Source organism: Serratia sp. OS31, assembly GCF_014164835.1.
Lineage (GTDB): Bacteria > Pseudomonadota > Gammaproteobacteria > Enterobacterales > Enterobacteriaceae > Serratia > Serratia liquefaciens_A.
Genome location: NZ_JACJFQ010000018.1, coordinates 57,672 through 115,342, shown reverse-complemented (window position 1 = coordinate 115,342; position 57,671 = coordinate 57,672). Strand labels below are relative to the sequence as shown.

Below are 57,671 nucleotides of genomic sequence, written 5' to 3'. Positions count from 1 at the left end.
TATCGCCATCATCTTAACCTTAGTGTAGAATAAGTACAAAGTATTCTCATTCAAAAATACACAGAGACTCTATGACCAAACAAGATTGGATAATGCAGCTCCGTCGCTGCGTAAGTATTGAAACGCTAGAGAGAATAATTGATAAGAACAAGTATGAATTGTCTGATGACGAACTTGAAACCTTCTATGCGGCATCTGATCATCGACTGGCAGAACTTACTATGGGGAGGCTATATGACAAAATCCCAGCTACTGTATGGCAGTATGTTAGATGAAATGGACAAATAGAATAATTATTGGTTTGGTTATAGTACTACTCAGTCTTGTGCTACTACTGTTGATTAGTACTATCTATTATAGTTTGGATAAGAAGATGGAAATAGGTTCATTGACAGACTGGCTTAGTGTAGGTGCTAACATCGTAATGGCAGTTACAGCAGTTGTTTCTGCAACATTATGGTTCACTCAAAAGGCTAAGCTTAACACTCTAGATATATCTCATAAGTTAGCATTTGACTTTGAAAATAATCTTTGGAAAATTAATGAGAGAATGTATTCCAATGTTTTATTAAGGAATGAAATTCATCATGATATAGTCCGCAAAGTTTCACCTAAAAAAGAAATAGAAAAATTGGTTCTTGCTGAGTTAGATAAAAAGACAACAACAGATCTATCAGAAATAGCATACCTGTACAGCAACATTACAAAACTGGAAAGGCACAATGTAAAAATCAAAGCAAGTTTATATGGTATATTTGAGGAGGTTATAAAGGCAAGAAACGACTATCTAAATAGTCATTACACATATCTTGGTGAACTAGCTTTATCACAAGATGACTTAAATAGTGAAAAGTTATCCAAAGCAAAAAACCTTCTTGAACGAAAAAAGAGGATTCTTTCCAACATATTTGAGAACAAACTTGCTAAGCTTGACATCAATAACGATTATGAATTTAAACCTTCAAAATAATATTTTTAGGGTATGGGTACATACCCTAGTAATTAACATGCTAAACTGCCTTTTTTATTCTACTTTCAGCCTTTATTAGAAAGGCCTTATCTCCGTCCTTGTTCCATATAGTATCATTTAGTCCCCAATGAATTATATAAATCTTTGCACCAGAATTTTCTACTATTTGGTCTGTGCCCTTACCAGTATAGAGTACAACATAATCCCCACTATTTAAGATAATTGCATCTAGACAATCAAAATCAAAAACATGACGTAGCTTATTAGATATACTACCATCACCACGATACGTCGTATCAGTTAATAGATAATTCCAAATGTTAACGTTATTACTAGTAGCACGTAGAGTTATTTTCTCTGTCGATAAGTCACCGTGATTTTCCACGTCTACAATTTCTAGTCCCATCTCAACTCTCCTAGATAAATTCATTCTGCCGTAGTACTTAAATTTACCATCTATTTCACTGCTATTTAATAAGGTGCTATCTATTTTCTAAAGATGATTAGATCTACATCCCCAGCAAAGCGAGGGTTCGAGGGATGTGTAATGATTATTCCATAGTGGTCACGTATGTTATGATAAAGCTTAGTGAACTCAACACAACTTCTAGAACTAGTACGTTTTGCTTCCCAGTTACCATTTTTATCTTGCTTTAGTTTGTAGTAAGGTGATTCAAAATCAAGAAATTCAATCATATCTCTGACCTCAATAACTTGTTAGTACTTCAACCTATCATGATGGGATCTTACTGTCTATTGTGACGAAACAACATCAAGCAGTCTTTTTACTAAGTCTTTTGAGTTTTTAATACTGTGTTCTTTTCCTTGAATATCTAATACTGTGATATCCTCTAGAAAATACACCTCCCCCTCATCCCCACTATCTATAACCATATCACTAGTTACTTTCAATACAACCCTTTCCTTTTCTTTTAATAAAATCCCTCTTTCCGTATATATATGACTCTTCATTCCATTTTCGTAATGCCGCCTAACACCTTCAATAACAGCTACTCTTTTGCCAATATTAACTATTTTAACCTCAATTTCATATGGTGCGTCATTTAACGAGTCTGATACTGCACGTGCTGTTATCAATAGTTTTTCTCTATCTCGCAGAGCTGTCCTTGCCGAGAAGAACAATGCAGTACATGCAATTATGAATGATAACGCACTAAAACTAATAGTAAGCAAATCTTTGTACTTGCTTGCGAACTCGGTCATCTATTGTCCTTTATAGTTCATCCTGATAGTACTTTATCATCGCCTCATGCAAGTACAAGTGCCAGTGCTACATGTCGAAATCACTATCATAGTGTTGTTCAATTGATCGGGTGTGTCAGTACTGCCTGTCGGCCATTGGGCGTCCCTACTCACGAACGGGGCGACGACTTGTCTTTCTACTTACTGACTTTTCAGTAGTTATTTTGAGTAGTTTTATCTAAGGGCTTTAACAGCCCGATCCCTAGACAAACGAAGTGCGTCAGTTACTAACAAGGCCGTTAAACTACCAAAAAATTTTGTGTCTTTTAAATTATTTTAGTTCTTTTCAATTACTTCTAATTCTTTAAAAAAAACCAAAAATGCCGAGTTCTTTTCGACTGAAAGGAGAAAAAACGCAAGTTTAATCCCTATTAATTTTTTTTAGTTAAAGCGAGGTACGAGCTTTGACTATAACAAGTTTACTTGGAGATTCTTTATTATAAAATTCGAATAGAGAATAATATTAATATAAGGTCGCAAGATGCGAACCAATACCACATATAGTGCGTAAGTCATTGATATTCCCACCATATATTGTGTCATCGTGCGAAGCAAACGCACCATCTTGCGAAGTAAATACCCATTTTGCGAAGTGGGTGGTCGCAACATAAAGTAAATCACTTCGCATCATCAATCATTCTCTGTAGTACTTCAATAAGTTCTTGTGCTGATCCGCCGTCATTGTATAGTTTGTCGATTTGATACTTCTGTACTGTCGTTGGGTAGTAATGACCATCCTTTGAAGTCTTGAATAACTTAATGCCTTTAGTATTAGCAATAACGAGTGATGCAGATAGCTGCTTAGTGATAGTTAGAAACTTTCTTACTGTGTCCTCTGTAGGTGCCGAATCACCACTAGTTTTCCCGTAGTAGTACTGGAGCCAGTACTTAACCCTATCCCTGCTAATTTCAGTGCAATTGAATAGTACGTAGTATACTTTCTCTTTTTGGTAGCCTTTCTTACCAGCACATTTGTTAATAATATCAATAACGATTGCTTTACCCTCAGTAGTAAGATCCGAATACTTAGAATTATTACCAGCAATACTAATAAATTTTGAGTTATCTGTTTTTTGTTGTTTTCCAGCCATTATAAATACCTTAGTTAGTTTTAGATAAGCCCCTTCGTCCGGGGCTTTCTTTATTTCGTTTCAATATTGTTGTCATAATCAGATTGGATACTGTCTCTGACTTCAGTAAGTCGAACGATAATGCGTTGATCAAGGCGTTGATCAAATCTGAATTCGTTAATGACGTTATCAAGCTCTTCAATCTTCCATAGCTGCCACTGCCTGTGTGCGTCGTGTGAATTTTTGAAATTCTTACATTCACGAACACCACTAACACTGCACCGAGCTCGAAAGTACTTTATTTGATGAATACTGACGCCCTTCGGTAATCCATTGTTCGCACCACCGTCATTCATCAGCGTATTGATTTTCTGCGGTATCCAACAACATTTATCAGGATGGTATTCTTTATTGCCTGCAATGAGCCAGTCCTTGTCAATGCACCAGTCTTCAATGTGAGTTTCTAGCCACCACCGTGCAAAGTTTGAGTAGGTTAACCATACAGTACTAACAGTCGCCCTTTTCTTAACTGTTTCTGCCTCTAGACGATCTTTCCACGCTTGGTAGCACTTTCGTTGAAGTACTGGCGTCAATCCCATTTCTATTTGTTTTTCAATATCGTTTACTAAGTCATTAGTACCAATCCCAGCTACTAGTTTTTCCATTTTCAAATTCCATTTACATATACCACCACGTGCGGGTGGTACTCCTTTCACTGCACTACTATTATTTCTTGGTACCTCCGAGAATTAGGAAATTATTAACAATATATTGTACTGCTGCCGCTCTTGTTTTAACGACCCCAGTACTGATAAGTTTATCAAGCCCTTCTGCTTGTAATGGTGTCAATCGTACTGTTACTTGTTCTGTTTTGTTGATTTTCATGAATTCATTTCCTTTGATTTTTATTGTAAAAAAACACCCCGCTGTCACCACGGGGTATTTTTCTTCTTTGGATATTACAACTTATTTATTAAATTGAGTAAAATACATTCCCTAATGCAATTCCAAGCTTTTCATCTCGAATCACAAAGGCTATTGTACTATCAGTATCATTACTACTATTTAGTATTTTCACTTTATAAAGCGTGAATAATACAGGCCAAAAAACACTGTTAAACTGTTCAATGTCTTCGGTTAATTCTAGATTATTGTCTTGAAGAAATCGTAGCATCTCATTTACCAGTACTAGATGTTCTGGTAGATCGGGGAATAGTACTTTTACTAGCCCACAAGCCGTTATAATATTAAGCTTGTACATCTATTGCCCACAAGAAGGCAATGCCCCAAATTATACTTATTGGGTTAGCGAGTATTAAAATGATTACTACGAAAATTGTAGATAGTACGATAAATTCTTTAAAAAATTGTTTCATTAGGTGTTCCTGTGCAGTTTCACTGTACTTATTTAGTGAATAACTACTAGAACACCCCTATTATACCTCGGAAATTCACGGCATTTCACCACAGACGAAAAAAACCTGCCCCTCTATTATAGCTGGAGTTATTTATTCTCTCGTTTCATTAACCTTCTTGTTTCAACACCGCATTAAGATGAGAATCCAAAAATTCTTTGGCCTCAGAGTCCACAAAGTCAACGATGTTCATCAAAAATAGATAATCATTCAATACCACTTCGCTTATGTTACAATCCAGTGAGAATACCCCACCTTCATCCTTAATGATTTTAACACTACGGCTTTCATATGTAGTACTCTCGCCATTCATTCTTATAACAACATCACCAGTCACAACACCTTTTTTGTCGGCTACAAGTACATGCTTTACTACATCGTTAACGTAAATCATCTCGATCAAACTAAACGATAGATCTTTTGTGTGATAAAGCTTAATTTTGTTCAACAAGCTAGATATCGTTCTTTCCAGTCTTGTTCTCAATGCTATCTGTGTTATATCAAACAATTCAGTACTTACTGCAAACTCACTTAAATCAATCTTTGATAATGAAAGTTGCTCTAATGTTTTCTTTAACAGTTCAAGTTCATCCTCAGAGTTTTGCAACTCTGTTAACATATCAAAACTTGGCTTCTTCCCACGCTCACGTAATTGAGTGATACCATTTTTATACTCTTCGATATGTGACATTAACGTTTTTACGCGTTCCTTAGTTATCACTTCCTGACTGTCATTGCTTTCGTACACCTGCCCTAAATCCATATTTCGAATATGATTGACTACAATCTTCTCTAATGCATCATATCGTATTGGCTTAGAGTAACATCCGCCCTTCTCTATGGTTTTCAAACAACCGACATAACGATACGCTCCAGCAGCACGCACTGTTAATGCCTCCCCACAGATCGAACATTTCAAAAGCCCATTTAGAATGGTAACTTTTCGATCATTACGTACACGCCTATTCTTATGATTACCATCCAGCCGGTTCAGTACTAACGTGAACTCATCATCAGTCACTATTTTTGGATACAGTCCTTTGATAACGTGTTCAGTGGATGATGATGTACCCTTCTCATAGTTTCTTTCCAAACTATTTGAAATGAAATCACCATTGCACCGAGGATTTCTCAACAGTGCACAAATCTTTGGAGTACTCCAACGTTTGTCTCGAATGATTTTTCCAACCTCATTCATTTTCTTAGCAATCGTAAACGAGCCATACCCTTGTAGGTACAGATCAAAGATCTCTCTAACGATCGATGCATTGGCATTAACCACATACTTGTCATCCAGTACATCTATCCAGAATGGAGTGTTCTTGATCATGTACTGCCCTGACTCCTTCGCCTTCTTCCTGCGAGAGTCCCACGCCGCCTTTATGCGTTTAGATTTTAAAGTTGACTCTTCGTGTGCACGGTTCGCGATTATTGATGAGATTGTGCTAGACCAAGGGTTACTTGGGCCGATAACTAGATTATTTTCAACATCGATGATATCAATGCCGTGTTCCGCAAGTTTTGATATGTATCCAGCCACACGGAAGGGGTTCTCTCGACTAAAGCGATCGAGCGATTCGACGATTAGTACCGAATCGTCAATCTCGTCCGATTCGACACGCATGAACAACTGACCTAGGGCGGCTGTATCGCCCATATTGGAGCCTTTCCAACCGCTGATGCCTGAATCAACAAGAATTTCATAATCGATGGTGGAAAGATTCAATCGTTCGGCATTCTGTAACAAATATTGTTTTAACTTATCTTCCTGACGGACCAAGCCATCACCTGAAATCTGTGCATCACTACTTACACGGCTGTAAAGGAAGCATTTTCTCATCGTCAGTACCATTATTTTTTATCGTAATGTTCCAAAGTATCACATTATGTTACATCACAAATTCATATAAAAAAGGGTGGAAAAAGGCTCGCAATCCCCAATTCGTTACGGTAATCTCGGATGCGTTTGTGCCTGGTTTAACCTGACTCAGCTTCAAATCCACTAAAAATGTGCGTTCCAGCACGTTTTCAGAGGTAACTGATTGTCGTTAAAACAGCTGCAGATTAGTCTCGTTCCGTTTGGCATTTTTCAGGTAGCGACTGACGTCGTTAAGGACTTCAAGGGAAAACAATAACAATGGTCAAATCTCAACCGTTTCTGAGATATTTTTTGCGGGTAGTACCTGCAATTGCCGCAGCGGTAATGCTCTCCGCGTGCAGCACGACTCACACTTCGAACTTGAATAACGCACAAACTGAGATGCGTGCAGTTAATGACAAAGACGGTCTTTTACTGCAAGCCTCTCAGGATGAATTCGAAGCAATGGTCCGTAACGTTGACGTCAAGTCAAAAATTATGGATCAGTATGCAGACTGGAAAGGCGTTCGCTACCGTTTAGGCGGTGAAACCAAGCGCGGCATCGATTGCTCGGCGTTTGTACAGCGTACTTTCCGCGAACAGTTTGGCATGGACTTACCGCGTTCGACCTATGAACAGGAAGACATGGGCAAGAAAATCTTGCGTACCAAACTGCGTCCTGGCGATCTGGTGCTGTTCCGCGCCGGCTCAACCGGGCGCCATGTCGGCATCTATTTAGGTAACGATCAATTCGTTCATGCCTCTACCAGCAACGGCGTGATGATTTCGAAACTGAGCGATAACTACTGGAATAAACGTTATCGCGAAGCCCGCCGGGTGCTTACCAGCAGCTGACGGCGCATGACCTGATTGTCCTGAATACCAAACGAGCGATAGAACGCTGCCCTCGGGCAGCGTTTTTTTTGCGCCGCTGCCTGCCCCCGGATTGAGAACTTATTATGCGTTCGCAGCGCTTTGCCCCTACCCCAGTATTTCGCGATATTATTTGTAGGAAACTACGCACCGATGAAAAACTCACCTATTATCGTCAAATGGGATAATGGTGGTTGTGCCTGATTTAAACGATTAACAACCGTTAAATAAACAGTAATGACTGCAATAGCGCCGTTGGGATATATTAGGCAGTCACTCTATAACAAAAACAAATTGATACGCCGTGCTCAGGGGGCAGGTTTATGGGCTTGAAAAGGGCATTTGCACGCCACGTCTCTCACAGGCGACGCAGCTTGGCTAAAAGCGCCATCGTAGCCCTGGTATTTTTTATCCTGTTCGTGGCGATTACACTCTCTTTGATTGACCACCAGCGCACCCAATATCAACACCGTGTTGAACAACGCACGCAGAAATTCACCGTCGACACGCTCAATAACCTGACGGAAATCATGCAGCAGTTAATGCCGTTGATTGACCACCCCTGCACCGCCAGCCAACCGGATATTACTTACCAGGCCGCTTTCCATTCCGGCGTACGTACCTTTATGCTGGTAAAAAATGGCTTTGCCTACTGCTCTTCCGCCACCGGCGACATGATGCTGGCGCTGAAAAATATCTATCCGGAGATTGACCCCCATCAGTCGCTGGATCTCAAACTGCAGCAAGGCACCCCGCTGGTACCGGGTAAACCGGCAGTCGCGGTGTGGTTACGTCAGCCCGGAAAGGAAGATTCCGGCATACTGGCGACGCTGGATATCGCACTGATGCCCTATCAGCTGTTCAGCTCCAACGCCGAACGGGCGCCGGGCATCGCCATTATTCTGGGCGATCGCGCCCTGACCAGCTTTAGCCCGAACCTGATGCCGGTCAATCAGTTGCCGGACGAGAAAGCCGATCGTATCTCCATCGCCAATACGCCGATGACCATTCTGTTTTATAACCAAAAACTCACGCCCAACGATATACGCCTGACGCTAATGGGCAGCCTGGTGCTGTCATTGATGATCGGCGTGTTGTGCTATTACATGCTGTTGCTGCGCCAAAGTCCGGAACGCGCCCTGATGCGCGGCATCAAGCGCAATGAATTCTTTATCGAATACCAGCCGGTGTTCCATACCCAAAGTGGCACCATCGGCGGGCTGGAGGCCCTTATCCGTTGGCAGCATCCGATCGAGGGCCGCATCCCACCCGATCTGTTTATTCCCTATGCCGAAAGCGAAGGGCTGATTGTTCCGTTAACGCGCCATCTGTTCCGCCTGATTGCCGAAGATGCGCCAAAGCTGGCGACGGCGCTACCGCAGGGGGCCAAGCTCGGTCTGAACATCTCCCCTTCCCACCTTAGCGCCCCCTCCTTCCACCACGACGTGTATGAATTGCTGGCGCAACTGCCGGGCGATTACTTTACGCTGGTGTTTGAAATTACCGAGCGCGGCATGGTGGAAGAAGGCAACGCGCTGGCGGAGTTCGACTGGCTGCACCAGCAGGGCATTGAAATCGCCATTGATGATTTTGGTACCGGCCACAGCGCGCTGATCTATCTGGAACGCTTTAGCATGGACTACCTGAAAATCGACCGAGGCTTCGTTAACTCCATTGGCCGCGATACGGTCACCGCCCCGGTATTGGACGCGGTAATTTCGCTGGCGAAAAAGCTGAAAATGCAAACCGTGGCGGAAGGCGTAGAAACCGCAGAACAGGTGAGTTTCCTGCAGGAACAGGACGTTAATTTTATGCAGGGTTACTATTACAGCAAACCACTGAGCATCGACAACTTCATGGCCTTCTGCAATGCCCATACGGTCATGGATCATCAGGCGCTAAAGGGCTGATCTTTTAACTTCTTTACCCTGCGGCGCGGCGGCAAATGTTATGCTGGCCGCAGGCTTAATTGACTCTACAGCAGGAGCTTACCGTCAAGATGTCCGTGCGCGTTTTTGCTGCCCTGGTGCTCTCAGCACTGAGTTTCGGTCTGCAGGCTGAAACCCTCAATGAAAGCTATGCTTTCGCCCAGCTCGGTGAGCCTAAGTACTCCACCGACTTTAGCCATTACGACTACGTTAACCCTGCGGCGCCCAAAGGTGGCGATGTGCGGCTGGCGGCGATCGGCACCTATGATAATTTCAACCGCTACGCCCCCCGCGGCGTGCCCGGCGAACGCACCGACGCGTTGTATGACTCTCTGTTTACCACCTCGGACGATGAAATAGGCAGCTACTACCCGCTGATTGCCGAATCCGCCCGCTTCCCGGCCGACATGCGCTGGGTAGAGATCGATATCAACGCCCGTGCCCGCTTCCACGATGGCACGCCCATCACCGCCGCCGACGTGGCATTCACCTTTAACAAGTTCATGACCGAGGGCGTACCGCAGTTTCGCGTCGCCTACAAAGGCATTACGGTCAAGGCAATCTCACGTCTGACGGTACGTATCGAATTCCCACAGCCGGATAAAGACAAACTGCTGGGGTTGTTCAGCCTCCCCATATTGCCGCAAAGCTTCTGGAAAGATCACAAGTTGAATGAGCCCCTGAGCACACCGCCGCTCAGCAGCGGGCCATACAAGATTTCCAGCTACCGGCTAGGCCAATATATTACCTATCAGCGAGTGCGTGATTATTGGGCGGCTAACCTGCCGGTTAACCGTGGCCGTTTTAACTTCGACAGCATTCGTTACGACTATTACCTGGACGATAAAGTGGCGCTGGAAGCTTTCAAGGCCGGTGCCTATGACTTCCGCATCGAAGGTTCGCCAAAAAACTGGGCAACCCAGTATCAGGGGGGCAATTTCGCCCGCAACTATATAATCAAACAGGACGAAACCAACCAGTCGGCGCAAAATACCCGCTGGATGGCCTTCAACATGAGACGCCCGCTGTTCGCCGACCCCAAGGTGCGCGAGGCGATCACGCTGGCGTTTGATTTCGACTGGATGAACAAGGCGCTGTATTACAATGCCTATCAACGCACCAACAGCTATTTCCAAAATACGCCTTACGCCGCCAGCGGTTATCCTGACGCGGCCGAATTGGCGCTGTTGGCGCCGCTGAAGGGCAAGGTGCCGGCGGAGGTGTTCACCAGTATCTACCAGCCGCCGTCCTCCGACGGCAGCGGCAACGATCGCCAGAACCTGCTGAAAGCCACGCAGTTGCTGAATCAGGCCGGCTGGGAAGTGAAAAACCAGCGGTTGGTGAACAGCAAAACCGGTCAGCCCTTCAGTTTCGAACTGATGCTGCTGAGCGGCAGCAACTTCCAGTACGTATTGCCGTTCCAGCACAACCTGAAACGGCTGGGCATCGATATGCAGATCCGTGAGATCGACATATCCCAATTCACTAAGCGTATGCGTGACGGTGATTTCGACATGATGCCGACGGTTTATTTGGCCATGGCATTCCCGAGCTCCAGCCTTGAGACGCTTTGGGATTCCAAATACATCAACTCCAGTTGGAATACTCCCGGCGTCACCGATCCGGCCGTCGACAGTCTGGTCAGGCAGATTGCCGCGCACCAGGGTGACGAGAAAGCCCTGCTGCCGTTGGGCAGAGCGTTGGATCGGGTACTGACCTGGAACAGATACATGCTGCCGATGTGGTATTCCAATCACGATCGCTACGCCTACTGGGACAAATTCTCCACGCCGCCTATCCGCTCGGCCTATGTGATCGGCTTCGATAACTGGTGGTTTGACGTCAACAAGGCGGCGCGTTTGCCGACTCAACAACAATAAGGAATCTGCGATGGCGGCTTATTTAATTCGCAGACTGCTGCTGATTATCCCCACCCTGTGGGCGATCATCACCATTAACTTTTTTATCGTGCAAATCGCGCCCGGTGGCCCGGTCGATCAGGCCATCGCCACTATCGAAATGGGCCAGAGCAGCGGCTTCGGCGGCGGCGGAATGGGTGAAGGCCTGGGGCATGCGCGTACCGGCGTTGCCAGTGCCACAGACAGTCAGTACCGTGGTTCCCGAGGGCTGGATCCGGAAGTGATCGCCGAAATCACCAAACGCTATGGCTTCGACAAGCCGCTGCACGAGCGCTATTTCACCATGCTGTGGAACTATATGCGCCTCGACTTTGGCGACAGCCTGTTTCGCGGCGCGTCGGTGATGCAGCTGGTTGGCCACAGCCTGCCGGTCTCCATCACCCTGGGGCTGTGGAGTACCCTGATCATTTACCTGGTGTCGATCCCGCTGGGGATCCGCAAAGCCGTACATAACGGCAGCGCCTTCGATACCTGGAGCAGCACCCTGATTATCATCGGCTACGCCATTCCGGCCTTTCTGTTTGCCATTCTGATGATTGTGCTGTTCGCCGGCGGCAGCTACCTCGATTGGTTCCCGCTGCGCGGTCTGGTTTCCAGCAATTTCGACACTCTACCGTGGTACGGCAAAATCACCGATTACCTGTGGCATATCACCCTGCCGGTGCTGGCGACGGTGATTGGCGGTTTCGCCACCCTGACCATGCTGACCAAGAATTCGTTCCTCGACGAGATCCGCAAACAGTACGTGGTCACCGCTCGAGCCAAAGGGTTGGACGAGAACAAAATCCTTTATCGCCACGTATTTCGCAATGCCATGCTGCTGGTGATCGCTGGCTTCCCGGCGACCTTTGTCAGCATGTTTTTCACCGGTTCTTTACTGATCGAGGTGATGTTCTCGCTTAACGGACTGGGCCTGTTGGGCTATGACGCCACGCTTCAGCGCGACTATCCGGTGATGTTCGGCACGCTGTATATCTTCACCCTGATTGGCCTGCTGTTGAATATTCTCAGCGATATCACCTATACCCTGGTCGATCCGCGCATTGATTTCGAGGCCCGCCAATGAGCCGCTTAAGCCCGATCAACCAGGCGCGCTGGGCACGTTTTCGCAGCAACCGCCGCGGCTACTGGTCGCTGTGGATTTTTCTGGTGCTGTTTGTGCTCAGTCTGGGGGCCAACCTGATCGCCAACGACAGGCCGCTGCTGGTACGTTACGAAGGGCGCCTGTACCTGCCGTTCATCATCGACTACAGCGAGACCACCTTCGGCGGTGAGCTGAACACCGCCACCGACTATCAGGATCCCTTCGTAAAAAAACAGATCGACAGCCACGGCTGGGCGGTTTGGCCACCGATCCGCTTCAGTTACGACACGATCAATTTCGCTACCGAAGTGCCCTTCCCCTCCGCGCCTTCACGCCACAATCTGTTGGGCACCGACGGGAACGGCAGCGACGTGCTGGCCCGCGCGCTGTATGGCTTTCGTATTTCGATGCTGTTCGGGCTGGCGTTGACGCTGTTTTCCAGCGTGATTGGCGTTTGCGTCGGCGCCGTACAGGGCTACTACGGCGGGCGCATAGATCTGTGGGGCCAGCGCTTTATCGAGGTGTGGTCGGGCATGCCGACTCTGTTTTTGATCATTTTGTTATCGAGCATCGTACAACCCAATTTCTGGTGGCTGCTCGGCATCACCATTTTATTCGGCTGGATGAGCCTGGTGGGCGTGGTGCGCGCCGAGTTTCTTCGTACCCGCAACTACGACTATATCCGCGCCGCACGCGCCATGGGGGTGCAGGACCGGGTCATTATGTATCGCCATATGCTGCCCAATGCGATGGTGGCGATGCTGACTTTCTTGCCGTTTATTCTGTGCGGCTCCATCACTACCCTGACCTCGCTCGACTTCCTGGGCTTCGGCCTGCCGATTGGCTCGCCGTCGCTCGGCGAACTGCTGCTGCAGGGCAAGAACAACCTTCAGGCGCCGTGGCTCGGCATCACCGCTTTCCTGGTACTGGCGGTGCTGCTGTCTTTACTCATCTTTATCGGCGAAGCGGTACGCGACGCCTTTGACCCCAGCAAGGCGCATTAATATGGCTAGCACTCCTCTGCTTTCAATTCAGGATCTCGGCGTGGCTTTTCGTCAGGGAGAGGTATTGAACCCGGTGGTCAACGGTCTTTCGCTGCAGATCGAAAAGGCAGAGACGCTGGCGTTGGTGGGTGAATCCGGTTCAGGCAAAAGCGTCACTGCGCTGTCGGTATTGCGCCTGCTGCCCTCACCTCCGGTGGTCTATACCGCCGGCGATATCCGGTTCAACGGCAATTCGCTGCTGCATGCGCCAGAGGCCGAGCTGCGCAAGGTGCGCGGCAACCAGATTTCGATGATTTTCCAGGAGCCGATGGTGTCGCTCAATCCGCTGCACACCATTGAAAAACAGCTGGCCGAAGTACTGGCGCTGCATCGCGGCATGCGGCGCGACGTCGCACGCGGCGAGATCATCCAATGCCTGGATCGCGTCGGTATCCGCAATGCCAAAGGACGGTTGAAAGACTATCCGCATCAGCTTTCCGGCGGCGAACGACAGCGGGTGATGATCGCCATGGCGGTGCTGACCCAGCCCAAATTGCTGATCGCGGATGAACCCACCACCGCGCTTGATGTGACTATCCAGGCACAAATTCTGCTGCTGCTTAAGGAGCTGAAGCAGGAAATGGGCATGGGGCTGCTGTTTATCACCCACAACCTGAATATTGTGCGTCGCCTGGCGGACAACGTGGCGGTGATGCGTCAGGGCCAATGCGTTGAGCAGAACGACCGCACCCGCCTGTTTAGCCAGCCGCAGCACCCTTACACCCAGCAATTGCTGGCGGCGGAGAACGTGGGCGATCCGCTGCCGTTGCCGGCGGATGCCGCTCCGCTGCTGAAGGTGGAAAACCTGCAGGTCAGCTTCCCGATCAAACGCGGTTTGCTGCGCCGTACGGTCGGCCATCATTATGCACTGAAGGATTTGAGTTTTGAGCTGAAGGCCGGGGAAAGCGTAGGGCTGGTGGGAGAATCCGGTTCGGGAAAAAGCACCACCGGGCTGGCGCTATTGCGTCTGCTGAGTGCCAAAGGCACTATGTGGTTTAACAGCCAGCCGCTGCACCAGTTCAGCATGAAGCAAATGCTGCCGTACCGCAGCCAGATGCAGATTGTGTTCCAGGATCCTTTCTCGGCGCTGCCCCCCCGGCTGAACGTGCTGCAAATCATCGCCGAAGGTCTGGAGGTACACCAAAAACTGAGCGCCGAACAGCGAGAACAGCGGGTGATCGAGGTGTTGCAAGAAGTGGGATTGGATCCCGCTCTGCGCCACCGTTACCCCACCGAGTTTTCCGGCGGCCAACGCCAGCGTATCGCCATCGCGCGTGCGCTGATTTTACAACCGCAGTTGCTGATCCTCGATGAACCAACCTCGTCGCTGGACAAATCGGTGCAGGCGCAAATTCTGACGTTGCTGAAATCACTGCAACAACGCCACCGGCTGGCCTATCTGTTTATCAGCCACGATTTACAGGTGGTGCGTTCGCTGTGCCATCAGGTCATTGTATTGCGGCAGGGAGAGGTGGTTGAGCAAGGCGATTGTCAGACGATCTTTAACTCGCCCGCCGCCGCTTATACGCAGCAGCTGTTACAGTTGGCGGACTAGCGGCGGGAGTCAGAAAGGGTATTGCGCACTCATCGGTTCGGCAATAGCGGCACCGACGTTTTTTAGCCGGCACAGGGTGGTGCTTTCGTCACAGCGTTGCACAAACAGGCAAGGCTCGCCTTCCCACTCCACGATGGCGCAGTCGACCTGAATCTCCTGCAAAGACAGATTAAGCTGCTGCATGACCTGCCAGGCGTCAGCCCCTTCATGGCTGAGCAGTTTCAGGCCAATCAGGTTGTTATCTTCGTCTATTCCACTGAGCGGGATCGGTTCAACCTTGACGCCGGTAAAACCTGATAGCCAACGATAACTTTGCGGCAAGCGATGCACTACCGAAAGTTGGATACTTTCCACATGAAATCCCTAGTTTGAAAAATGAAACGCTTTTTACCTGACAGGGTAACTAAGTTATAGCCGCTGCGTCCCGACTCTGCCGCCCATGAATGTTATTTAAATGTAAATAATATCACAGGCAGTTAACTTTCCCCTGCGCTTACTGATGTCCTGCCGTTTTTCAGACACTCTGCGTTGTCGTTTCACCGCATTTTGCGACTCAGCTCGCATTTTTGCGTTATATGTAACCCTTTCCCGCCGCAATCTCAACTCTTTTTTCTTTCAATGCGGTTACTTTTTGCTCGCCATAATTTTACATTGTGGAAACATTTAACTTCTTGACGCCGACGTCAACCTTAGGTTAACGCCTTGATTATCAATGACCCTAACCTAAACATCTGCCGATTCCCCATCAAAACCCGGGGTGTAAATACCCGCTGCCGCTTCCAGCAGGCAGAGCAATTTATTTAACAAAAAGCACACAGCCTACGCGGCAAGCTGTCCGTTGACGCACGGATGCTTAGCGATAAACCGACTGACGTCATTGAATTTCAAGGAGGCAAAACGGAAGGTGCTACCCACTCAGGCCCAAACGCAACGTTGAACCTGAGTCAGGGAAGAGAACTAAGGCGTGTCCGGTGAGGTTTTTTGGCGTGGCCGGCTGGCGTACAGGTAGAACAGCACCGCAACGATGCTGCATAACGCCATCGAAGAGACCATCGGCCAGGCGCTCTTGCCGGGCGCCATCGCCAGTATCGCGCCCACCAGCGCACCGATGCTGAAACGTAGCGTACCGGCCAGAGAGGAAGCGGTGCCCGCCATATGCGGGAAATCGTCCAGGATCACCGCCATGGCGTTTGACGAAATCATGGCGATACAACCCAAATACACCGCCACGCCCATCACCAGCGCCCAGAAGCCAAGGCCGACGGCACTAACCGCCAGCAACCATAACCCCATCGCCAATTGAACAAACAGGCCCAAACGGAACATTTTGATCGCCCCCAGCCGCCGCACATTGCGGCTGTTGACCAGCGTCGTCAGGAACAAAAACACGATATTCAGCGCAAAATAGTAACCAAAGTGCTGCGGCGATACGTGATTAAGCTCGATATACACAAACGGCCCGGCGCTGAGGAACGAGAACATGCCGGCAAACGAGAAGGCGCTGGCCAGCATGTAGCTCAGCACCCGCTTGTGCCGGAACAATGAAGCGAAATTGCCCAGCGTGGTTCGCAGATGAAATTTCTGCCGTCGCTCTTTCGGCAGCGTTTCCTTGATAAAGAACGCCACCAGCAGCGAACCGATCAGCGCCGCAGCGCCCATGGTCCAGAAAATCGCATGCCAACTGAACCACAGCAGCAGCGCACCGCCGATCATCGGCGCCAACAAAGGTGCGATGGTCATCACCAGGATGACGAACGACATCATGCGTGAAAATTCGTCCTTGGTGAACATATCGCGCATCAGGGCGTTAATCACCACGCTCGCCGCCGCCGCCGACAGCCCGTGCAGGAAACGCAGGTTGATCAATTGGTCGATCGACTGCGCCATCGCACAGGCGCCGCCGGCAATCGCGAAGATCAGCGTTCCCCACAGGATCACCGGCTTGCGGCCGATACTGTCTGACATTGGCCCGTAGAACAGCTGCCCCAAAGCAAAGCCGAGCATATAGGCGCTGAGCGTCATCTGCACGCTGCCCGCCTCGACGCCGAACTGTTTGGCAATCACCGGCATACTGGGCAGGTACATGTCGATAGCCAACGGCATCAGCATGGAAAGCAGGCCCAGAATAAAAATCAAACCGAGGTGAGATGACCGGTTCTGTTGCACGTTCAACGACTCCTTCATCAGCCGTAATGTAGTAATGAATTAATCCTGCAGGTGCGGAGCGCCCACGCTGGCAATCTCTTCTTCGGTCAGCGGACGGTATTCGCCCTCGGCCAAATCCTCATCCATCACGATGGCGCCGATACGTTCGCGGTGCAGCTCGATAACCCGGTTTCCGACTGCCGCAAACATACGTTTCACCTGGTGATAACGTCCTTCACTGATGGTCAAACGCACCAGGTTGTCTTCTATCTTTTCCAGTTGCGCAGGACGGGTCAGATCTTTTTCGTTATGCAACTGTACGCCTTCGGCAAAGCGCTGCGCGGTGTCTTCCGCCAGCGGCTGCTCCAGCGTCACCAGATAGGTTTTCTCACAGTGGTGTTTCGGCGAGGTGATACGGTGCGACCATTGACCGTCGTCGGTCATCAACACCAGGCCGGTGGTGTCGATGTCCAGGCGACCGGCGGCGTGCAGCTTATAGGCAACCGGCTCATCGAGGAAATACAGCACCGTCGGATGATCGGGATCGTCCGTGGAACACACGTAACCCTGCGGTTTGTTGAGCATAAAGTAGCGCGGGCCCGTGAGCTGCTGCAGCGGGTTGCCGTCAAACGCCACCACCTGCTCCGGAGCCAGTTTCAGCGCTCCGCTCTTAACCACTTCACCGTCGACGGTGACGCGTTTGGCCCGAAGTTCACGCGCTACCAGCGCACGGCTAACACCTAACTGCTGAGATAAAAACTTGTCCAGTCGCATTGAATCTGCTTTGCCTGTCGTTGTTATGATCGCATTGATCGTATTGCTAAAATATGACACCCACCGTTGCACTGAGTGCAACAGGGCAGGTTCGAAGAGGGGGGAACAGCGATTACTGTCACACGAGTATAGCGGCGGAAACGGCCCCCTGACAGAGGTAATTTCCACGCTTCTCGCACCGCGCGCGCTCAGAAGGCATAATAATAGAAATTTTTTAGCCGTCAGGGGAGTAGAATGTCACAGTTTTTGTGGGTTCAGATGTTACAAAACCTGTTCCCGATGGCCCTTCTCAACCCACGGCGTTAATTTATGGCCTTTACTCTGCGCCCCTACCAACTGGAAGCGGTCGAAGCCACCATTAAACATTTTCGCCAGCACCCGCAGCCTGCGCTGATTGTGCTGCCGACCGGCGCCGGGAAAAGCCTGGTGATCGCCGAGTTGGCAAAACGCGCGCGCGGTAGGGTGCTGGTGTTGGCCCACGTGAAAGAACTGGTGGCGCAAAACCACGCCAAATATCGCGCTTACGGGCTGGAGGCGGACATCTTTGCCGCCGGTCTTCAGCAAAAAGACAGCGCCGGCAAGGTGGTATTTGGCAGCGTTCAATCGGTGGCGCGCAATCTGCCGCTGTTCGACGGCGCGTTTTCCCTGTTGATCATCGACGAATGCCACCGCATCAGTGACGACGACGAAAGCCAGCACCAACAGATTATTCAGCATCTGCAGAAAACCAACCCACAGCTGCGGCTGCTGGGACTGACCGCCACCCCCTACCGGCTGGGAAAAGGCTGGATTTATCAGTATCACTATCACGGCTTTACCCGCGGCGATGCCAGCAGCCTGTTCCGCGACTGCATTTATGAGCTGCCGCTGCGTTACATGATCAAGAACGGCTATTTGGTGCCGCCGGAACGACTGGACATGCCGATTGTGCAGTATGACTTCAGCCGTCTGGAAGCCAGAAGCAACGGCCTGTTCAGCGAGGTGGACCTCAACCGCGAACTGAAGCAGCAAAATCGCATCACTCCGCATATCATCAGCCAAATCGTGGAATACGCCGAAACGCGTAAGGGGGTGATGATTTTCGCCTCCACCGTTGAGCACGCCCGTGAAATTCACGGTCTGTTGCCCTCAGGCGAAGCCGCGTTGGTCAGTGCAGAAACCCCTGCCGCCGAGCGCGATGCCCTGATTGAAGCGTTCAAACAGCAACAGTTGCGCTATCTGGTCAATGTCGCGGTACTGACCACCGGTTTTGATGCACCGCATGTCGATCTGATCGCCATCCTGCGCCCCACCGAATCCGTTAGCCTGTACCAGCAAATCGTCGGACGCGGATTGCGGCTGGCCCCCGGCAAAGAGGATTGCCTGATCCTCGACTACGCCGGGAACCCGCACGACCTGTTCACGCCGGAGGTGGGGGCCAGCAAGCCGCACAGCGATAGCCAGCCGGTGCAGGTATTTTGTCCCGGCTGCGGCTTCGCCAACCTGTTCTGGGGCAAGTGCACCGAGAATGGCGACATCATCGAACATTACGGCCGCCGCTGTCAGGGCTGGCTGGAGGACGATGAAGGCCATCGCGAACAGTGCGATTACCGTTTTCGTTTCAAAAGCTGCCCGCACTGCGGGGCGGAGAACGACATTGCCGCCCGCCGCTGCCATCAGTGTCAGGAGGTGCTGGTCGATCCCGACGATATGCTGAAGGCGGCGCTGAAGCTGAAAGACGCTCTGGTATTACGCTGTGGCGGCATGGAGCTGCAAAGCGGTCGCGATGAAAAAGGCGAGTGGCTAAAGGCAATCTATTACGACGAAGACGGCACCAGCACCAGCGAACGTTTCCGTTTGCAAACGCCGGCGCAGCGCAAAGCCTTCGAAATGCTGTTCCTGCGCCCACATCAGCGCGCCCCTGGGGTGCCCTTCAGTTGGCAAAATGCCGCCGACGTGCTGGCCCAACAAGCGCTGCTGCGTCATCCGGATTTTGTTGTGGCACGCAAACGCGGGCAATTCTGGCAGGTACGAGAAAAAGTGTTCGATTATCAAGGACGCTTCCGCCGCGCCAATGAGCTGTACTGATCTTTGCCCCTTGCAAATCAGGCAGGTTTCCATTGCCCTGTGGGCGGCTTTCCGTTAAAATGCCGCCCGCTTTGCCTGGGTTCGCCCGGTGCTAAAGCAGGTTATACCCTATGAATTTCAAGTTACAGTTAGGCGCCCAGCTTACTCATCTCCTGGCGCTTACTTAGGTAAGTAACTGGAGTGAGTCAGTGCAGGTAACAACACTGTGACTTGAAAGGCGACGGGTAAATCGAACTTGCTACTGGGTCGCCTGTAGCAGGGTAAATTTTCTTTTAAGAGAAAAAACAATGTTCACTATCAATGTAGAAGTACGTAAAGACCAGGGTAAGGGTGCGAGCCGCCGCCTGCGTGCAGCAAATAAATTCCCAGCTATCGTTTACGGTGGCGAAGAAGCTCCAGTTTCCATCGAGCTGGACCATGATTCTGTTAAGAACATGGAAGCTAAAGCAGAATTCTACAGCGAAGCTGTAACTCTGGTTATCGACGGTAAAGAAACCAAAGTTAAAGTTCAGGCTGTACAGCGTCACCCGTTCAAGCCGAAGCTGACCCACATCGACTTCGTTCGCGCGTAATCGCAACGTATTCGAGCTTTTCGGGACGCCGAAGTAGAAAACGCCGCAATTGCGGCGTTTTTTATTGTCTGCGATCCGGCGAAATTATTTGTTGCCACCGCCCAAACGACGTTGTAACTGATCGCGCAGGTTCGGCGGCGTGCCTTTAATGGTTAGCGTGTCGGTCGCCGCATCCCAGAATACACGTTCCCCCAGCAGCATGGCGTCAAAGTTCATGCTGATGCCGCCGCCGCTGCCGGCAAACTTGGTTAACTGACGCAGCGTACCGCGATCGGCCGGGAAGCTGTCTTCCAACTGATAGCCCTGCTCGCTGGAAAACTGCAGAAAATCTTTCTCGCCCACCGGAGCGATCTCTTTCGACAGCTCCTGCAGCTCGATCTCTTCACCGGCCTGCAGCTGTTCGTTGCAATAGCTGTAAACCTGCTGACGCACCGACTGGCGCTCATTTTTGTCCAACTGCGCATCGGCGCAATAATCGTCAACCGCCTGCAACAAGCCGCGGTTCTGCGCCTTGGTGTCCAGCCCTTCCGCCGCCGCCAGGAAGTCCATAAAGAAATCGGAAACCTTACGGCCCACACGCCCTCGCAGGAAGGTCAGGTAACGGGTCGATTCCGGATTGGTTTCCCACTCGGTCAGATCGATACGCGCGACGATATCGGCGTGGTTGATGTCCAGATAATGAGTGGTGTTGATATCCAGCTCTTCGTTAACGCGCGAACTGTTGCGGCTGTTGAGTACCGCAATCAATAAATACTCCGCCGCCAGATAACGGTACAGCCCAAACAGCACCACGCCACCTTCGGCGAACGGGTATTTGGCCAGCTCATCGCGCAGACGCCCGGTCGCGGCACGGCTGAAAGCCAGAAAGTCTTTGTCTTCCTTGCGGCAGGTGCGCAGCGCTTCCGCCAGCTCACTGCCCTCGTTGAACAGGCCGTAAGCCTTGCTCTTGGCGCTGTAGACACGATGCAGCTCTTCCATCATCTCTTCCACCGCCGCATTGGTGGGCAGCAAAGTATCGCGCAGCACCACGTCCAGCGTTTGTTCGTCGCGTTTAATCAACTGGTGCAGAGCAATCTGGTCGATATCCAGACTCATGGTAAATCCTCCTGTTCTTTTAGCGCGTATTCAAACACTGAAGGCCCCCGCGCTGCAACTTTAAAGCAGTGCACATCCCGCCGGAGATCAATAAATTTCTACCAACCATAAAGCAGACAAATACCCGAAATCAGCGGTGGATTTCAGGCTGCGCCCCGCAAGTCGCGCAGAATCATTGATATGGCCCGCAGCCTCCTCTCGTCACGCTAGGGTTTGAAAGACAAAGGGAATCGATAAAAGAGCAGAAAATCACTGTCCTATACGGTAAGATATGGGACTTTGTCAGGCTTTGAGCGCAATTTTTATGCCACAATCATCCCGTTACAGTGACGAACACGTCGAACAACTGCTCTCCGAGCTGGTTAATGTTCTGGAAAAACACCATACTCCCACCGATCTGTCTTTGATGGTGCTGGGCAACATGGTGACTAATTTGATCAATACCAGCGTTGCTCCGGTTCAGCGGAAGACGTTGGCAAGATCGTTTGCAGAGGCTCTGCAAGCTTCTATTCGTGAAGATAAAGCGCATTAATAAATACTTATGGTGACAAACCGTCAGCGTTATCGTGAAAAAGTCTCCCAGATGATCGGCTGGGGGCACTGGTTCGCCTTATTCAATATCCTGCTCGCCCTCGGGCTGGGTAGCCGCTACCTGTTTGTCACTGACTGGCCCTCTTCCCTGTTGGGCCGGGTTTATGCCCTGGTCAGCTTACTGGGGCATTTCAGCTTTATCGTTTTCGCCGGCTACCTGCTGGTTATTTTCCCGCTCACCTTTGTGGTGATGTCGCAGCGGCTGCTGCGATTTATTTCCGCCGCGCTGGCCACTGCCGGCCTGACGCTGTTGCTGGTCGACAGCGAGGTCTTTACGCATTTCCACCTTCACCTTAACCCGGTGGTGTGGGAACTGGTGGTCAATCCGGATCAAAGTGAGCTGGCGCGCGACTGGCAGCTGATGTTTATCTGCGTGCCGGTGATCTTCCTGGTCGAGATGCTGTTTGGCACCTGGAGCTGGCAAAAGCTGCGTAGCCTGAACCGCCAACGTTTCGGCAAGCCGCTGGCGGTGCTGTTTATCAGCGCATTCTTTGCCTCGCACCTGATTTATATCTGGGCCGATGCCAATTTCTATCGCCCGATCACCATGCAGCGGGCGAACCTGCCGCTGTCGTATCCAATGACAGCGCGTAAATTCCTTGAGAAGCACGGCCTGCTCGATTCGCAAGAATATGAACGCCGGCTGGTGCAGCAAGGGAATCCGGAAGCCGTTGCGGTGGAGTATCCCCTTAACGACCTGAGCTACGACGACAAAGGCAGCGGTTATAACCTGCTGATGATCGTGGTAGACGGCGTACGCGAACAGGATATGAAGCAGGATATGCCTGCCCTCACCCGCTTTGCCCAGGAAAACATTCGCTTTAGCGATCACTACAGTTCTGGCAACCATGCGGATACCGGCCTGTTTGGCCTGTTCTACGGCATTTCGCCGACCTATCTGGACAGCATTCTTGCCGCGCGCAAACCTTCCGCGCTGATCAGTGCGCTAAGCGCCCAGGGTTATCAATTTGGTTTGTTCTCGTCCGACGGCTTTAACGCCAGCCTGTATCGTCAGGCGCTGTTGACCGATTTCACGCTGCCGGCGCCTGCTCAGCAAAATGATTCGGTGACCACGCAGCAGTGGCAACGTTGGCTGGCCGATCAAAACAGCAATGCTCCGTGGTTCTCTTACATCAACTTCCGCGGTACAGAACCGGCAACCAATGAGAAAACCCCGGCCCCGGCTGACTTTATTCAGCGCTACCGGGCCGGCGCGCAGGATGTGGATGCGCAGATTGCCCAGGTGCTCAACACGCTCAAAGAGCGTGGCGTACTGGATAAAACCGTGGTGGTAATCACCGCAGAACACGGCGTTGAATTTAACGACACCGGTAAAGGTTACTGGGGCGCAGGCCGCAGCTTCAGCCAACAGCAGCTGCAGGTGCCGTTGATTATCCACTGGCCGGGTACGCCAGCGCAGACCATCAATAAACTGACCGGTCACAACGACGTTATGCGCACGCTAATGCAGCGTTTACTGCACGTGAAAACGCCTGCGAAGGACTACTCGCAAGGTGAAGACCTGTTTACGGCCCAGCGCAGAAACAATTGGGTGGCTACCGGCGATAACAGCCTGTTGGTGATCACCACGCCAACGCAAACCCTGGTGTTGGACAGCAGCGGCAATTACCGCGCGTACGATAAAAACGACAAAGAGATCAAGGACGAAAAACCGCAGCTCGCTCTATTGCTGCAGGTGTTGACCGACGTGAAGCGCTTTATCGCCAACTAATCGCTTAAAATACAAGCAGTCAGGCGAATTCGCTCTTGCTTTGAAATTGGGAACGGGTAGTATTATTTCCCACAGCGTCGGCATGTAGCGCAGCTTGGTAGCGCACCGTCATGGGGTGTCGGGGGTCGGAGGTTCGAATCCTCTCATGCCGACCAAATTTGAGAAAAGCCTGCTTTTAAGCAGGCTTTTTTTCGTCTGCCATTCGACAAATTTGCTCATCAATCGGCCCGTTCTCGCGCCTGCCGCCAGGGGCGGCATATTTCCCCCTTATCGGGCCATGTGCACAGAGGTACTGACTCAGGAGCAAAAACGAAAAACCCCAGCAATCGCGAAGATTACTGGGGTTGGTAGACGCTAAGCGTCGGTACTGCTTATATGGTGCCGGCTACCGGAATCGAACTGGTGACCTACTGATTACAAGTCAGTTGCTCTACCTACTGAGCTAAGCCGGCTAAATTTGGCGGAAGGACAGAGATTCGAACTCTGGGAGCTGTTACACTCGACGGTTTTCAAGACCGTTGCCTTAAACCACTCGGCCATCCTTCCAATGGGCGCAGATATTAGCGCTACCGTTATGAAATGTCTATCGTTTCATGAAAAAAAATGCAGGAAAAAGTGCGTTTGCTTAAACTTCAAGCCGCTAACGGTTAAAAAATGAAAAACCCCGCAAAAGCGGGGCCGGATGGCTCACTTCAGCGGGGATTATTTAGGCTGTGAGTCGTAATCAGAACAGGTCTGATAGCCTTTGTTCATCACATGACCGGTATCGCTGTAGCTGACAAAATAGGTTTGCACCTTCCCATCACGCGGCGCTACCGCGTAGGTGTCGCAAGTCCCCTGAGCGTGGACCAAAGTCGCCGTGGTTGACGGTGGACCGGCAATGGCACGAACCTGCTGCTTGGTCATCCCCACTTTGACATCACTGACCACAGGCTCCTGAACGTAACTGGCGGCCCTGTCATAAGCCGTACAGCCGGCAAGAATAGAAAATGTCGCTGCTGTGCAAACGGCTAAAATCAGCTTGTTCGTCATGACTTGTCCTCTTGGAGTACGTTTGTTGTACTCTAAGTCTAGAAGAGGAAAGGCTTTTCTACAAATTTCACTTTGTCGATAGGTGCGGTTTACGCCGCCGCGTAGCCAGACACCACAACAAATCACACAGCAGAAACAGCAATAAACTGACGCCCATCAGCGGTAAACAAAAGCCCAGCAGCAGCGTCAGGCAGACAATCAGCAACAGCGGCCCTTTCGGCGTTTTGCGCAGCAACATAAAGGGGGAGCGGGCAGGTTTACGTACTACTCGCGTTGGCCGACCCCGCCACCACATCAGATACCCCATCACCACCATCGCCACCAGCCCGGCGGCAAAGACCACCAGCACCAGCTCATTGACCAGGCCAAACAGGACGCCCATATGCAGATCGATTCCCCAGCGCGTTAATTTTGCCGCGAGCGGGTATTGTTCAAAACTGACACGGTCGGTAATGACCAGGGTTACGGGATCGATAGCAACAGCATCAACCTGCGTCGGCCAACGGCGATTGATCTCCATCACCGTCCAGGCCTGCCCCGCCATCGCCGGCTGCTTGATTTCAACCCTGGCGGCGTCGATACCGGCCTGCCGTGCACCGGCCAGGGCCCTGTCATACATGGCGCCATCCTGAGGCGGTTTCGCCCTGACCATCATATGACCATGATGCTCCGCATGATCGCCGGCAGGCGCAGCGTCCTGCCCGTTGATCGCCGTCGACAGCGAAGGAGTCGCCCAGCCGAACTGGTGGCGCAGTACGCTGATGTTCTCCCCGGCCCACTGTGACCAGGTCAGCCCGGTGGCAGAAAAGAACAGCAGGCCGACCAGCAGCAATACGCCACTTTTTTCATGTAACCTGCGTAAACCACCACGCTGACGCGTTAGCTTCTTACGCCTGCGCGCGCCCCATAGGATCAGGCCACCCAGCGCGGCAATCCATAGCCAGGAGGCCGCCAGTTCGCTGTAATTGCGCCCCACATCCCCCAGCAACAGGCTGCGGTGAAATTGGTCCAGCCAGGTGCGCAACGGCAATACGCCGCTGGTGCCATAAACCGTCATGACGCCATGCGTCTGCGCCGTAACCGGATCGACAAACACCGCCAAACGTTCCGAAGCCTGAAGCCCTGCAACGTTAAACAGTACCCGGGTATTCTCACCCTCTGCCGGAGAGGGGCGCACCGCAGAGAGTGAAGCCTTTGATGGCGCTATCGCCTGAGCGGCCATAATCTGCTGTTTTAACGGCAATACCGGCCCGGTGCTGTCGTTATACAACTGCGGGGCATAAAGCCGTGATTCAATTTGCGGCGTCAAGGCATAGAATATGCCACTCAATGCCGCAATAAGTAAAAACGGCCCAACAAACAGCCCAATATAAAAATGAATCCGCATAGCCAACGGAATAAACCAACTGCGAGTGGTCACCTGCTGGTTAATATTTTGTGCAGCCGCAGGCAACGCAATATTGCGTTCAGACATGATAAGTCATCCGTGGTCAAATGGAATTACCCGGAATCTACCCGAATTAAATTCATTTAACAAACAGATTTCTTCTCTGTTTAGCTTAATTCTCATCAATGTTACAATAGTGGAACAACTGCTGATGTTATCATTCCTTTACGCTTTAACTCTGGAAGGACGCTCCTGGTGAAATTGTCAATTCAACATATGCGCACGCTGGCCTGGCTGGGCCTGTTCGCTATGTTGATGATATTCATCGCGCCATTAATCTCCGCCCATCTTGCAGAAAATAGCATGGATAACAGCGAGATGGCTGGAATGTCCATGAGTGAGGAGCATGCCGGGCACAGCGCGATGATGAGCCAGAGCCTCGCCGATAGCCCGCCGGCAGGGCACAACATGGCGGACATGGGCACCGGCGACTGTTTTGACTTCTGTGGCTACTGCAGCCTGTTTCATCACAGCCCGCCACTGGTTATTTTTCCGTCAACACTCCCGGCACTCAATATTCAACGCGCGCCATCCCTTATTCCAACTCTTTTTCATATTATTATTCCCTCTGTCTTCCCGCCTTATCAAACCCGGGCGCCACCTTTCATTTCCATTAATAATGTTAAATATTTCTAATTTTCATACCTTATTTTATTGGGTAGGGTTAATTGCGCCAAAATAAAATAGAAACATAACTTAATTTTTACTTTGCTGTTGTTTTAGCTGCGTCTCAAAATCCCGTTGGGACTGCTGCACATATTGCTGTAGCCCCAGCCGATCGACAAAAGCATCCCGGTCACCAGCCTGCAGTCGCGCCATTTTATTTTCCAAATTGAAGCGCGTTCCCTTATTAGCGATAAAAATATCCGCGTGCTGCCGGGCCAAAAGCCTAAAGCTGCTGCGGATGTCCGGCACCAGATTCGGGTAGTTTTTGTTGCCGACCAGATAATAGTCCGGGGTTGCCAAGCTGTCGGCATAGACCAGTCGATAGGTTTTCCCGCCCTGCCGCAGCGTAGTCGACCATGAGGTGGCGCCGGGCAAATGCCCTGGCGTCATTAATGCCGTTAACTTCACGCCTCCCAGCGTGATGCTATCGCCCTGCCCGACGATAATGTCGGCTTTTACCGCAGGGAAACTCAGCGCATCGCCCAAGGCAAAATCCTGTTTTCCTCCCCGCGCCAACTGTTGGGCATTGGCGGCGCTGGCAACAACTTTTGCTCCGCTCCAGGCTTTCAGACGAGCGATGCCTCCGGCCTGATCGAGACGAGCATGGCTGTTAAGAATGAAGCGCAAATCCTTGATGTCAAAACCCAAGGCCTCAATATGGGATTTTATCGCCGGCGCACTGGCATCCAACGCCGCATCAATAAGAATCAACCCTTCCGGCGTGCTGAACAGCACGGAAGAAAGGTTGCACGTGCCGACATAATACACCTGAGGGAAAATCTGGAATGGCGCCACCGGCTGCGCCCATTGCTCAAACAGTGAATAGGGCGGCGCGCTGGACAACGGTTGCGCAGGATCGAGCCGTGCCTGAACGTTAAAGCACAGTGAGAATGTCATAGCCATCAGATAACCCATGTTTTTTTTCATGTTTCAGCTCTACGGGGAAAAACAGGGCTGCAGTATACTCAGCCTCATATTGAAGCGTATTCAATTTAAAAGGGCATTAATGAACATCCTGCAAATGGACATGAACCTGCTGAAAGTGCTCTACCTGTTGACCAGCACCGGGTCCAGTCAGAAAACGGCGGATAAGCTCGGCATCAGCACTTCTGCCGTCAGTCACGCCCTGGCCCGCCTGCGTGAGGTGCTGGATGAGCCTCTGTTCCGGCGGGAAGGGCATCGTCAGGTGCCGACGCTGTTTGCCCTGTCGCTTAAAGAAACGCTAACGCCCTTGTTCTCTTCGCTGGACAGTGAATTGTTCGGCCAGGTACCGGACGCGCCACGGCATTTCACCCTGGTCGTGCCGCCGGCACTGCATCCAATCTTATTGCCGCTGCTGGCGCAGAAAAGCACGCTCGCCAACGCCGATATCCGTTGCCAAAACTTTGAACGACGTTCATGGCGCACTGAGCTGCTGGAGGGAGTGGTAGATATGGTGATTGCCGTTGGCGATCACCAACAGCGCACCAGCGCACTGCGTTATGAGCTTATTGGCAGCACTCGCCTGGTGGCGGTATTCGGTTCGCCGTTACGCAAGGCATTGGGGCACAAAAGCGGGCTGACATTTAGCGAGCTGGCAGACTACCCGCACTATTACTGCCATCCCTGGCCACAGGCAGAGAACGAACTGGACCGTCAGTTGGAACGCCAGGGTTTGCAACGCAGGATCCAGCTCAGCTGTGCCGATTACGCGCAGTTACCACCGGTACTGCGCGCAGCCCCCATGATGGCAGTAGTTCCGCAACCCTGGTTCAATGCTCAGCAGGACAAGCAAGGCCTGTACGCCCTGCCGATCCTGGACGATCTGGCGATTGGTTATCTGTTTTCGCACTACCGTCAGGGGGAAATCGAATGGAAAAAACGGCTGATCTCCACTCTCCATGCGGAACTCAAACCCTATTATCACTAGCGGCAATCAGAAGCCAAACTCGCTCAGGGACGCAATATCATCCGGGCGGCGACCGAGCGGCCAGTGGAATTGCCGATCCTGCTCGCGGATCGGCATATCGTTGATGCAGGCGTGTCTGTTGATCATCTGGCCATCCGCATTGAACTCCCAGTTCTCGTTGCCAAAACTGCGGTACCAATTCCCGGAGTCATCACGCCATTCGTAAACAAAACGTACTGCGATACGCGCCTCGTCAAATGCCCATAATTCCTTGATTAGCCGATATTCCAGCTCCTTGGCCCACTTGCGTTGCAGGAATGCACAGACGGCCTCGCGGCCATCGACAAACTCCGCCCGATTACGCCAATGGGTATCGACCGAATAGACCTGCGATACCCGCTCTGGATCGCGGCTGTTCCAGGCATCCTCAGCCAAACGCACTTTTTCAATCGCCGATTCACGGGTAAAGGGCGGCAAGGGGGGTTTAATGCTCATAGCTTACCTCGGGGGTTAAAGTGATGTAGACAGGTTTGTCTACATCATTAAGCTAGCGTAAGTAGACAGAGTTGTCTACAATCATTGAAATCAATACTCAGGAGATATTTCAATGTCCGCTCCCGCTCAGGTTCTCCCCCCGCGTCAACGTATCCTGCTGACTGCCCACGATCTGTTTTACCGTGATGGGGTGCGTGCGACCGGTATCGATCGCATCATTAGCGAATCTGGCGTAGCGAAAGTGACCTTTTACCGCCATTTCCCCAGCAAAAATGAGTTGATTGAGGCGTTTCTCGCTTACCGCCATCAGCAATGGCTAAGCTGGTTCAGCCAGTCACTGGCACAGCACGTCTCGGGGTTTGGGGATGTCTTGCAGGCGTTGGTGCCTTGTCTTGAGGAGTGGTTCAGCGATCCGCACTACCGCGGCTGCGCTTTTATCAATACGGCGCTGGAACTGGCGGATTTGCTGCCGGAGAGTCTGAACATCGCCCGCCGACACAAGCAGCAGATGGCCGAGGAGATTGCTCGCTACCTGCCCCTTGGCCCAGAGCGGGAACAACGGGCAGAAATGCTGGCGATGCTGATTGACGGGGCGATCGTCAAAGTGCAAATAGAGCAGCAACCGCAGCGGGCGTTACTGTTGTTGAGAGAAACGCTGAAGGCTTTAGCCAAAGTTTGGCATCATCAGTAATTGGCCCAAATCCCCGGCGTCACCAGCTCCAGCAGATGACCGTCGGGGTCGCGGAAATAGATGCTCTCCCCGCCGTGATCCCAGCTCATGCGCCCTTCTATCGCGATCCCCTCGTTCGTAAGATGTTGCTCCCAATGCGGCAGCTGTTCTTTCGCCACCGCCAGCCCGACATGCAGCGGTCCATTGCCGTCATGCGGGGGAATATAGCCCTCTGGGTAACTCGCACCTTTCAGCGAGTCCCCTTCGATAAACAGCAGCAACACGCTTTGCTCACCGACGTTGTAAGCGCGGAAACGCTCGTTCGCCACCATCACCGGCAGTTTTAAAACCTGCTGATAGAAAGCTGCGGCGCGTTCGATATCCTTGACGTAGAGTACGGTTTCAACCACCCGATTTATGCTAAGTTCCATGCTAACCTCCTGATTTATCAACTCAGCGAAAGTTTAGGCAAGCCGCAGGATCTCAGAATGGCAATCCGTGCCCCGTACGTGCCAATTCGTGCCAAACCGCAGGCAAAAAAAAACGCGGCCCGAAGGCCGCGTGGTCACATTCACACTCTGTTGCTTAGAACTGGTAAACCAGGCCCACGGCAACCACGTTGTCGGTGTTAACACCGGCAGCCTTGGTGAAGTCGTTGTCGTCCAACAGGTTGATTTTGTAGTCAACGTAGGTAGACATGTTTTTGTTGAAGAAGTAGGTCGCACCCAGATCCACAAATTTGACCAGATCTTCGTCGCCGTAATCCTTGCCGTTAGCGGCCAGACCCAGGTTTTTACCTTTGGTTTGGTTATAACCGACGAATGGACGCAGACCGAAGTCGAACTGGTAGTGTGCGTAAGCTTCGATACTTTGCGCCTTGTTGGCATAACCATAAGCATCACTGCTGGTTGAACCAAAGCGTGCTGCGTTGTAAGACTGGGTGAACATCACGGCCAGATATGCGTCGTTGGCGTCATATTTCAGACCGCCGGAATAACCTTCTGCACGATCGCCACGCCCCATGATGCCGCTGTATGCGCCACCGCCGTTTTGCTCGCTGGTACGTTTGGAGCTGAAGAAAGCACCTGCAGCGCTGATGCCATAGCCGATGTCGTAGTTCACCGACATGCCGTAACCGTCGCCGTTCTGATTGAGAACTTCACGGCCGTTATTAGACTCTTCGCCGTTGCCGTTTTTACCCTGGTACTGCAGAGCAAAGTTCAGGCCGTCAACCAGACCGAAGAAGTCGGTGTTACGGTAAGTTGCCAAACCGCTGGAACGTTGGAACATGAATTGGTCGGCACCGTAAGTGGAGCCATCGAACTCTGGCTGCAAGTCGGTATAAGCGGCAACGTCATACAGCACGCCGGTGTTACGGCCGTAGTCAAATGAACCGTAATCGCCAAACTTCAGGCCGGCAAAGCCGTAACGGGTAAAGTTCTTGTTGTCTTGGCTTTCAGCGTGGTTGAGGTTTGCCTGATATTCCCACTGGCCATAACCGGTCAACTGGTCGCTGATTTGTGTTTCGCCACGCAGGCCGAAACGCATATAAGACATATCGCCATCGGAGCCATTGTTGTCAGAGAAATAGTGAAGACCATTGATCTTGCCGTACAGATCCAGTTTATTGCCGTCTTTGTTGTAGATTTCCGCCGCGCCTGCGGTGCCTGCAACCAGCAGTGCGGGGACGATCAGAGAAAGAACTCGAAGTTTCATTGTTATTATCCTCGTTTATTATGTCGAGCTATGGCCACTGCCCTTTTGAGCATTATTAGCACGACTGTGCATTACCATTCTGGTAACAAGGGTAATATTAATCCAGAAAGAAAATGATACCAAGTATCCGATAGTGTTTCAGTGTGATTATTAAAGGTTTCCAAATGTAAATTTGCGCGAACTTCCACAAAACATTACAGACACACAAAATAAGGCACGCAATGCCAAAAAACACACTTATAGATATAAAATCATACAGTTATACAAAAGCTTAAGAAAAAAAAGATTGCCATACAAAAGTCGTTAACAATAAGCACATTGTGCCAAAAGGATCCCATAACGCTGACGCTATAATAATCCCGCTATCATCATTATTTTCATTATTACCTTCATTATCTGTAAGATAATTTTCGTACACTCTGTACACTTCAACCGGCTTATGGCCGGTTTTTTATTGCCTTACACTTAGCTCACATTTCATCTTAATTCGCACTTTATGCCAAAAAATAATCACTTGAAGATATTATCCCTCTAATTAACTTCAGCACTAATAGCTAATCTTTCCTTCTATTTTAGACTACATATTAAGCGCATTAATTTGGAAAGCATTCCATTGCTTAAATAATTTCTGCCTAGTGCTGCAGGGTGTTGAGGCGACAACATTGGTCGCGCGGTTGCTATTTTGATAACCTGCACAAAATGCCCCGAAGAAGATGATCCATGCTATTTCAACCCGAAGCGCTATGGCGCCGGCTACAAAGCTCCCCTTTCCGCGCCAAATTTCGTCTGAATCCCAAAGACCAACTTTATTTTGAAACCAAAGGCTTGCCGCTGATCCTCAGCCATGCACGGGATTTTATCGAACAACGCTTGGCTGCGCCTTTTCCGAACAATGACGGCAAGCAGACCCCCATGCGCGGCCATCCGGTGTTTGTCGCTCAACACGCCACCGCCACCTGTTGCCGCGGTTGCCTGGCCAAGTGGCATAACATTCCGCAAGGGCAAGCGCTGAGCGAACAGCAAAAGCAGTATATTGTGCAAGTCATTAGCCTGTGGCTGGAACGTCGTGCAGCACCGAAGGCCAATGATGGCGCAATTCCTTTCGACCCGGATCGCGGATTGTGATAAAAACACTCCATAACTTTCAGCCCCACTTCCACAATAGATCCCAAAGCCCACATGACATCCACCTTATGCAATGAACAGCAAAAACCCGGGGTACCGGCTCAGATCGCCACGCGGCTGGCTTTTTTTGTCGCCGGTTTCGGCATGGCAGCCTGGGCGCCCCTGGTCCCCTTTGCCAAAGCGCGCATCGGCATTGATGATGGCTCTCTGGGTCTGTTGCTGCTGTGCATTGGTGCGGGTTCGATGCTGGCGATGCCGCTCACCGGTTTTCTGACCGGCAGATTGGGCTGTCGGCCGGTGATCTTGCTTGCTGGTCTGGCGCTGTGCATCGATTTACCGCTGCTGGTGCTGATGAATACCACCCTGGGCATGGCGCTGGCACTGCTGCTGTTTGGCGCGGCAATTGGCATGATCGATGTGGCGATGAATATACAGGCCGTGGTGGTCGAGCGTGCCAGCGGCAAGGCAATGATGTCGGGCTTTCATGGTTTCTTCAGCGTTGGCGGCATTGCCGGCGCCGGAGGCGTTAGCATCATGCTGTGGCTGGGACTCTCCCCGCTGTTGGCGACCTGTGTCACCGTATTGACTATCGCGGCGTTGCTAACCGTTGCCAGCCGCAATTTGCTGCGCGAAAGCGGCGGTGAAGAAGGTGGACCGATGTTCGTCGTGCCACGCGGCTGGGTCATGTTTATCGGCATTCTGTGCTTTATCATGTTCCTGGCGGAAGGGTCGATGCTCGACTGGAGCGCCCTGTTCCTCACCACCCTGCGCGGGGTTGATCACAGCCAGGCCGGATTGGGCTATGCGTTGTTCTCCATCACCATGACCCTCGGCAGGTTGAACGGTGACCGCATCGTCAACGCCTTGGGCAGATATAAGGTATTGTTGCTCGGCAGCCTGTGTGCCGCCATGGGTCTGAGCATGGCGATTGTGTTCGATAACGCCATGGTCTCGCTGATCGGGTTTATGCTGGTAGGGTTGGGCGCCTCCAACGTGGTGCCGATTCTGTTCAGCGCCGCAGGCAATCAACATGATATGCCGGCCAATCTGGCTATCGCCTCAGTGACTACCGTAGGCTATGCCGGCATTCTCGCCGGGCCGGCGTTAATCGGCTTTATCGCCCAGTTCTCCAGCCTGACGGTAGCCTTTGCCTGCGTTGCCGTCTTACTCCTGGCTGTTACCGCCAGCGCCCGGGCGATAACCCGTTGATTCAGGAATGCGCAGTCAACTATGCAAAACAAACAACTGACCATTAGCTCAAGCAATATTACCCGCTGCTTCCTGCTATTTGCCGTGCTGCTGACGATTGCCATTGGCCTGTACGGCTACAACTATACCAACGCCTGGCTGGCGGAGAAAAAATATGCGCTGAACAGCATCGCCAATGGGCTGCAAAAGCGCATCGACAACTATCGCTACATCACCTATCAGATCTACGATAAATTCGGTAATGCGGCCTCCCTGAACGTCGATCCGAGCCTGCAGGAAACCCGACTGCGGCCGGACGTTTATTACCTGGAAAAACCGCATAAAAAAACCGACGCGGTCATTTTTGGCAGCCATGAAGAAGGGACATTGGCGATGATCGCCAATATTTCAGACTATCTGGACACCCGCTGGGGCGCCAAAACCGAAAATTACGCCATGTATTACCTGAATGGTCAGGACAACAGTCTGAGCCTGATCACCACTCAGCCGTTAAAAGAGCTGGCCTCACGCTTCAAAGAGAGCTATCTGACGACGTCGGCGGAAGATCGTCGCGCCGAAATGCTGCAACAGGCGAACATGCTCGATGAGCGCGAAAGCTTCTCCGCCTTGCGCAAGCAGCGCTTCCAGAATGCCTATTCATTTTCAATTCGCACCACTTTTAACCAGCCGGGGCATTTGGCCACGGTGATCGCCTTCGATCTGCCGATCAACGACATCATTCCCATTAATATGGCGCGCGCCAGCTTTATGCTGCTGCCCGATGATAACAATCTGGACGACGGCACCCTGCCGATGGAAGCCTCCAGCAACACCGGCATATCGATGAACGGTAGCTGGGTGGAATTCAGCGCTTCCCTGCCTAACGCACCGCTGAAAGTGGTTTACCGCGTCTCCGCCATCAGCCTGGCCATAGACCTGCTGCGTAACAATATTTGGCTGATCGCCATCAATTTGCTGCTGTTGGCGCTGTCGTTGGCAGGCATTTACTTTATCCGTCGCCAATACATCCGGCCGAGTGAAAGCATGGCGGTCGAGCTGGAAGCCGAGCGCGCACTGAATCAAGAGATCATCGCCAGCCTGCCTTCCGGCCTGCTGGTTTATAACTTCGCCAGCAATACGGTGATCGCCAGCAATAAGATTGCTCAACATCTGCTGCCTCACCTCAGCCTGCAAAAAATCGCTCACATGGCCGAACAGCACCATGGCGTGATCCAGGCCACGGTCAACAATGAAGTGTATGAAATTCGCATCTTCCGCAGCCAGCTGTCACCGGAGACCTACCTGTTCCTGTTAAACGATCAGGACAAGGAAGTGATGGTGAACAAGCGATTGCAGCAGGCGCAGCGCGAGTACGACAAGAATGTGCAGGCGCGCAAGCTGATGCTGCATAATCTGGGGATCGAGCTGAACCAACCGGTGCGCCAAATGCACGATCTGGCCGATCGTCTGCGTACGCAACCGGATGAAGAACAACAGCAAGCGCTGCTAAAAGAGTTGACCACACAGTCGTCGTCGGTGCTGGGCTTGATTGAGAACATCACCCTGCTCACCCGTCTGGAAACTCAGGACTGGCAACCTTCGCGTCACCCTTTCAGCCCCTCGGCCCTGATAGATGAATTGCTGCGCGAGGCGCTGCCTTCCATCAATCAGAAAGGACTGTCGCTGTTCAATCATTTCCAGCTTGATGTCGAGCAGCAATACATCGGTGACGCTAACGCGCTACGCAAGGTGATCTCGCTGCTGGTGCACTACGCCATTATCACTACGGCATGCGGCAAGATTTCGCTGGTGGTTGATCATGAGCCCGAGCACCCCGATCGCCTGGTGTTTCACATCAATGATACCGGCTCGGGTATTTCCAACGAGGAAATCAGCAACCTGAACTATCCGTTCCTCAGCCAGACGCTGGTGGATCGCTTTAATCATGGCTCCGGCCTGACCTTCTTCCTGTGTAACCAGCTGTGCAAAAAGCTCAACGGCCAGTTGGATATCCGCAGCAAGGTCGATATTGGCACCCGCTACACCATCCGCGTACCGATGGAAATGGAGAAAAAGGAGACAGAAACGCAGGAAAAACTGCTCGATGGCGTGACCGCGCTGTTGGACATCACTTCTGAAGAGGTACGCGGCATTGTGACCCATCTGCTGCACGCCTACGGTGCGAGTTGCCTCGTTGCCGATGAACGCCAGGTTAACCGCGACTACGACGTTTTACTGACCGACAATCCGCAAAGGGCTGACGATTATACCCTGCTGCTGACCAGCGATGAGAGCGGATGGCAACAGCTTGAAAAACGGTACATTCGGGTAAACTATAACCTGAGTGGTGCAATGATAGACGCCGTACTGATGCTGATTGAGCAGCAAATGGCCGCGCTGGAACAGCAGGAAAGCCCGCTTTCGCTGACCGCCGATGACATCCAACTCTATGAAAAACAATTGAAATCAAGTGATTACTATGGCCTGTTTGTTGATACAGTACCCGACGATATCAAAAAACTGTATACTGAGGCGGGCAGCAGTGATTTCAATGCTCTGTCACAGACAGCACACCGCCTGAAAGGCGTGTTTGCCATGTTAAATCTGCTTCCCGGCAAGCAACTGTGTGAATCGTTAGAACAGCACATCGCAGACGGTGATGCGCTCAAGATCGAGAATAACATCAGTCAGATTGATTTTTTCGTCAGCAGACTGCTGGAGCAAGGTAGCCAACAACATGAATAACCTGAACGTAATTATTGCTGATGACCATCCTATCGTACTGTTTGGCATCCGGAAGTCACTTGAGCAAATTGAATGGGTGAATGTCGTTGGGGAGTTTGAAGACTCAACAGCACTGATCAACAATCTGTCCAAGCTGGACGCCAACGTACTGATCACCGACCTTTCCATGCCGGGCGATAAATATGGCGACGGCATTACGCTGATCAAATACATCAAACGCCATTATCCGCAGTTGTCGATCATCGTTCTGACCATGAACAACAACCCGGCCATTCTGAGCGCCGTGTTGGATCTGGATATCGAAGGTATCGTACTGAAACAGGGTGCGCCTACCGACCTGCCGAAAGCGCTGGCCGCACTGCAAAAAGGCAAGAAGTTCACGCCGGAAAGCGTCTCCAAACTGTTGGAGAGGATCAGCGCCAGCGGCTACGGTGACAAACGCCTGTCGCCAAAAGAGAGCGAAGTACTGCGTCTGTTCGCCGAAGGTTTCCTGGTGACCGAAATCGCCAAGAAACTCAACCGCAGCATCAAAACCATCAGCAGCCAGAAGAAATCGGCGATGATGAAGCTGGGTGTCGAGAACGATATTGCGCTGCTCAACTACCTCTCTTCCGTCAGCATGGCACCGCTGGACAAAGAATAAAGCACACGGTAGTTAACAAGGGCGTGGCATTTTGCTGCGCCCTTTTGCTTTTAGGCCTCTTCTGACTCGGCGCGTACGTGGCGTACCTGCTGGCTGTAATAGGCCAATGTTTGCTCCAGCGTTTCCAGCGTTACCGGTTTCGACAGGCAATTATCCATGCCGGCCTCAATACAGCGCTGCTTCTCTTCCGCCAGGGCATTCGCCGTAACCCCGATCACCGGGGAAGTAAACTGCAATTCACGCAGGCGCTGGGTCAGGTGATAGCCATCCATGTTCGGCATATTGACGTCGGTCAGCACGATATCAACGGTATTGCGACTCAGCACGTCCAGCGCGTCGAGCCCATCATTGGCGGTCACCACCAGGTAACCCAGCGAGCTAAGCTGATCGGACAGCAACCGGCGGTTGATTGGATGATCATCCACCACCAGTAAATGAATATCACCGTTGTCGACCTGGCTGGCCTTGGCCGGCACCGGCAATTGCATCAGGGCACTGCCACTCTCATCCTGAGTGCCAAACAGTCGGTTGAGCAGTATGAGGGTTTCACGCGGCGTCGAGGTGCTGTGCATCCAGTAACCCGGGCGCGTTTCCTGCGACGGGCCGATGTGCTCGATAGAAAATTGGATCTGTGCCAACAGCGGCGTGCTGACCCTCAACGGGTGATCGCTGAGCATCACCTCGCCTTCAGCGGTGTCCTGCCCCTGATGGCGTAATACCGTCGCACCATAGCCGCCCAGGATCTCCATCAGATAGCTTTCCAGCCGCTGGTTGCGGATATCCAGCCACAGTGTTTTGCCCTGCCAGGTATCGCTGGGCTGCGGGATAGGGAACTGGGCGCTGAACAGAGGAATACGGATGGTGAACAGGCTGCCTAATCCCGGCTCGGATTCAACGGCAATGTCACCGTCCATCATGTTGATCAGCTTCTCGCAAATCGCCAGCCCCAGCCCGGTCCCCTGGAAATGGCGCTGCACACCACTGCCCACCTGGAAGAACGGGTCGAACAGGCGGGTAATCTCTTTTTCCGGGATACCGACTCCAGTGTCGCGAACGCTGAACTCCAGATAATTGCCACGGGTGCAGACCTGCAGGATGATGCAGCCGGTATCGGTGAACTTAATGGCGTTGTTCAACAAGTTGGACAATACCTGCTGCAACCGCACCGGATCGCCGGAAATGCGCTCAGGCACGTTTTGCTCGATAAAGCAGTACAGCCCCAACCGCTTCTTCACCACCAACGGTAAATAGTTGCCGGCAATGTGGGTAATCACCTCCAGACAGGAGAACTCTCGCGGTTCTATCTTCAACTGCTCGGATTCAATTTTCGAGAAGTCCAGAATATCGCTGATGATTTTCAGCAGCAGTCCGGAAGAGTTGTTCATCGCATTGACCAGTCGATCAACGCCCTGCGGCAATGCCTTGGTCTGCAGCAAATCGAGGTTGCCGATGATGCCGTACAACGGCGTGCGCAGCTCATGGCTAACGGTCGCCAGGAACATCGATTTCGATTGGCTGGCCTGCTCCGCGGCGGCGGCCATCTCTTGCAGCGACTCCTCCATTTTCACGCGGGCGCTGACGTCCACCAGCACACAGATCGCCACGTCCTCATTACGGTAACGGGAATGAACGAAGCTGATTTGCAGGTTATTGTTATTACTGGTCATCACATCGACAAAATTCACCTGCTGCTCGCAGATGATGCGTGTAATGCGATCGCGATCCTCGTGAGTCAGCAAATTAATGTAGTTGTGCGCCAACTCGTTACTCAGAATGTTGGTTCCGTCGCTGATGCGCAAAATACAGATGCCCACCGGGGCCGAGGCGACAATTTTACGGTTGAACTGCTCATGTTCCTCCAGCCGAAAAGCGTTGTCCTCTGCTGGCAGGAACATTTTGCGTTCAAACAACCAGGCCAGGGTGAACAACACGATGGCGGACAGCAGATTCAGCAGCACCGCATTGAGGATCAGCATTTTGAAGCGCTCAACCACCGTTTTCACCGGCACCGCATAAACGATGCTGAGCGATGACGGCGGCAACGCCTTTTTCATGATCAGGTCGCGGTAATTATCGACGTAACCAAAGTAGGCTTGTTCCGTCGGATAACTGTCGGGCGCTTGCGCATTGCGCTCACCATCTGCCAGCTGCAGTATCGGCTCGTTGTTCTCATCCAGCAGGGTGACGGCGATCGGCAGGTTGCCGGTAGTCACGAAGTCTTCCAGACGTATCGTCTGCTCAATGCCCAGCAACGCCTCCAGCTTGGAGCCAATATAGATTGGCGTCAGCACATACAGATAGCCGACATCCGGCCGCTGCTGGCTTGGGCTGATCCAGTACAGATTGTTGTCTTTATCCTGGTTCTTGGCGTTGCGATATTTAAGGATGCGCTCATGCAGCGTTTTCAGCGCATCTGGCCGGTTGGCTACACCGCTACTGCCGCCGAACTCAGCCATGCACAGGCTATCACCGCCGATGAAAAACACCCGGTTGAGATCGTAGGCCGCGACAAAGTTCTCTTTCCAATACTGGATCAACCCGCTCAGCGAATTGAGCGAGCTGCGGTAGGTGTTATTAAGCGAACAGTTGGACTCCGGATAGAGCGGGAAAAACTCTGGCGGGCTGCTCTTGCCGGGAAAGATGCCGCTGAACATGTCCATGCTGCTGACCGAGCCATTGAGGCGATTTTCCGCCATATACTTGATATCGCGGATGATATCGGCCGAATGACGAATGTAGCCCTGCGCCTGATCAAAATTCAGATTGTAGTCCTGCCGAATGTCAGATTCTTTCTGATGCAAGATATTCAGGATATAGAAAGTGGTGAGCAACGCCCCCAGCGACCACAGCATTATCGCCAGCACCCGGAACAGATAGCGGGAAATCTTTAACGTGGTGCGAAAAGAGGCTAAATATTTCAATCGGATACCGTACGAATGTGAGTGGTGGCCAGCGCGTTCATATCAGAGCCGGGAGCTGTTGGCTTGGGTCCGCTAATTAAACCATATAACTGAAAAAGGGCCTAGCATCGCTGCCAGGCCCTGTATTTTTCTGTGCAATAGTGGCGAGATGCCGCCAACTATGGCTTAGGCGTTGTCATCTTCCGCGTCGTCTACCGCTTCAGAATCGTCGTCGCCTTCGTCCAGCGGTGTAGCGTCTTCTTCTACGGCCTCCGCGCCGGCTTCGAGGCTGTCGAGCTCTTCATCTTCTACCGGTTCGGCAACGCGCTGCAGACCAACGACATTCTCGTCTTCCGCAGTACGGATCAGCGTAACACCCTGGGTATTACGACCAACCACGCTGACTTCCGAAACGCGAGTACGCACCAGCGTACCGGCATCGGTGATCATCATGATCTGATCGGTGGTATCCACCTGTACCGCACCCACTACCTGACCATTACGCTCGCTAACCTTGATGGAGATAACCCCTTGGGTGGCACGTGACTTGGTTGGGTATTCGGTAACCGCAGTACGTTTACCGTAGCCGTTCTGGGTAACGGTCAGAATATCGCCTTCACCGCGAGGCACAATCAGGGAGATAACGCTGTCGCCTTCGCCCAGGTTGATACCGCGCACGCCGGTAGCAGTACGGCCCATGGAGCGCACCTGCGTTTCCGGGAAGCGAACCACTTTACCGTTGGCGGAGAACAGCATGACTTCATTGCTGCCGTCGGTCAGGTCAACACCAATCAGCTCGTCACCCTCATTGAGGTTAACGGCGATGATGCCGGCGCTGCGTGGGCGGCTAAAGTCGGTCAACGCCGTTTTCTTCACGGTGCCGCTGGCGGTTGCCATGAACACATGACGCCCTTCTTCATACTCGCGCACCGGCAGAATAGCGGTGATACGCTCATTGGCTTCCAGCGGCAACAAGTTGACGATTGGACGGCCACGTGCGCCACGGCTGGCTTCAGGCAGCTGGTACACCTTCATCCAGTACAGGCGGCCACGGCTGGAGAAGCACAGGATCGTGTCGTGGGTGTTAGCCACCAACAGACGATCGATAAAGTCTTCTTCTTTGATACGTGCAGCGGACTTGCCCTTACCGCCGCGGCGTTGCGCTTCATAGTCGCTCAATGGCTGATACTTCACATAGCCCTGGTGCGACAGCGTAACAACCACGTCTTCCTGATTGATCAGGTCTTCGATATTGATATCGGAAGTGTTGGCGGTGATCTCGGTACGGCGGCCGTCGTTGTACTGCTCTTTAATTGCGACCAGCTCTTCGCGGATCACTTCCATCAGGCGGTCTGGGTTTTCCAGAATAAAGATCAGCTCCGCAATGGCGGTCAGCAGCTCTTTATACTCGTCCAGCAGCTTTTCATGCTCCAGGCCGGTCAGTTTCTGCAGGCGCAGATCCAAAATTGCCTGAGCTTGCTGCTCGGTCAGGTAATATTTGCCGTCACGGATACCGAACTCCGGCTCCAGCCACTCAGGACGAGCCGCGTCATCACCCGCGCGTTCCAGCATGGCGCCGACATTGCCCAGATCCCATGCCTGCGCAACCAAGCCGGCTTTCGCTTCCGCTGGGGTTGGCGCACGACGGATCAGTTCGATGATCGGATCGATGTTGGCCAGTGCAATAGCTAACGCTTCCAGGATGTGGGCGCGATCGCGAGCTTTACGCAGTTCAAAGATGGTGCGGCGGGTGACCACTTCGCGGCGGTGACGAACAAACGCCTGCAAAATGTCTTTCAGGTTCAGCAACTTCGGCTGGCCCTGGTGCAATGCCACCATGTTGATGCCGAAGGTGACCTGCAATTGCGTCAGTGAGTACAGGTTGTTCAGTACCACTTCGCCAACCGCATCGCGTTTGATCTCGACCACGATGCGCATGCCGTCTTTGTCGGACTCGTCGCGCAGTGCGCTGATGCCTTCCACGCGTTTTTCTTTAACCAGCTCGGCGATCTTCTCGATCAGACGCGCCTTGTTCACCTGATATGGGATCTCGTGAACAATAATGGTTTCGCGCCCGGTCTTGGCATCGGCTTCCACTTCAGCACGTGCGCGCAGGTAGATCTTGCCGCGCCCGGTGCGGTAGGCCTCTTCGATACCGCGACGGCCGTTGATGATCGCCGCCGTCGGGAAGTCCGGCCCCGGGATGTGTTCCATCAGGCCTTCGATGCTGATGTTTTCATCATCGATGTAGGCCAGGCAACCGTTGATAACCTCTGACAGGTTATGCGGCGGAATGTTGGTGGCCATGCCCACGGCAATACCCGACGAGCCGTTAACCAGCAGGTTCGGGATCTTGGTTGGCATGACGGCTGGGATCTGCTCGGTGCCATCGTAGTTAGGCACGAAGTCGACGGTTTCTTTTTCCAGATCCGCCAGCAGTTCGTGAGCAATTTTTGACATGCGCACTTCGGTGTAACGCATCGCCGCGGCGGAGTCGCCGTCGACGGAACCGAAGTTACCCTGACCGTCCACCAGCATATAGCGCAGTGAGAAAGGTTGAGCCATACGCACGATGGTGTCGTAAACCGCGCTGTCACCGTGTGGGTGATATTTACCGATGACGTCCCCGACGACACGGGCCGATTTCTTGTATGGTTTATTCCAGTCGTTACCCAGTACGTTCATCGCGTACAAAACGCGGCGGTGTACCGGCTTCAGTCCATCACGAACATCTGGCAGCGCACGTCCGACAATTACGGACATCGCGTAGTCCAGATACGAGTTTTTCAACTCGTCTTCGATGTTTACCGGTGTGATTTCTCTGGCAAGGTCGCTCATGGAGCTGCTATCCCTCTACTAATGATTCATCTGCCCGCTGCCATAGTGGCAAAGGTGTAAAACTATATCACAAAGCACGCTTTACGGGAAAATAACCGCCGCCGATTCACTGAAATTGTGCATATATGTGCGCTAAAAATGCATCGGCGCAGACGGCGCTGCGCCGGAACATGTATAATCCGCGCAACGAGAACCAGGAGCCAAATACGCCCATGAATGCAGAATCATCCAGCCAAGCGCAAAACGTAGACCATCAGGAAATCGCCAAGTTCGAGGCCGTGGCCTCTCGCTGGTGGGATTTGGAAGGTGAGTTCAAGCCGCTGCACCGTATCAACCCACTGCGCCTGAATTATATCCTGCAACGCTCAGGCGGCATTTTTGATAAAACCGTCCTCGACGTGGGCTGCGGCGGCGGCATTTTGGCGGAAAGCATGGCGCGTGAAGGCGCAAAAGTGACCGGTTTGGACATGGGTGCCGAGCCATTGCAAGTGGCCCGGTTACACGCGCTGGAAACTGGCATGAACGTGAATTACGTGCAGGAAACGGTAGAGAGCCACGCCCAGGCCAACCCGCAAAAATACGACGTCGTAACCTGTATGGAAATGCTGGAGCACGTGCCCGATCCGGCTTCGGTGGTGCGCGCCTGCGCTCACCTGGTCAAACCGGGTGGCCATGTGTTCTTCTCTACCATCAACCGCAACACCAAGGCCTGGCTGATGGCGGTCATAGGTGCGGAATATATTCTGAAGATGGTCCCTCAGGGTACCCACGACCATAAGAAGTTCATCCGCCCTTCCGAGCTCATCGGCTGGGTTGACGGCACGCCGCTGCGCGAAAAACACATGATTGGCCTGCATTACAACCCGATCACCGACCACTTCAAGCTGGGTGGCAACGTTGATGTGAACTACATGGTACATACTCAGCACGAAGGCTGATGCCGCTCTCAAACGCGGTGGGTGTTTAAGCACTCACCGCAGAAAAATAAACGCCCTTCTTCAGGCTCCATCATTGGCCTTCTCGCCCTTTTCAATCAAAGAGTTGACTGCCGTATTAAAATGGTTCGTCATCGCTTTCATCGCCCCTTCCGAGTCCTGGGCGCAAACGCAATCGCAAATATCCTGATGCAAAGAGACAATCTGTTTTCTTTCGGCGTCGCTTCCGCTTTGCGCTTCGAGACCGGCATGGATAGAACGTCTGAGTTGTTCATGCAGGGACTGCAATAAAATACCGGACAGAGGGTTGCGAGATGCCCGGGCAATAATGAGATGGAAGTTAATGTCATGCTGAATAAATTTTTCAGTGTCAAAGATGCACGCTTCAATCTGCTTCATCTCATCTTGCAACTGGCGAAAATCCTCTTCATTGCCGTGGATTGCCGCCATGCCGGCACTGCCGATTTCAAGCCACTGGCGCACGCTCAGGATCTGCGAGACCGACACCTGGTTTGACGCGATGGCAAAGCCAAAAATAAGCTCAAGCACGCTGCTGTCGAACGCTTTCACCCGCGGGACTTTACCGCTTTTTATCTCCAGGATCCCCAGTGCGGACAGTGAACGGTATGCCTCACGGATCACCCCACGACTGACGCCTAGCTCCTCAATTAATTTTACTTCACTTGGAACCGCCATCCCCGGAGTCAGCTGTTGCTGGCTTATCATATCCAGCACGTAATGCTTGATTTGCGAGGACAATGTGTGGCTCTGAATCGGCATCTTTGTATCCATTTTAAACGACTCCAAAATTTACAACTACAAATGTACTGGATGAAGAGCAAAGCCGAAAACATCACGGCAGACTACTGACAAAGCCGGTTATCAGGCAGAACGTGCCCATCATGGATCTCGGTGCACCAGGCCCTGGTATCCCGGGCCCAAAGCCCCTTGTCATCAAACTCGCGGTATTTTCTTCTCTCAGACCACCACCACAATTCAACACCATCAACGGCCCCTTCCGGGCGGTTCTCTCCGTCATTTTACTAAAAATGTGAGCTTAATATCATATATAAAATCATCCCTATCAACCTGTTTGACAGGTTGATAGGTTGCGCGTAATTTTTCCTGTGAAAACCCCCGAGCCTGCTCTTGGGGCCAAATAGAAATTTTCTTTTCAGGAGAAAAAAATGTGGTCGAATGATCAAGAGCTCTTCCAACTGATGCGCACCAAACTGTTCCCCGCCGTTGTCGGGGATATTCTTGATACTATGGGATTTTTACATCAGTTTTTTGCCCCCTCCATCAAACCGCTGCAGATGAATATGGTGGTTGCCGGCAGGGCGATGCCGGTGCTCGAAGCCGATGTTTACGAACTTCAATCAAGCTCCGGGCATAGTGAAATCACCCAGAAACCTTTTGGATTAATGTTTGAAGCACTGGATTCGTTGAAAGAAGACGAGGTGTACATCGCCACAGGAAGTTCTCTGCGTTACGCGCTTTGGGGCGGTCTGATGTCAACCCGGGCTCGTCATTTGAAAGCGGCTGGCGCCGTGCTTGATGGATATGTGCGCGATAGCAATGAAATCCTGGAATTAAATTTCCCCACTTTCTCACACGGCACTTATGCACAAGATCAAGGCCCCAGAGGAAAAGTAATCGATTATCGCGTTCCTATTGAATTTAACGGAATAAGGGTAAATCCAGGCGATATTGTCTATGGCGACCGTGATGGCGTATTAATCATCCCGCAAGAAGTTGAACGTGACGCCATTAGTTTAGCATTAGAAAAAGTCTCCACAGAAAATAGCGTCAGGACGGCCATCAGCAATGGCATGAGCACGGTAGAGGCATTCGATACCTTTGGCGTAATGTGACCTCACCCGGCCCATGATAACCGGTTCGCATGGTGGGCTTATATTTAGCCATTCAATATGAGTATGCAATCATGAAACAGAGAAATAAAATAATAACACTCTTGTTTATCGCGAGCATTATTAACTATCTCGATCGGGCGGCCTTTTCTGTTGCCATGCCCTATATAAAAGATTATCTACAACTTTCTCCTGCTGAAATTGGGGTAATGCTGAGCAGCTTCTTTTTCGGCTATGCCTTATTTAACTTCGTCGGAGGGTATCTGTCTGATATTTACGGCCCGCGCAAAGTGATGGCCATTGCCATGCTTACCTGGTCGTTATTCTGTGGTCTGACCGGGGTCGCTTTCAGCTACATTATCCTCTTTATAATTCGGGTTATTTTTGGGATGAGCGAGGGCCCGGTCAGCACCAATATCAATAAGGTCATCACCCACTGGATCCCGATTCACCAGCGTGCACGCGCCATCGGCATTGCCAATGCGGGCAATCCACTCGGAGGGGCTATCGCGGGCCCCATCGTTGGATTCCTGATCATTATGTGGAACTGGCGAGTAGCCTTTATCATTCTCATGTCACTTGGCTTTGTGTGGACCTTCTTCTGGCTGAAAAACTTTACTGACAACCCTAAAGATCACCCTAAGACCCAGCCTGTTGAAATTGAAGAGTTTGAAACGGCGCTGCACAATGCGCCGGTAAACCATGATACCCAGACCAGGTTGCCGTTTCGCTTTTATATGACACAGCCTCTGGTTCTGGCGACCGGCATGGCGTTCTTTGCCATCAACTATATTCTTTATTTCTTCCTGACCTGGTTTCCCAGCTACCTCTCGATGGCAAAAGGGCTGAACATTGCTGAAATGAGTATTGCCTCCTCGATTCCCTGGCTACTTGGCAGCGTTGGCATGGTCATGGGGGGCGCAGTCTCCGATTATATTTACAAGAAAAGCGGAAGATTACTTTTTTCCAGAAAGCTGCTTATTGTTGTCGGTTTAATTGCTTCCTCCGTATGTATCTGCATTGCCGGGATCGTCGACTCCGTGACTTTTGCCGTCATTATGATGTCCTTCGGCATATTCTTTATGTATCTGGCAGCATCATCGCCCTGGTCTATTATTTCCGACAGTATTTCCGCCGATAAAGTGGGTGGCGTGGGTGGTTTTGTTCATCTGCTGGCGAATACTTCAGGCATGATCGCCCCTATTCTGACCGGTTTTATTGTTCAATACAGCGGTGGCAGTTTTATTTCAGCCTTCGTATTGGCCGGCATCGTAGGTATTTTCGGCGCATTAAGCGTCGCCTTGTTTGTCAAACCCATTAATTCAAATAAAAAAGCACAACCTCTCACGGACAGCTTAACGAACCTGAGGAAACAATAATAATGAAAGCATTAACCATTGATAAAAATTCCCATACCGAATTCGTCGATATCCCTGAGGCCTTATGCGGTGATAATGAGGTGCTTATCGATGTCCAACGCGTCGGCCTCTGCGGCTCCGATTTAAATACCTACCGTGGGTTTAACCCGCTGGTTGTATACCCTTGCATTCCCGGCCATGAAATTGGCGGCGAAGTTATCCGCACGGGGTGCAACGTCACGACGGCCAAACCGGGCGATCGCGTGGTGGTCCTGCCTTGCACAGAATGCGGGGTTTGCAGCAGTTGCCTCGCTGGCAGGCCGAATGCTTGTAAGCACAATCAAACGCTCGGCGTCCAGCGTCAGGGGGGGATGGCGCAAAGGCTGGCTATTGCGGCCAATAAAGTTCTTGTTTGCAATGCCCTGAGCTTTGATGAACTGGCTCTGGTTGAACCTCTGGCCGTTGGGCTGCACGCCGCCCGTCGTGGCGCCATTCAGGTTGGAGAATGGGTGGCCGTGATAGGTTGCGGTGTCATTGGCCTTGGAGCCATAGCCGCAGCAGCAGCCATGGGGGCACGGGTGATCGCCATAGACATAGACGATCGCAAACAGGCCGTGGCTCTGGCCTGCGGCGCTTGCTCATTCATCAATGGTGAAAAGGTCGACCTCGCCAACGAACTGGGCAAGATCGACGAAGGCCGTGGCCCGACACTGGTCATTGAGGCCGCCGGGCAAACAGCTTCCATCGAGCAATCTCTCGAACTGGTCGCCTTTTCTGGCCGCATCGTTTACGTCGGCTATGCAAAAAAACCGGTTAACTACAACAGCGCGCTTTTTTTGCTGAAAGAGGTGGATATCCGCGGCTCACGAAACGCTACGGTGGCAGATTTTCGCGCCGTACTGGCCTTGATGGAACAGCAACGCTACCCCCTACATTCCATTATCACAGCCCATTATCCGCTCGAACAGGCTGGTGAAGCCTTTATCGCGTGGGCCGCCGATCCTGGTGCCGTAACCAAAATACTTATCGCCTTTTAAACCGCAATCAATCAGAGATTATGACTATGTTAAAAAATGCATTTTCACTCGAAGGTAAAACGGCATTAATTACTGGCGCGGCCAGCGGCCTGGGTTACGCAATGGCCGAATGCATGGTGGCCAGCGGCGCAAAAGTCATCATTGCCGACCTCAATGGCCCACTCGCTCAGCAGGCCGCAGAAAACCTCGGCCCTCAGGCAACCTACAGTCAATTTAACGTCAGTGAAACCGCCAAAACCCAGGCATGGGTCAATGGATTACTCGAGCAGGTTGGGCAAATCGACATCCTGGTCAACAACGCGGGCAACCATTGCAAAAAGCCCATCGAGGAGATGAGCGTTGAGGATTTTGAATCCGTTCTTGATGTTCACGTTGTCGCAGCGTTTGCCTTGACCAAAGCGTTAGTCCCACACATGAAGCGGCATGGCAATGCCAGCGTTTTGTTTACCGCCTCCATGACGTCATTTCTTGGGCAGCCCTATGTTGCCGGCTATGCGGCAGCGAAGTCAGCCTATCTGGGACTTATTCGTGCGCTGACCACTGAACTGGCTGGGGCAGGAATACGAGTCAACGGCATCGCGCCGGGCTGGATCGACACGCCCATGCTGCGCAAAGCCATTGAAGGCGATGATGAGCGCCGAAATAAAATTCTCGGACGAACCCCGATGAAGAAATTCGGCAAGCCAGAAGACATTGGCTGGGCCGCCACTTATTTGGCTTCAGAAGCAGCCGCCTTTATCAGCGGTCAGGTTCTGGTGGTGGATGGTGGCGCTCTGATTGGTTTCTGATTGATTAGCCAGTGCTATTACTGGGTGATAGCACTGATATCCAGCCTAAATAATAAGATCGGGAGGGCTATTATGGAGCAAGTCGCATACAAGATTAATGACGTTGATAATGTCGCTACGGCGCTAACCCCCATACAAACGGGCAAAGTCTCGGTTCGCGGCTGTGGAAATGACAGCATCATCGCCAATGAGAATATCAATATCGGCCATAAAATCGCGTTATGTCCCATTTCCATGGGCGACCCCATCATTAAATACGGCATCAACATCGGCAGTGCGACCCAAGCAGTCAAAACGGGCGATTGGGTTCACCTGCACGTTATGCAAAGCAACTATGACGAACGCTCATCCCATCTGGATCTCGTGACCGGCGCCCCTAAGGATGTCAAATATGAATAAGTTAGAAAGCCTGAAATCGGTGACGTGGTCAGGTTACCTGCGTCAGAACGGCACCAAGGGGATCCGCAATAAGATATTGGTTATTTACACCGTGGAATGCGCCCATTTTGTGGCCGATAAAATAACCGAAAAAGTGAATGACGCCGAAGTTGAAGCCGTTGGGTTTTCCGGTTGTACCGACAATGAGTACGCCGTCAGAATGCTGATCTCATTAATTCGCCATCCTAATGTAGGCGGTGTCCTTGCCGTAGGGTTAGGGTGTGAGTACATCCAGCCAGAGTGGCTCAGCAATATCGCAAAAGAAGAAGGAAAGCCGACGGCCTGGTTCTATATTCAGCAAACCGGCGGCACAAAAGGCAGTGTGGAGTTAGGCGTTGAGCATGTCAGGAGAATGCAGGCAGAATTAACACGCACCAGCCGAGTGCCCATGGGCTTTGCTGACTTAATTATCGGCAGCGAGTGTGGGGGCAGCGACTATACCAGCGGGCTGGCGGGCAATGTGGCGGTGGGCAACTTTTTTGACTGGTTGGTCGATGCGGGCGGCACGGCAATTTTTGAAGAGATCGTGGAAGCCATAGGCTTGATTGATATTTTGTCCCAGCGAGCCGCAACCGAAAGCGCGAAGGATGAAATCGTTGCCACCTACAATAAGGCGCTCGATTACTGTAAATCGGTTAGGCAATACTCGGTCAGTCCGGGAAACTTTGCCGGAGGATTATCCACAATCGAAGAAAAAAGCATGGGTGCCGTAATAAAGAGCGGCTCTCGCCCCATTCAAGGGGTGCTTAAAGTCAGCGGTAGTCCCCAGCGAAAAGGCCTGTGGTTACTTGATAGCACGCCAGATCCCCACTGGATGCAATTTGGCATCACTAACCCTAATGATAATGAAGGGCTGATGGATCTTATCTCCTGCGGTAGCCATATTATATTTTTTGTCACCGGTCGCGGCAGCGTAGTGGGATCCGTGGTTGCCCCAGTAATAAAAATCACCGGCAACAGCCAAACGTTTGAAAACATGATTGATGATATGGATGTGGATGCCGGCCGGCTGTTAAGCGAGGCAATATCGCAACAAGAGCTTTCCCTGGAAATCGCGCAATTGATGGTGGCGATTGCTGCCGGGCAACAAAGCAAAAGTGAGGAACAAGGCCATAAAGAGTATTTTATTCCTTATAAATATCAAAGCAAAGAGGTGCTGATCCCCACGCGCTGCGAAAGCTAGCCGTATCAACCGCTGTCAGTCTACGCCTGAAATTGATCAATTTGCGGGAGTAAAGTTGGCCCGAAAGCTCCCGTAAACCTCTTATGGCCGCAAACGCTCTCTTGCGAAGGCAAGGGCTGGAATCCGCAATCTCTTGCCTGGTATCTATCCTCCCCCATCTCACGAACGAGAAACCGTGGTTAACGGTAGCCCTCATTGTCGCCAGAATAGCTACGGGGAATCACGCTGACGGACATTGTGCAAAAGATTGCGCCAGCCCGGTTTTCTACCTGTTTATGAATTTTTAGAACTTTGATGGCTAACAATATGCCGTTTTTTTCTAACGTTTAATAAAGCGGCAAACGATCACGTTTTTCTGATTATAGGGAAAATCTTATCCCGCTTATTGACAAGCTTGTCGCGCCAGTCACAGCGCGCACTGCGAAAGACAAGTCACATTTCACCCCCAAGTTATCCACAAATTAGGCCACTTTTGTTCACTTGCAAACGCCCTGTTTTCTCACTATCTTGTTACCTCACCGACATACACCCCCTATATATAGTGTTTACATACTGAGCAGAGCTACTACACTTCTGCTTAGGGGCACCATACGGACAGGTAAAACACCACATGAACCAAAGTCTGCTTGTAACTAAACGCGATGGCCGTAAAGAGCGCATCAACTTAGACAAAATCCACCGTGTCATCGACTGGGCCGCGGAAGGGTTAAACAACGTCTCCGTTTCTCAAGTAGAGTTGCGTTCCCATATTCAGTTTTATGACGGCATCAAAACCGCTGATATTCATGAAACCATTATCAAAGCAGCAGCCGATCTGATCTCCCGCGACGCACCGGACTATCAGTATCTGGCCGCGCGCCTGGCCATCTTCCATCTGCGCAAAAAAGCTTACGGTCAGTTCGAGCCGCCAAAGCTGCTCGCTCACGTGACCCGCATGGTAGAAATGGGCAAGTACGATAAGCATCTGCTGGAAGACTACAGCACTGAAGAGTTCGAGCAGATGGACTCCTTTATCGATCACTGGCGTGATATGAACTTCTCCTACGCGGCCGTTAAACAGCTGGAAGGGAAGTATCTGGTGCAGAACCGCGTCAGCGGCGAGATCTACGAGAGCGCGCAGTTCTTGTATATTCTGGTGGCCGCGTGCCTGTTCTCCAACTACCCGCGTGAGACCCGTCTGGACTATATTAAACGTTTCTACGACGCGATCTCCACCTTCAAAATCTCACTGCCTACGCCAATCATGTCCGGCGTGCGCACCCCTACCCGCCAGTTCAGCTCGTGCGTGCTGATTGAGTGCGGCGACAGCCTGGATTCCATCAACGCCACTTCCAGCGCCATTGTGAAATACGTTTCGCAACGCGCCGGCATCGGTATCAACGCCGGTCGCATCCGTGCGCTGGGCAGCCCGATCCGCGGCGGTGAAGCCTTCCATACTGGCTGTATCCCGTTCTACAAACACTTCCAGACCGCGGTGAAGTCCTGTTCTCAGGGCGGCGTGCGTGGTGGTGCAGCGACGCTGTTCTACCCGATGTGGCATCTGGAAGTTGAAAGCCTGCTGGTACTGAAAAACAACCGTGGCGTTGAAGGCAACCGCGTGCGCCACATGGACTACGGCGTGCAGTTGAACCGCCTGATGTACCAGCGCCTGATCAAGGGCCAGGACATCACCCTGTTTAGCCCATCGGACGTTCCGGGTCTGTATGACGCGTTCTTCGCCGACCAGGACGAATTCGAACGTTTGTATACCCAGTACGAGCAAGACGACAGCATCCGCCAGAAGCGCGTAAAAGCGGTTGAACTGTTCTCGCTGATGATGCAGGAACGCGCCTCTACCGGCCGTATCTACATCCAGAACGTTGACCACTGCAACACCCACAGCCCGTTTGATCCGCAGATCGCACCGGTGCGCCAGTCCAACCTGTGCCTGGAAATCGCCCTGCCGACCAAACCGCTGGATGACGTCAACGACGAAAACGGCGAAATTGCCCTGTGTACGCTGTCCGCCTTTAACCTGGGCGCCATCGAAAGCCTGGACGATTTGGAAGAGCTGGCCACCCTGGCAGTGCGCGCATTGGATGCCCTGCTGGACTACCAGGACTACCCAATCAAAGCCGCACACCGTGGCGCCATGGGCCGTCGCACCCTGGGTATTGGCGTGATTAACTACGCTTACTACCTGGCGAAGAACGGCGTGCGTTATTCCGATGGCAGCGCCAACAACCTGACCCACAAGACATTCGAAGCTATCCAGTATTACCTGCTGAAGGCCTCGAACCGTCTGGCTCAGGAACAAGGGGCTTGCCCGTGGTTCAATGAAACCACCTATTCGCAGGGGATCCTGCCGATCGACACCTACAAGAAAGATCTGGATGTCATCTGCCAAGAGCCGCTGCACTACGACTGGGAAACCCTGCGTAAAGAGATCAAGGAAACCGGTCTGCGCAACTCAACCCTGTCGGCACTGATGCCTTCGGAAACCTCTTCGCAGATTTCCAACGCCACCAACGGTATTGAGCCACCACGTGGTCACATCAGCATCAAAGCGTCGAAAGACGGCATCCTGCGCCAGGTGGTGCCGGAGTACGAACGTCTGAAAAACGACTACGAGCTGCTGTGGGAAATGCCGAACAACGACGGCTACCTGCAACTGGTCGGTCTGATGCAGAAGTTTATCGACCAGTCGATCTCTGCCAACACCAACTATGACCCAACCCGCTTCCCGGGCGGCAAGGTGCCAATGAAGCAGCTGTTGAAAGACCTGCTCACCACCTACAAGTTTGGCGTCAAGACGCTGTACTATCAGAACACCCGCGACGGCGCGGAAGACGTCCAGGAAGATTTGTTGCCGGCCAAGGGCGGCGATGATGACTGCGAAAGCGGCGCCTGCAAGATCTAAAGTTTGAAACAGCGGGCCGGAACTCTTCCGGCCCCTTCATTTAGCCACGATACGATGGACTCAGGCTTATGGCTTACACCACATTTTCTCAGAATAAAAACAACCAGTTGCTGGAACCGATGTTCTTCGGCCAGTCGGTTAACGTTGCGCGCTTCGATCAGCAAAAACATGAAATTTTCGAAAAACTGATTGAGAAACAGCTGTCCTTCTTCTGGCGCCCGGAAGAAGTTGACGTTTCCCGCGATCGTATCGATTACCAGGCGTTGCCGGAGCATGAAAAACACATTTTCATCAGCAACCTGAAATACCAGACGCTGCTGGATTCGATCCAGGGCCGCAGCCCGAACGTGGCGCTGCTGCCGCTGATCTCGATCCCGGAACTGGAAACCTGGGTGGAAACCTGGTCATTCTCCGAGACCATTCACTCACGTTCTTACACCCACATCATCCGGAATATCGTTAACGATCCGGCATTGGTGTTTGACGATATCGTTACCAACGAAGAGATCCTCAAGCGCGCGAAAGACATTTCCGGCTACTACGACGATCTGATCGAGATGACCGGCTACTACCATCTGCTGGGTGAAGGCACGCATCAGGTCAACGGCAACACCGTAACCGTGAGCCTGCGCGCGCTGAAAAAGCAGCTGTATCTGTGCCTGATGAGCGTTAACGCGCTGGAAGCGATTCGCTTCTACGTCAGCTTCGCCTGTTCGTTTGCCTTCGCGGAACGCGAGCTGATGGAAGGCAACGCCAAAATCATCAAGCTGATTGCCCGTGACGAAGCGCTGCACCTGACCGGTACTCAGCACATGCTGAACCTGATGCGCTCCGGCGCCGATGACCCGGAAATGGCGGAAATCGCCGTTGAGTGTCAGCAGCAGTGCTACGATCTGTTCGTGCTGGCGGCAGAGCAGGAAAAAGAGTGGGCGGAATACCTGTTCCGTGACGGCTCGATGATCGGCCTGAACAAAGACATTCTGTGCCAGTATGTGGAATACATCACCAATATCCGCATGCAGGCCGTGGGCCTTGGCCTGCCGTTCGCCACCCGCTCTAACCCGATCCCATGGATTAACGCCTGGTTAGTCTCCGATAACGTGCAAGTTGCACCGCAGGAAGTGGAAGTCAGCTCCTACCTGGTAGGGCAGATCGACTCTGAAGTGCATGCCGACGACCTGAGCGACTTCGAACTCTAAGCGATGGCATCATCAATCGTGACGCTGCGTACCACAGGTGCGCAGCTTGCCTGCCCCAAAAGTGAAAATTGCCTGCTCGACGTGCTCGAATTGCACGACATCGAGGTAGAGTATCAGTGCCGTTCCGGCTACTGCGGCGCCTGTCGCCTGAAGCTGGTAAAAGGTGAAGTGACCTACCGCCAACAGCCATTGGCGTTTATCAACCAGGGTGAAATCCTGCCTTGCTGTTGCATGCCGCTGACGGATATCGAGTTGGAAATTTGAAAGGTTGGGTGCCTGAAACCCTGCCTGGAGACCAGAAGGCGGGGTTACCCCCGCCCTATGATTTACCGCTTCACATCACAAGCTAACCTGATCAGTATCGTGATACTTTCCTGATAGATTTTCAGCTCACACAGTGAGTCTCTTATCATCCAGATAAATACCAAAATCGTAATACATACAACGGCTAACGAGTGAAACACATGCTTTAACCGCATGCTTGCCTCCTTGCTGTGAAGGGGCTACCATACCGGTGTCTAGGCGGTATGTGCAGCCCCATTCTGATTGATAGTCAGTTTGGGGCTTTCATCTATCCGCCTTGCCACACAATGCTCAAGACGAACAGTCTCAAGCACCCGCAGCGATTGTAACAGCCTGAACCCAGCGCGATAATCCCTTATAATATTATGATTAATAAGGGATATATCACTGCCATCAAGCCTTCTCTATTCGATAATCTCCAACGTTTCCAGCCAGGCATTCCTGCCGCATACCGGCCCGCCGTTCAGCCATCGCCGCAGCATGTCTAGCGCCAGCATCGCCACCGACTCTTGCCGTAACCGCAGGCTGTGCCGCGCCGCCCGATAGCGTACCGTCTGTCCGATGCTGCCTTTCGGCGTATGCAACCCAATGCTCACCCGATCGCCGTTCATGGCGCTGACCGCCAATGCCAACTGCGCCCCGGTCAGTTCCGCCAACGAACGAGCGCGCGCCAACGTTGTTTCCAGCGTTTCCACGCAGTGCGACGGTAATAATTCGCCACCGGCCAACGGCGCCCCTTCGCTTTGCAGTTGCAGATTGATCAGCCCGGCGCTGAACTGTTCGCTCAGCGCCAGTTTCAGCCCTTGCTGATTTAACCGCTGTGTCAGCACTGCCGGCAGCCCAAGGGTCCCTTCAAACAGGGTGTTATCGCCCGCAACCTGACGAACTCGCTCCCACGCCTGCTCCATCGCCGCACGCTGGGCAACCGGGCCGGTCAGCTTCAGTTCAATGATCGGGCTGGAAGAACGATAACCCAGCATCACATCCGGCGGCAGCGGCATGCTGTCCAGCTCGGCGGCCAGATCGCTTTCCGAGGTGCCAAAAGTGGTCAGCCGCAGGCACAGCGGTGGCGCCGGCAAGGTAAAGCGCTGACGCAGGCGCGGCACAATTTGCTGTTCGACCATCACTTTGAATTCGGAAGGCACGCCAGGTGTGAAAAACATCATGCAGCGGTTCAGCTGCAAAGCAAAACCGCAGGCGGTGCCAACCGGGTTATCGAGCATCTCTGCGTTAGCGGGGATTTGCGCCTGCTTGCGGTTTGAGGCCGCCATCGGCCTGCCGCGTTCGGCAAAATAAGCTTCGATACGCGCCATCCATTCAGCATGCTCAACCAGCTCGACGCCGCAGGCGGTAGCGGCCGCCTGAGCACTGAGATCGTCACTGGTCGGCCCCAGACCGCCGTTAACGATCAGAACATCGGCGATATGACTGCGTTCCTGTAATGTTTCGATCAGAGAGGAGAGACTGTCCCCCACCGTTTCACGGCCGCTCATCGGCATGCCCTGCTGGAACAGATAGTCTGCCAGCCAGGCGGCGTTGGTATCTATAATTTGCCCGTGTAGCACCTCATCACCGGTGCTGAGCATCTCCACCCTTAACATTGATCTCTCCCACATTTTCCGATCTTTCCACTATAGAAGCCTGTAAATAAGTTTTCACTAGGCACCACCGGTTAATTTCAGCCAAAGGCACTTTTTTGCGGCATAGCGCAGCCCGCAATATCGTAAAGATAAGTTAACACACCCCGTAACGCCCGTTTGACACGAAATATTCCATCAACTATCCTGCCGCACTTAGAATCAGTTACCTATAATTTTCCAAAATCTTTGGTTGATAGAGAAAAACGTGAAAAATCGCACGCTTGGCAGTGTATTTATCGTAGCAGGAACCACCATCGGCGCCGGAATGCTGGCGATGCCGTTGGCAGCCGCCGGTGTAGGCTTCGGCGTCACCCTGGCTCTGTTGGTCGGACTGTGGCTGTTGATGTGTTATACCGCGCTGCTGCTGGTCGAAGTCTATCAACATGAACAGGCGGATACCGGCCTCGGTACCCTGGCAAAACGCTACCTTGGCGGCGGCGGCCAATGGCTGACCAGCTTCAGCATGATGTTTTTAATGTATGCCCTGACTGCCGCCTATATCAGCGGCGCCGGTGAATTGCTGGCGGCCAGCATCAGCCAGTGGACGTCGCAGGACTTCCCCACCACGCTCGGCGTATTGCTGTTTACTCTGGTGGCAGGCGGCGTAGTCTGCATCGGCACGCATTCGGTCGATCTGTTTAACCGTATTCTGTTCAGCGCCAAAGTGGTGTTTCTGATTGTCATGCTGGGCCTGATGCTGCCCAATATCCATC

Annotated in this window: 51 protein-coding genes and 3 tRNA genes (1 of these 54 only partly in view); 31 read left to right on the top strand and 23 right to left on the bottom strand. The window is 51.9% G+C overall.

The window, feature by feature from the left end; translation table 11 throughout:
- Nucleotides 1–71 precede the first annotated feature (71 nt).
- Nucleotides 72–275, top strand: coding sequence for a hemolysin expression modulator Hha (hha, locus tag H5P17_RS16100; protein WP_182823969.1), 204 nt, complete (start codon nt 72–74; stop codon nt 273–275).
- 98 nt (nt 276–373) lie between these two features.
- Nucleotides 374–970, top strand: coding sequence for a hypothetical protein (locus H5P17_RS16095; protein WP_182823967.1), 597 nt, complete (start codon nt 374–376; stop codon nt 968–970).
- Between the two features lie 40 nt (nt 971–1,010).
- Here H5P17_RS16095 and H5P17_RS16090 read toward each other — a convergent pair whose 3' ends face one another.
- The 6 genes from H5P17_RS16090 to H5P17_RS16065 form a co-directional block, all read right to left on the bottom strand.
- Nucleotides 1,011–1,376, bottom strand: coding sequence for a hypothetical protein (locus H5P17_RS16090; RefSeq protein ID WP_182823965.1), 366 nt, complete (start codon nt 1,374–1,376; stop codon nt 1,011–1,013).
- A 347-nt stretch (nt 1,377–1,723) separates the two neighbouring features.
- Nucleotides 1,724–2,194 (bottom strand): hypothetical protein, encoded by a 471-nt coding sequence (locus H5P17_RS16085; protein WP_182823964.1) that lies wholly within the window; start codon nt 2,192–2,194, stop codon nt 1,724–1,726.
- Nucleotides 2,195–2,850: 656 nt separating this feature from the next.
- On the bottom strand, nt 2,851–3,324 hold the full coding sequence (locus H5P17_RS16080; protein ID WP_182823962.1) for a hypothetical protein: 474 nt from the start codon (nt 3,322–3,324) through the stop codon (nt 2,851–2,853).
- A 50-nt stretch (nt 3,325–3,374) separates the two neighbouring features.
- Nucleotides 3,375–3,968 carry a hypothetical protein gene (locus H5P17_RS16075; RefSeq protein ID WP_182823960.1) on the bottom strand — a complete coding sequence of 198 codons (594 nt, stop codon included), beginning with the start codon at nt 3,966–3,968 and terminating at the stop codon, nt 3,375–3,377.
- Between the two features lie 61 nt (nt 3,969–4,029).
- Nucleotides 4,030–4,188: a hypothetical protein gene (locus H5P17_RS16070; protein WP_182823958.1), complete on the bottom strand. Its 159-nt coding sequence runs from the start codon at nt 4,186–4,188 to the stop codon at nt 4,030–4,032.
- Nucleotides 4,189–4,827: 639 nt separating this feature from the next.
- On the bottom strand, nt 4,828–6,558 hold the full coding sequence (locus H5P17_RS16065; RefSeq protein ID WP_182823957.1) for a recombinase family protein: 1,731 nt from the start codon (nt 6,556–6,558) through the stop codon (nt 4,828–4,830).
- A 297-nt stretch (nt 6,559–6,855) separates the two neighbouring features.
- Between H5P17_RS16065 and mepS the strand changes: the two genes are divergently transcribed.
- From mepS to yejF, 6 genes are all read left to right on the top strand, one after another.
- Entirely contained in the window at nt 6,856–7,431 is a 576-nt protein-coding gene (mepS, locus tag H5P17_RS16060) for a bifunctional murein DD-endopeptidase/murein LD-carboxypeptidase (RefSeq protein WP_041414762.1), read from the top strand.
- A 341-nt stretch (nt 7,432–7,772) separates the two neighbouring features.
- The gene (locus tag H5P17_RS16055; protein ID WP_182823955.1) at nt 7,773–9,359 is read left to right on the top strand and encodes a cyclic di-GMP phosphodiesterase; all 1,587 of its coding nucleotides are present in this window, start codon (nt 7,773–7,775) and stop codon (nt 9,357–9,359) included.
- 89 nt (nt 9,360–9,448) lie between these two features.
- Nucleotides 9,449–11,257 carry an extracellular solute-binding protein gene (locus tag H5P17_RS16050; protein ID WP_182823953.1) on the top strand — a complete coding sequence of 603 codons (1,809 nt, stop codon included), beginning with the start codon at nt 9,449–9,451 and terminating at the stop codon, nt 11,255–11,257.
- 10 nt (nt 11,258–11,267) lie between these two features.
- Nucleotides 11,268–12,362, top strand: a complete 1,095-nt coding sequence (locus H5P17_RS16045; protein ID WP_182823951.1) for a microcin C ABC transporter permease YejB — start codon at nt 11,268–11,270, stop codon at nt 12,360–12,362.
- On the top strand, nt 12,359–13,384 hold the full coding sequence (locus H5P17_RS16040; RefSeq protein WP_182823950.1) for an ABC transporter permease: 1,026 nt from the start codon (nt 12,359–12,361) through the stop codon (nt 13,382–13,384). Before H5P17_RS16045 ends, H5P17_RS16040 begins: the two co-directional genes overlap by 4 nt.
- A 1-nt stretch (nt 13,385) precedes the next feature.
- Complete coding sequence (yejF, locus tag H5P17_RS16035; protein ID WP_182823948.1) at nt 13,386–14,978, top strand: microcin C ABC transporter ATP-binding protein YejF; 1,593 nt, start codon at nt 13,386–13,388, stop codon at nt 14,976–14,978.
- A gap of 9 nt (nt 14,979–14,987) precedes the next feature.
- Here the strand turns inward: yejF and H5P17_RS16030 are convergent, their stop codons facing one another.
- The 3 genes from H5P17_RS16030 to rsuA all read right to left on the bottom strand — a co-directional run bounded on the left by H5P17_RS16030 (nt 14,988) and on the right by rsuA (nt 17,897).
- Complete coding sequence (locus H5P17_RS16030) at nt 14,988–15,332, bottom strand: YejG family protein (protein ID WP_044552548.1); 345 nt, start codon at nt 15,330–15,332, stop codon at nt 14,988–14,990.
- Between the two features lie 603 nt (nt 15,333–15,935).
- The gene (locus H5P17_RS16025) at nt 15,936–17,144 is read right to left on the bottom strand and encodes a Bcr/CflA family multidrug efflux MFS transporter (RefSeq protein ID WP_044553005.1); all 1,209 of its coding nucleotides are present in this window, start codon (nt 17,142–17,144) and stop codon (nt 15,936–15,938) included.
- A gap of 39 nt (nt 17,145–17,183) precedes the next feature.
- Nucleotides 17,184–17,897 (bottom strand): 16S rRNA pseudouridine(516) synthase RsuA, encoded by a 714-nt coding sequence (gene rsuA / locus H5P17_RS16020; protein WP_182823944.1) that lies wholly within the window; start codon nt 17,895–17,897, stop codon nt 17,184–17,186.
- Nucleotides 17,898–18,206: 309 nt separating this feature from the next.
- Between rsuA and H5P17_RS16015 the strand changes: the two genes are divergently transcribed.
- Nucleotides 18,207–19,964, top strand: a complete 1,758-nt coding sequence (locus H5P17_RS16015) for a DEAD/DEAH box helicase (protein ID WP_182823943.1) — start codon at nt 18,207–18,209, stop codon at nt 19,962–19,964.
- A 287-nt stretch (nt 19,965–20,251) separates the two neighbouring features.
- Nucleotides 20,252–20,536 (top strand): 50S ribosomal protein L25, encoded by a 285-nt coding sequence (gene rplY / locus H5P17_RS16010; protein ID WP_020827785.1) that lies wholly within the window; start codon nt 20,252–20,254, stop codon nt 20,534–20,536.
- An 84-nt stretch (nt 20,537–20,620) separates the two neighbouring features.
- Here the strand turns inward: rplY and yejK are convergent, their stop codons facing one another.
- Nucleotides 20,621–21,631 carry a nucleoid-associated protein YejK gene (gene yejK / locus H5P17_RS16005; protein WP_182823941.1) on the bottom strand — a complete coding sequence of 337 codons (1,011 nt, stop codon included), beginning with the start codon at nt 21,629–21,631 and terminating at the stop codon, nt 20,621–20,623.
- Between the two features lie 304 nt (nt 21,632–21,935).
- Between yejK and H5P17_RS16000 the strand changes: the two genes are divergently transcribed.
- The 3 genes from H5P17_RS16000 to H5P17_RS15990 all read left to right on the top strand — a co-directional run bounded on the left by H5P17_RS16000 (nt 21,936) and on the right by H5P17_RS15990 (nt 24,109).
- Nucleotides 21,936–22,163, top strand: coding sequence for a YejL family protein (locus H5P17_RS16000; protein ID WP_020827787.1), 228 nt, complete (start codon nt 21,936–21,938; stop codon nt 22,161–22,163).
- Between the two features lie 9 nt (nt 22,164–22,172).
- Nucleotides 22,173–23,954 carry an LPS biosynthesis-modulating metalloenzyme YejM gene (yejM, locus tag H5P17_RS15995; RefSeq protein WP_044552557.1) on the top strand — a complete coding sequence of 594 codons (1,782 nt, stop codon included), beginning with the start codon at nt 22,173–22,175 and terminating at the stop codon, nt 23,952–23,954.
- A gap of 78 nt (nt 23,955–24,032) precedes the next feature.
- Nucleotides 24,033–24,109 (top strand) — tRNA-Pro (locus H5P17_RS15990).
- A gap of 221 nt (nt 24,110–24,330) precedes the next feature.
- Here H5P17_RS15990 and H5P17_RS15985 read toward each other — a convergent pair.
- The 4 genes from H5P17_RS15985 to H5P17_RS15970 all read right to left on the bottom strand — a co-directional run bounded on the left by H5P17_RS15985 (nt 24,331) and on the right by H5P17_RS15970 (nt 26,460).
- Nucleotides 24,331–24,406 (bottom strand) — tRNA-Thr (locus tag H5P17_RS15985).
- A 6-nt stretch (nt 24,407–24,412) separates the two neighbouring features.
- Nucleotides 24,413–24,500: transfer RNA gene (locus H5P17_RS15980), tRNA-Ser, on the bottom strand.
- A 156-nt stretch (nt 24,501–24,656) separates the two neighbouring features.
- The gene (gene osmE, locus H5P17_RS15975; protein ID WP_041414766.1) at nt 24,657–24,986 is read right to left on the bottom strand and encodes an osmotically-inducible lipoprotein OsmE; all 330 of its coding nucleotides are present in this window, start codon (nt 24,984–24,986) and stop codon (nt 24,657–24,659) included.
- A gap of 67 nt (nt 24,987–25,053) precedes the next feature.
- Nucleotides 25,054–26,460, bottom strand: a complete 1,407-nt coding sequence (locus tag H5P17_RS15970; protein WP_182823939.1) for a PepSY domain-containing protein — start codon at nt 26,458–26,460, stop codon at nt 25,054–25,056.
- 168 nt (nt 26,461–26,628) lie between these two features.
- On the opposite strand from H5P17_RS15970, the gene H5P17_RS15965 reads away from it, so the two are divergent.
- A complete protein-coding gene (locus tag H5P17_RS15965; RefSeq protein ID WP_370570044.1) occupies nt 26,629–27,069 on the top strand; it encodes a DUF2946 domain-containing protein in 441 nt (146 codons plus the stop codon).
- A gap of 60 nt (nt 27,070–27,129) precedes the next feature.
- Here H5P17_RS15965 and blaSPR read toward each other — a convergent pair whose 3' ends face one another.
- Nucleotides 27,130–28,026 carry an SPR family subclass B3 metallo-beta-lactamase gene (blaSPR, locus tag H5P17_RS15960; protein WP_182823937.1) on the bottom strand — a complete coding sequence of 299 codons (897 nt, stop codon included), beginning with the start codon at nt 28,024–28,026 and terminating at the stop codon, nt 27,130–27,132.
- Nucleotides 28,027–28,105: 79 nt separating this feature from the next.
- Here blaSPR and H5P17_RS15955 point away from each other — a divergent pair, with 79 nt between their 5' ends.
- A complete protein-coding gene (locus H5P17_RS15955; protein ID WP_044552563.1) occupies nt 28,106–29,008 on the top strand; it encodes a LysR family transcriptional regulator in 903 nt (300 codons plus the stop codon).
- A 6-nt stretch (nt 29,009–29,014) separates the two neighbouring features.
- Here H5P17_RS15955 and H5P17_RS15950 read toward each other — a convergent pair whose 3' ends face one another.
- Nucleotides 29,015–29,482: a nuclear transport factor 2 family protein gene (locus tag H5P17_RS15950; protein WP_182823935.1), complete on the bottom strand. Its 468-nt coding sequence runs from the start codon at nt 29,480–29,482 to the stop codon at nt 29,015–29,017.
- A gap of 112 nt (nt 29,483–29,594) precedes the next feature.
- Here H5P17_RS15950 and H5P17_RS15945 point away from each other — a divergent pair, with 112 nt between their 5' ends.
- Nucleotides 29,595–30,173 carry a TetR/AcrR family transcriptional regulator gene (locus H5P17_RS15945; protein ID WP_182823933.1) on the top strand — a complete coding sequence of 193 codons (579 nt, stop codon included), beginning with the start codon at nt 29,595–29,597 and terminating at the stop codon, nt 30,171–30,173.
- Here H5P17_RS15945 and H5P17_RS15940 read toward each other — a convergent pair.
- A complete protein-coding gene (locus tag H5P17_RS15940; RefSeq protein WP_182823932.1) occupies nt 30,167–30,583 on the bottom strand; it encodes a VOC family protein in 417 nt (138 codons plus the stop codon). The genes H5P17_RS15945 and H5P17_RS15940 overlap by 7 nt on opposite strands.
- Before the next feature lie 154 nt (nt 30,584–30,737).
- Nucleotides 30,738–31,868, bottom strand: a complete 1,131-nt coding sequence (gene ompC / locus H5P17_RS15935; RefSeq protein ID WP_044552570.1) for a porin OmpC — start codon at nt 31,866–31,868, stop codon at nt 30,738–30,740.
- 720 nt (nt 31,869–32,588) lie between these two features.
- On the opposite strand from ompC, the gene H5P17_RS15930 reads away from it, so the two are divergent.
- The 4 genes from H5P17_RS15930 to rcsB are packed head-to-tail and all read left to right on the top strand — an operon-like array spanning nt 32,589 to nt 37,569.
- Nucleotides 32,589–32,993: a DUF4186 domain-containing protein gene (locus H5P17_RS15930; RefSeq protein ID WP_182823930.1), complete on the top strand. Its 405-nt coding sequence runs from the start codon at nt 32,589–32,591 to the stop codon at nt 32,991–32,993.
- A 54-nt stretch (nt 32,994–33,047) separates the two neighbouring features.
- Nucleotides 33,048–34,202: an MFS transporter gene (locus H5P17_RS15925; protein ID WP_044552573.1), complete on the top strand. Its 1,155-nt coding sequence runs from the start codon at nt 33,048–33,050 to the stop codon at nt 34,200–34,202.
- 21 nt (nt 34,203–34,223) lie between these two features.
- Entirely contained in the window at nt 34,224–36,926 is a 2,703-nt protein-coding gene (rcsD, locus tag H5P17_RS15920) for a phosphotransferase RcsD (RefSeq protein ID WP_182823928.1), read from the top strand.
- The gene (gene rcsB, locus H5P17_RS15915; RefSeq protein ID WP_004947156.1) at nt 36,919–37,569 is read left to right on the top strand and encodes a response regulator transcription factor RcsB; all 651 of its coding nucleotides are present in this window, start codon (nt 36,919–36,921) and stop codon (nt 37,567–37,569) included. The genes rcsD and rcsB overlap by 8 nt, the downstream gene beginning before the upstream one ends.
- A 50-nt stretch (nt 37,570–37,619) precedes the next feature.
- Here rcsB and rcsC read toward each other — a convergent pair whose 3' ends face one another.
- Both rcsC and gyrA read right to left on the bottom strand, forming a co-directional pair.
- Nucleotides 37,620–40,490: a two-component system sensor histidine kinase RcsC gene (rcsC, locus tag H5P17_RS15910; RefSeq protein ID WP_182823926.1), complete on the bottom strand. Its 2,871-nt coding sequence runs from the start codon at nt 40,488–40,490 to the stop codon at nt 37,620–37,622.
- A gap of 165 nt (nt 40,491–40,655) precedes the next feature.
- The gene (gyrA, locus tag H5P17_RS15905) at nt 40,656–43,307 is read right to left on the bottom strand and encodes a DNA topoisomerase (ATP-hydrolyzing) subunit A (protein ID WP_122079889.1); all 2,652 of its coding nucleotides are present in this window, start codon (nt 43,305–43,307) and stop codon (nt 40,656–40,658) included.
- A 212-nt stretch (nt 43,308–43,519) separates the two neighbouring features.
- On the opposite strand from gyrA, the gene ubiG reads away from it, so the two are divergent.
- Nucleotides 43,520–44,245 (top strand): bifunctional 2-polyprenyl-6-hydroxyphenol methylase/3-demethylubiquinol 3-O-methyltransferase UbiG, encoded by a 726-nt coding sequence (ubiG, locus tag H5P17_RS15900; RefSeq protein ID WP_182823925.1) that lies wholly within the window; start codon nt 43,520–43,522, stop codon nt 44,243–44,245.
- Nucleotides 44,246–44,305: 60 nt separating this feature from the next.
- Here the strand turns inward: ubiG and H5P17_RS15895 are convergent, their stop codons facing one another.
- Nucleotides 44,306–45,034, bottom strand: coding sequence for a FadR/GntR family transcriptional regulator (locus tag H5P17_RS15895; protein ID WP_182823923.1), 729 nt, complete (start codon nt 45,032–45,034; stop codon nt 44,306–44,308).
- A gap of 395 nt (nt 45,035–45,429) precedes the next feature.
- On the opposite strand from H5P17_RS15895, the gene H5P17_RS15890 reads away from it, so the two are divergent.
- The 9 genes from H5P17_RS15890 (at nt 45,430) to yfaE (ending at nt 55,279) form a co-directional block, all read left to right on the top strand.
- Entirely contained in the window at nt 45,430–46,116 is a 687-nt protein-coding gene (locus tag H5P17_RS15890; RefSeq protein WP_044552588.1) for an RraA family protein, read from the top strand.
- Between the two features lie 71 nt (nt 46,117–46,187).
- A complete protein-coding gene (locus H5P17_RS15885) occupies nt 46,188–47,492 on the top strand; it encodes an MFS transporter (RefSeq protein ID WP_182823921.1) in 1,305 nt (434 codons plus the stop codon).
- A gap of 2 nt (nt 47,493–47,494) precedes the next feature.
- Nucleotides 47,495–48,508: a zinc-binding alcohol dehydrogenase family protein gene (locus tag H5P17_RS15880; protein WP_182823919.1), complete on the top strand. Its 1,014-nt coding sequence runs from the start codon at nt 47,495–47,497 to the stop codon at nt 48,506–48,508.
- Entirely contained in the window at nt 48,460–49,296 is an 837-nt protein-coding gene (locus tag H5P17_RS15875; RefSeq protein ID WP_370570043.1) for an SDR family NAD(P)-dependent oxidoreductase, read from the top strand. Before H5P17_RS15880 ends, H5P17_RS15875 begins: the two co-directional genes overlap by 49 nt.
- Before the next feature lie 72 nt (nt 49,297–49,368).
- Nucleotides 49,369–49,695 (top strand): UxaA family hydrolase, encoded by a 327-nt coding sequence (locus H5P17_RS15870; protein ID WP_182823917.1) that lies wholly within the window; start codon nt 49,369–49,371, stop codon nt 49,693–49,695.
- On the top strand, nt 49,688–50,917 hold the full coding sequence (locus H5P17_RS15865; RefSeq protein WP_182823915.1) for a UxaA family hydrolase: 1,230 nt from the start codon (nt 49,688–49,690) through the stop codon (nt 50,915–50,917). Before H5P17_RS15870 ends, H5P17_RS15865 begins: the two co-directional genes overlap by 8 nt.
- Nucleotides 50,918–51,527: 610 nt before the next feature.
- Nucleotides 51,528–53,816 (top strand): class 1a ribonucleoside-diphosphate reductase subunit alpha, encoded by a 2,289-nt coding sequence (nrdA, locus tag H5P17_RS15860; protein ID WP_044552595.1) that lies wholly within the window; start codon nt 51,528–51,530, stop codon nt 53,814–53,816.
- Nucleotides 53,817–53,884: 68 nt separating this feature from the next.
- A complete protein-coding gene (nrdB, locus tag H5P17_RS15855) occupies nt 53,885–55,015 on the top strand; it encodes a class Ia ribonucleoside-diphosphate reductase subunit beta (RefSeq protein WP_020827814.1) in 1,131 nt (376 codons plus the stop codon).
- 3 nt (nt 55,016–55,018) lie between these two features.
- A complete protein-coding gene (gene yfaE / locus H5P17_RS15850) occupies nt 55,019–55,279 on the top strand; it encodes a class I ribonucleotide reductase maintenance protein YfaE (protein ID WP_182823913.1) in 261 nt (86 codons plus the stop codon).
- 62 nt (nt 55,280–55,341) lie between these two features.
- Here yfaE and H5P17_RS15845 read toward each other — a convergent pair whose 3' ends face one another.
- Nucleotides 55,342–55,494, bottom strand: coding sequence for a Hok/Gef family protein (locus tag H5P17_RS15845; protein WP_182823911.1), 153 nt, complete (start codon nt 55,492–55,494; stop codon nt 55,342–55,344).
- Nucleotides 55,495–55,722: 228 nt separating this feature from the next.
- Nucleotides 55,723–56,919 (bottom strand): nicotinamide mononucleotide deamidase-related protein YfaY, encoded by a 1,197-nt coding sequence (locus tag H5P17_RS15840; protein ID WP_182823909.1) that lies wholly within the window; start codon nt 56,917–56,919, stop codon nt 55,723–55,725.
- A gap of 244 nt (nt 56,920–57,163) precedes the next feature.
- Between H5P17_RS15840 and tyrP the strand changes: the two genes are divergently transcribed.
- Nucleotides 57,164–57,671 carry the beginning of a tyrosine transporter TyrP gene (gene tyrP / locus H5P17_RS15835; protein WP_041414776.1) on the top strand. It continues 701 nt past the right edge of the window, so only the first 508 of its 1,209 coding nucleotides appear in the window; its start codon is at nt 57,164–57,166; the stop codon falls past the right edge of the window.

Coding starts and splice junctions, on each gene's coding strand:
- H5P17_RS15865 (WP_182823915.1), top strand. CDS start 49,688: ATGAATAAGTTAGAAAGCCTGAAATCGGTGACGTGGTCAGGTTACCTG.
- H5P17_RS15880 (WP_182823919.1), top strand. CDS start 47,495: ATGAAAGCATTAACCATTGATAAAAATTCCCATACCGAATTCGTCGAT.
- H5P17_RS15840 (WP_182823909.1), bottom strand. CDS start 56,919: ATGTTAAGGGTGGAGATGCTCAGCACCGGTGATGAGGTGCTACACGGG.
- H5P17_RS16075 (WP_182823960.1), bottom strand. CDS start 3,968: ATGGAAAAACTAGTAGCTGGGATTGGTACTAATGACTTAGTAAACGAT.
- H5P17_RS16085 (WP_182823964.1), bottom strand. CDS start 2,194: ATGACCGAGTTCGCAAGCAAGTACAAAGATTTGCTTACTATTAGTTTT.
- blaSPR (WP_182823937.1), bottom strand. CDS start 28,026: ATGAAAAAAAACATGGGTTATCTGATGGCTATGACATTCTCACTGTGC.
- gyrA (WP_122079889.1), bottom strand. CDS start 43,307: ATGAGCGACCTTGCCAGAGAAATCACACCGGTAAACATCGAAGACGAG.
- H5P17_RS15870 (WP_182823917.1), top strand. CDS start 49,369: ATGGAGCAAGTCGCATACAAGATTAATGACGTTGATAATGTCGCTACG.
- H5P17_RS16040 (WP_182823950.1), top strand. CDS start 12,359: ATGAGCCGCTTAAGCCCGATCAACCAGGCGCGCTGGGCACGTTTTCGC.
- rplY (WP_020827785.1), top strand. CDS start 20,252: ATGTTCACTATCAATGTAGAAGTACGTAAAGACCAGGGTAAGGGTGCG.
- H5P17_RS16000 (WP_020827787.1), top strand. CDS start 21,936: ATGCCACAATCATCCCGTTACAGTGACGAACACGTCGAACAACTGCTC.
- H5P17_RS15950 (WP_182823935.1), bottom strand. CDS start 29,482: ATGAGCATTAAACCCCCCTTGCCGCCCTTTACCCGTGAATCGGCGATT.
- nrdB (WP_020827814.1), top strand. CDS start 53,885: ATGGCTTACACCACATTTTCTCAGAATAAAAACAACCAGTTGCTGGAA.
- hha (WP_182823969.1), top strand. CDS start 72: ATGACCAAACAAGATTGGATAATGCAGCTCCGTCGCTGCGTAAGTATT.
- H5P17_RS16090 (WP_182823965.1), bottom strand. CDS start 1,376: ATGGGACTAGAAATTGTAGACGTGGAAAATCACGGTGACTTATCGACA.
- H5P17_RS15895 (WP_182823923.1), bottom strand. CDS start 45,034: ATGGATACAAAGATGCCGATTCAGAGCCACACATTGTCCTCGCAAATC.
- rsuA (WP_182823944.1), bottom strand. CDS start 17,897: ATGCGACTGGACAAGTTTTTATCTCAGCAGTTAGGTGTTAGCCGTGCG.
- H5P17_RS16065 (WP_182823957.1), bottom strand. CDS start 6,558: ATGAGAAAATGCTTCCTTTACAGCCGTGTAAGTAGTGATGCACAGATT.
- H5P17_RS16015 (WP_182823943.1), top strand. CDS start 18,207: ATGGCCTTTACTCTGCGCCCCTACCAACTGGAAGCGGTCGAAGCCACC.
- H5P17_RS15940 (WP_182823932.1), bottom strand. CDS start 30,583: ATGGAACTTAGCATAAATCGGGTGGTTGAAACCGTACTCTACGTCAAG.
- H5P17_RS15845 (WP_182823911.1), bottom strand. CDS start 55,494: ATGCGGTTAAAGCATGTGTTTCACTCGTTAGCCGTTGTATGTATTACG.
- rcsD (WP_182823928.1), top strand. CDS start 34,224: ATGCAAAACAAACAACTGACCATTAGCTCAAGCAATATTACCCGCTGC.
- H5P17_RS15955 (WP_044552563.1), top strand. CDS start 28,106: ATGAACATCCTGCAAATGGACATGAACCTGCTGAAAGTGCTCTACCTG.
- ompC (WP_044552570.1), bottom strand. CDS start 31,868: ATGAAACTTCGAGTTCTTTCTCTGATCGTCCCCGCACTGCTGGTTGCA.
- yejK (WP_182823941.1), bottom strand. CDS start 21,631: ATGAGTCTGGATATCGACCAGATTGCTCTGCACCAGTTGATTAAACGC.
- H5P17_RS16080 (WP_182823962.1), bottom strand. CDS start 3,324: ATGGCTGGAAAACAACAAAAAACAGATAACTCAAAATTTATTAGTATT.
- H5P17_RS15930 (WP_182823930.1), top strand. CDS start 32,589: ATGCTATTTCAACCCGAAGCGCTATGGCGCCGGCTACAAAGCTCCCCT.
- yejM (WP_044552557.1), top strand. CDS start 22,173: ATGGTGACAAACCGTCAGCGTTATCGTGAAAAAGTCTCCCAGATGATC.
- H5P17_RS16050 (WP_182823953.1), top strand. CDS start 9,449: ATGTCCGTGCGCGTTTTTGCTGCCCTGGTGCTCTCAGCACTGAGTTTC.
- ubiG (WP_182823925.1), top strand. CDS start 43,520: ATGAATGCAGAATCATCCAGCCAAGCGCAAAACGTAGACCATCAGGAA.
- osmE (WP_041414766.1), bottom strand. CDS start 24,986: ATGACGAACAAGCTGATTTTAGCCGTTTGCACAGCAGCGACATTTTCT.
- H5P17_RS15925 (WP_044552573.1), top strand. CDS start 33,048: ATGACATCCACCTTATGCAATGAACAGCAAAAACCCGGGGTACCGGCT.
- H5P17_RS16070 (WP_182823958.1), bottom strand. CDS start 4,188: ATGAAAATCAACAAAACAGAACAAGTAACAGTACGATTGACACCATTA.
- H5P17_RS15945 (WP_182823933.1), top strand. CDS start 29,595: ATGTCCGCTCCCGCTCAGGTTCTCCCCCCGCGTCAACGTATCCTGCTG.
- rcsB (WP_004947156.1), top strand. CDS start 36,919: ATGAATAACCTGAACGTAATTATTGCTGATGACCATCCTATCGTACTG.
- H5P17_RS15970 (WP_182823939.1), bottom strand. CDS start 26,460: ATGTCTGAACGCAATATTGCGTTGCCTGCGGCTGCACAAAATATTAAC.
- H5P17_RS15890 (WP_044552588.1), top strand. CDS start 45,430: ATGTGGTCGAATGATCAAGAGCTCTTCCAACTGATGCGCACCAAACTG.
- mepS (WP_041414762.1), top strand. CDS start 6,856: ATGGTCAAATCTCAACCGTTTCTGAGATATTTTTTGCGGGTAGTACCT.
- H5P17_RS15885 (WP_182823921.1), top strand. CDS start 46,188: ATGAAACAGAGAAATAAAATAATAACACTCTTGTTTATCGCGAGCATT.
- H5P17_RS16045 (WP_182823951.1), top strand. CDS start 11,268: ATGGCGGCTTATTTAATTCGCAGACTGCTGCTGATTATCCCCACCCTG.
- yejF (WP_182823948.1), top strand. CDS start 13,386: ATGGCTAGCACTCCTCTGCTTTCAATTCAGGATCTCGGCGTGGCTTTT.
- yfaE (WP_182823913.1), top strand. CDS start 55,019: ATGGCATCATCAATCGTGACGCTGCGTACCACAGGTGCGCAGCTTGCC.
- H5P17_RS16095 (WP_182823967.1), top strand. CDS start 374: ATGGAAATAGGTTCATTGACAGACTGGCTTAGTGTAGGTGCTAACATC.
- H5P17_RS16055 (WP_182823955.1), top strand. CDS start 7,773: ATGGGCTTGAAAAGGGCATTTGCACGCCACGTCTCTCACAGGCGACGC.
- nrdA (WP_044552595.1), top strand. CDS start 51,528: ATGAACCAAAGTCTGCTTGTAACTAAACGCGATGGCCGTAAAGAGCGC.